The organism is Halalkaliarchaeum desulfuricum (genome assembly GCF_002952775.1).
GTDB lineage: Archaea > Halobacteriota > Halobacteria > Halobacteriales > Haloferacaceae > Halalkaliarchaeum > Halalkaliarchaeum desulfuricum.
In genome coordinates, this window is sequence record NZ_CP025066.1 from 2,584,390 (window position 1) to 2,640,272 (window position 55,883).

The window sequence follows — 55,883 nt, forward strand, 5'->3', positions numbered from 1 at the left end:
GATGAACGCCAATGTGGACGCCCTGAACACCGTCAGCGACGAGGCCGATGAACGTCCGGCCGCATTGTATCCCCTCGGTGACGGCTTCGTTGCCGGCGGAAACACGTTTATCGACGAAATCATCACGATTTCCGGTGCCGACAATGTCGCCAAGGAATACGAAGGGTTCCCACAACTGAATGACGAAGTACTCACCGAACTTGATCCCGAAGTGCTCGTGGTGACGATGCCCGGCGTCTTCCTCGAACAGGAACCGTACGACACGACGACCGCCGGCGAAACCGAGTCCGAGGTCGTCGTCGAAGTACAGTGGCTAAACCAGCCTGCACCACGCAGCATCGTGGAGGCGACACACACGCTTGCCTCCCAGTTACACCCTGAGCTCTACGACGAGAGCGTTTACGTCGAGCGATCCGAAATAAGCGTCCAGTCGGTCGATGCGGAGACTGAAGCGGAAACCGATGAAGAGGAAAGCGATGTAGAAGACGTTGACGAGGAGACGCCCGAAGACACGCCAGACGATGCAGCTGACGTGTCAACCCCCGGATTCGGCGTCGTCGTCGCTTTGGTCGGCACGCTTTTGGCCGCGCTACTGGCGCTTCGACGGGTCGAATAGAACCATCCGGAGTGGACTGACCTCTCGATCCGTTTGAAAACAGCTGTGAGCGGTTCGAACTCTCTTTTAAATCGGAGGGGTTCCTCCACGACACACCGGTCAGGCGCCTGCATCCACACCGTCGCGCCACCGGAGATACATGTACGGGATCACCGCGAGGATGGCAAACACGAGCGTCGCGACTCCCCACAGGGCGGCGTATCGGCTCCCGCGCTCACGGGCGTCAGTGTACACCCAATATGCGACAGCCACCAGAATCCCGTACACCGCACCGTAATAAAGCAGGGAGCGGATCGTCGGCAGACTCTCGATCAGCAGCGGTTCCATCGATCATGTTTCGGGGCGAACGTGTAAAAACCCAGCCATCGGGGGTGCGATACGCCCCAGAGACGCCTACAGGCGGCCGTCTTCCGGCACGAGTGCCGGATCGGTCAGATCGGCAGCCATCACGAAGTCGGGCTCGGCAGCGACAGGCACGCGTGCGGCGGCGACGTCGCTGATCCACTCGACTCCCTCCGGGATCATCACGCGAACGTTGTCGACGCCGACGGTTGCCGCATCCCGGGCCACGGCCGCAAACAGGGACGCTGCCGCCTTCGAGGTGTCCCACGCACCGACGGCGTATAGCGCCCACTCCTCCGTCTCACCGTCTTCGTTCTCTCGCTCGAACGTCCGATCCCGATAGGTGAACCCGCGGACGCCCCGATCGTGAACCGTAAACAGACGGTCCTCCGCAGCTGCGGTCTGCAGTTTTTCGGGCGTAAGCTCCGAGAGCGCCCACGATTCGCTGTCGTCCATGGCGAGCCCACAGAGGTGGGTCCTGATCTCCGACTGGCCCCAGAACGTCCAGGCGCCGGCCGCGTCGGCGCCGACCGAAAGCGCCGGCTCGGCGTCGGCGTCGGGATCCGGCCTCGCGTAGCGGAACTCCGTGCAGGGATCGAATCCGGCCGCCCGGGACTGGCCGAGTCCGGCCACGTTCCAGGAGAACACCATGTTCCGAATCACCGTCGCTCCCCGATCGCGAGCCCACTCGAAAATTGCGTCGGTGAGCAGCCGCGAGATTCCCATGCCGCGGTAATCGGGATTCACGCGCATTCCCTGCGCCCAGGCCTCGTGATCCGAGAGCAACACGCCTTGACAGATCCCGGCGACGTCCTGGTCGCCGCCAGCATCGTCCTCGACGTCGAGGACGAACGTGCGCTGGGTCGGTCCGTCGGTCTCGACCCACTCCGAGAACACCCGGGGAATGTAATCGGAGGCGTCCCTGTCGCTCCAGGTGTCTGCCGTGAATGCGACGACTGCGTCCTCGTCGTCCGGTTTGGCTTGCCTGACGGTGACGTCGAGATCGGCGGTCGGAGTTTCGTCGCGATCAGTCATTGCTCGATTCTCCCAGTCACCGCCACGGCTGTGATTCCGCGGTCAGTTCGCCGGCGAGATCCGTCCGCATCGCCTCGGCGACCGACTCGGGCGCGACGGCGTCGCCGCCGACGTTTGCGAGTACCCACATCAGCTTCACCTTCGCGGTTCCCGGAAGCGTGTCGCCGCCCTCGATCACGCCCGCATCGAGGATGTCCCGTCCCGTGTCGTAAACGCGGTCGCAGACGCGACCCTCGAGACACTGGCTGGTCATCACGACGGCGGTGCCGTCGTCAGCTAACTCTTCGAGCCGCGGAATGAGATCCGTGTGGACGTGACCGAGTCCGGTGCCCTCGACGACGACGCCGTCTTTGTCGTCGAGATACTCCCAGGCGGCCGGATCCATTCCCGGGGTGAACTTCACCAGTTCGACGCCGGGTTCCAGCTCCGGCGACAGCGAGAGTTCGACCGACCCGCGTTCCCGGTAGTCGCGCCGAAAGGTGATCGCCTCATCGGCGACATCCCCGTCTGCTCCCTCCTCGATAGCCGCCTCGTAGTCGACTTCCCCGAGGGGGGTGGCGCCGACGGTGTCGAAGGCGTCCCGGCGGGAGGTGTGGTTCTTCCGGACCCGGGTGCCACGGTGGAGCGCACAGACGTCGTCGGAGGCGCTCGCGTGCATGCAGACGAGGACCTCGGCGTGATCGGCCTTTGCGGCCTCCACCGAGCAGACCGCGTTCATCACGTTGTCCGAGGAGGGCCGGTCGGCCGACCGCTGGCTGCCCGTGAACACGATCGGTACCGGCGTCTCGAGCATGAACGACAGCGCCGACGCGGTGAACTGCATCGTGTCGGTACCGTGCATGACCACGATGCCGTCCGCCCCGGCTTCGATTTCCTCGTGGACAGCCCGCGCGAGTTCCTGCCAGATCGGCACCTCCATGTTCTCCGAGAGGATGTTCGCGACCACTCGCCCGCGGTAGTTGGCCCGCCCGGCGAGTTCCGGAACCGCCCGGAGGACGTCCTCTGCGTCGAACTGCGCGGTGACTGCACCAGTCCGATAGTCGACCGTCGAGGCGATCGTCCCGCCCGTCGAGATCAGCGAGATCGTCGGAAGCTCGCCTTCGAACTCGATTTCGGACACCTCGTCGTCACCGGCGCCGTTCCCGTCGATGTCGTGAACTCCAGATTCGAGGACCTCGACGGACGCCTCCTCGCGGTCGATTCCGACGTTGTAGCCCCCGTCGAGCTTTACCACCAGATACGTCTCGGTCGTCGAGGGCAACAGTACCCCTTCGTTTGTGACGCCCCCGCGTTCGACGCGGACACGATCTCCCGGTTGCATGCACGCGGGTTTTCCGTCCCGAGACTTGAAACCATCCGTTCGGCCGCACGCGAGATCGGGGACGCCCGGCGGATCCGTCTCCGTACCGTTTTAAGTTCCCGGGACACGCCAGTACGGACAGTCGCATGTGGGTTCGATCGGAGTACGCGGGGGAACTCGCGGTGGTCTCGGCGTGGCTCGCGGTATTCATCCCGTGGAACGTGGCGCTCAGCGAGCGCGTGTTCGACGGGCGGTTCCTCGCCGTCCGGTTTCCGCTATTCGAGGTACAGTACGGCTGGGGGTTTGCGATCCCCGAACTGAACGGCCTCGGGATCCAGTCGGTGCCCGCCGCGATCCGGCTCCAGGCCGGCGAAAGCGTTGCTGTCGCCTACCAGCTGTGGGGAGTGGCGGCAATCGTCGTCCTCGCGGCGGCGGCCGTCGCGGGAGTGTACTATCTCCGCGAAGCGGCCGTCGAATCGGGTCCCGTCGACCCGGTCCGGCTCATCGGCGCGCTGCTGGTGCTCGCCGGCGTGCTGTTCGTCGGGGCTGCGTACCTCCGATACAGTCTGGGCATTCCGGAGTACCCGATTCCGCTCGGCACCGTGATCCTGTTGGTCCTGGGTGTCGTGCTGCTTCGCGTGGACCGACGAAATTGAACCACGTCTCCTTATAAGAGGAGTCCGTCGACGATCACTTCCTCGAGGAGGAACAGCACAGCGAGCCCAGCGACGAATCCGAGCGACGTCCTGCGGGTGACAAGCGACTCCACCTCCGACGTGATGAGCTCGGCCATTTCCCAGAGGACCTGCACGATCGCGCCGAACGCGATGGCGAAAAAGAGGGTCGCGACCAGCGCCGAATCCACGAAGCTGCCGATCCAGCCGCCGAGGATGACGCCGCCGCCGGCGAGCAGGCCCAGCGCGGCGAAGTGACGCAGCGGGGGTGTTTCCTGTTCGCGAGCCAGTGCGGCGATGACGGCCGGTCCCTCGGTGACGTTGTGGATGATGAACCCGAGCGTCAAAAGCGCCACGAGTCCGACATCTCCGAGGACGTACGCGCTCCCGATCGCGAGCCCCTCGCCGATACTGTGGAGTCCCAGGCCGATAGCGACCAGATACGCGACCCTGAGGCCGTCACCCGAAACCGACGCAGTCTTTCGGCTCCGCCATCGGCTTGCGAGCTCCATCGTCGCCACGGTGACGAGCACGGCCCCGATCGCGACCGATTCGCCGACGAACGGCGTCGGAACTTCCGCGGCGAACCCGACCGCTTCAAGGGCCATCTCGACGGCGATGTACGCGAGGATCCCCGCCGAGAACGCCAACACCGCGTGGATCCACCCCAGATCCAGCCGCCGGAAATACGGAAACCAGAGCATCCCCACTATGACCGGGAGAATGCCGGCGACGAATCCGATCCCCGTCAACACCACGAGAACGTCGAGCGTCTCTGTCGCTGCGAGCCAGTCGACGCCCACGAGCGAAACCACTCCGTAGATAGCCGTAACGAGAATCGCGAGGACGAAGAACGGGCCGAACGCGAGTATCCAGTCGGGATACTCGTCGTGTTGGACCCGACGAGAGAGCGCCATACCGGTAATACCAATTCCCTAAATAAATAATTTGGCATGTCTAAACCGGCGTGTTTGGACAAGCTGTTCCCGTGCGGATGGAGTCCGTATAACCACTCGTGAGCAGTTTCTACGTGGACGGGGAAATATAATCAGAAGTCAAATAAATATATCTTACTACCACTTATCTGATGTTTTTTGAGTCGCGGTCTCTGTGGCGTTCGAGATGCGGATAGTAATCGTGGTGAGATCAGGCATCTTTCAACGATTGCGAGCCGTCGATGAGAACTCCAGCGTGGATACGTCATTACTTTCGTGGAGCGTCGTGAGTCCCTTTACGAGTCCGCTATTAAGGAACCTCATAACCGATCAGCACCAATTCAGTAATATCAAAATCGACAGCGGCGTACAGCCGGTACTGTTCGTCACGAGTCGAATCACGGTCTCATCAGCGGCAACGTTAGTCGGGTGGTGTCGATCGTTAGGCGTAAATAACTGTCGGGAAGCCAGTTGGAACTGGTGAACTATGGACTTCAACACCAATAACTTCGGAGATATTCTCAGTCATATATAATAGTAATGTATATAATAATTTTGCTACTTACTTCTCATCGGGTTGTGGATTTGTTTCAGTCTCCACATCGCGTACGAACCCCCGCCTGAACGCCCGGATATCGGACGAATTTACGTGCGATCGCTCACCGACGCCTCCGACCGCAACCTCACGGCCGTCGGACTGGCCGATTTCGAACACGCCGACCTGGAGATGGCGACCGACCGGAAGAAAACGTTCATCAACGCGGTGACCGCGAGCGCCCCGCAGGGAACGCGGATGCCGCCGGTCGTGGAAACGGATCCTGAGGGACTCGTCGCCGCCCTAGCAATTGTACTGTCTAGTGGTAAATATTTACACATATATTACGTGTCCACCCCCGTTTGCTAAACGATCAATAGCCAATCACACACATAGAGTTGTAACGTTCCGTTATTCTAAACCAGTCGTGAGGGCCCTGTCGATCGGGAATGCACTCGCTCACGAGAGTAGAAGAGATAGCCGTGCCCTCGCCGAATTAGTGCCGGAGAATGGTCTCGAGAGTATGACCGATGCAATCGAGTACGCAGTTAATCAGAACCGTGAGCCAGAAACGCTCTCAGATGTCGAATTAGCCCGAAATTTGTATTACAATTCGCTGACAGGAGTTAGTTACCATAATAGTACGGTGATTCGTTGGCTTAAAATTGATATCCTCAGCAGTAGCGTCATTCCAGGGGAGCCGGTACGTTTTTGACGTCGTGAGGAGACTGCATTGACATGGGAACGCTCGACCATGTGATGATCCGCGTTGAGGATCTAGACGAATCTCTGGACTGGTACAAGACACACCTCGATTACGAGGAGAAGGGGCGCTGGGAGGCGGACACCTTTACGAACGTCTTCCTCGGCCCGGAAGACATGCACGAGGACGCAGCGAAACTCGAATTGACGTACAATCACGACGGTCGAAGCTACACGATGGGGGACGCGTGGGGACACATCGCCGTCCGCGTCGACGACCTCGAGGACGCCTACGAGCGACTGATGGATCAGGGAGTCGAAGACTACCGGGATCCCGAATCCTGCGGGTACAATTACGCGTTCGTGAAAGACCCCGACGGGCACGAAATCGAGATCGTCGAGCGCGACCACGGCGCCCAGTGGAGCCTGGATCACACCATGATCCGCATCGAGGACCCCGACGAGGCCCTCGGGTGGTGGACCAGGAAGCTCGAATACGCGTACAACGGGAAGCGGTGGGAGGCGGACACGTTCGCGAACTACTTCATGGAGCCACTCGACGCCGCCCCCGAGGAGATGGCAGTCGAACTCACGTACAACTACGACGACCGTACGTACACGATGGGCGACGCGTGGGGTCATCTCGCCGTCCGCGTCGACGATCTCGAGGATGCGTGGGAGGACCTAATGTTGCGGGAGGCTGAGGACTATCGGGACCCCGAATCCTGTGACTACAACTACGCGTTCACGAAGGACCAGGACGGCCACGAAATCGAGATCGTGACTGCCGACTGAGAAAGGAGGATGTAGTTAGTTCCCGGTGGATCGGCCTTCCGATGTTCCGATCGCCCGGTAACGACCGACAACCGTCAGGATAGATGACCCACTTCTAAGGGGAGCGACGGAACCTACCCGTAGATGGCGTTGACTTGCTGTTCGGGGACGGTCCCGTCGTCGTTCCAGCCACGCGCATCGTAGTACTCGTTGAGCGCGTTCTCGAACCCCTCGAGCTGGTCGACGTACGGGAGCGTGTCGTCCTCGCGGTCGAACCCCCGCCGGTTGTTGAAGTCGCGCTCGAGTGTGACCACCCGATCGCCGACAGACTGCAGGTCCGAAAGCTCCGCGTCGAACAGCGCCTCGAGCCGCTCGGGATGCTCGGCGATCATCCCTCGGGAGAACCGACAGATGACGCCACAGTCCTCGAGGGCGCGCATGTTCTCCTGGGTGGCGACCGCCGGCGCTTTCCCGTCGAGTCCCTCCGGGGGGAACGCATCCGCCTCGTCGACCAGCGGGTACTCCCACGCGTAGAAGGTGGAGTACATGTGGTCGCCGCCCCGGTTGGCGACCGCGTACGCGAGCCCCTGGCCGTGCAGTGTCCGACCCTCGTGGGCCGCAAAGTCCAGCCCTTTCACCGTCCAGTTGCCGACACCCAGTTCCTCGTGACACCGGGCGATCCCCTCCGCGAGCGTGTCGCCGATCCCTTCGCGATGGGCAATCTTCTCGACGAGTTCGTGGACCAACTCGACGTCGCCGAAGGCGTCCTCGCTTTCGAGATACGCCGCGATCGTGTTGCCACACGAGATGGTGTCCATCCCCAGCTGATCACACAGTTCGTTCGACTGCATCACGTCGACGACGTCGTCAACGCCCTGGTTCGAGCCGAACGCCATGATCGTCTCGAACTCCGGACCCTCGGTCTCGAGACCAGTTTCCTCGTCGCGGGTGGGAAGCTTGCAGGCGAAGGCACACCGCGAACAGGTGCCGCGTTTGTGTTTTTTCGCCTCAACGGCGTCGCCGTTGATCCCTTCGATCCCCTCGAACTGTTTCTCCGACCAGTAGCGAGTGGGCATCCCCTCGACTTCGTTTGCGAGGTCCGTCACCGACGTCGTCCCCTGGCGTTTCATGATGCTGTCGCTTTCGGCGGCCTCCCGGTGGATCTCCGCTTGCACGTCCGGGACCTCGACGTCCGGTGCGGAGTCGCCCTCGAACGTGACCGCCTTCAGATTCTTCGCCCCCATCACCGCCCCGAGGCCTCCCCGCCCGAACGCGCGGCTCTCGGAGGTCATGATCGAGGCGAACCTGACCTGGTTCTCGCCGGCCGGCCCGATGGCGACGATGTGTTCGGCGTCGAGATCTCGCGTCGACCGCACGTACTCGGTGACCTCCGGGACGCGCGCGCCTTCGAGTTCCGGGGCTGGATCGAACTCGACGCCGTCGTCGGTGACGTGGATGACGAGCAGTTCGTCGCTTTCGCCGGCGAACTCGACGGCGCCGTACCCCGTCTCCACAAACGGACGGGAGACGAACCCGCCGGCGTTCGAAGACGCGAGCCCATCAGTTAGCGGCGATACGGCGGTCGCATTCGTTCGACCGGTGAAGCTCATTTCGGATTGCTGGAGGGGACCGGTTGTGAAGTAGAGCCTGTTGTCCGGGCCCAGTGGATCGGCGTCGAAGGGAATCCGTTCGTGGGCCAGCCGCGTCGCGACCCCGCGACCGCCGATGAACTCGTCCAGTACGTCGTCAATCCGTTCGGTCGTGTGATCCCTCACGGACAGATCTACAGTGAGGAGTGGACCCTTGGTTCGGAGCATCGTTCGAATGATCGATCCATTGGGGTTTGAATCTACTGCTCGGTTCGTCTTTTCCCCCTCCCCTTCGTTTCAGGTGGCCTTCGGAGTCACACTATGTTTTCAAAAGCCGTATTAGTATAGGTATAATTATATAATATAAAATTAAATACTTTTATAATATCACTATATATTATATGTTTGAAAGATATAATATCCGTGACGTTCGACTTGTGGGCTAAGGTAGTGCCGAGAACAAGAGTAATTAAACGGACACAATTTGTCGAAGAGAAACACGGTGTCGTCAACGTCGTGATCCTCGTGAGAGCGGCAAGAAAAATGATTGCACGTACACTGTCTGTCTGTTTGTCGTCTGTCTTCGCCTCGTGCTGTGTATGCACCAATTCGTTACTGTCGGTTCGACAACGGCTTACAGCCAGTACTGTCCATCGTTGGGTCGACCTACGGTTTCGTCAACAGCAACGCGTGTATGATATGTCCATCAAGGGGTCTATAGCTCAACCTCGTGAAGCCAGTTATGAACAGTACCTGCTGCACGTATAATACTACATATAAAAATGACTACAATATTGAAATTTATTATTATATAAATAATTTAGATATTGATATTTATAAACTATTATAATATTTATGATAATAAAAAGATTTGAAAACATCACGACCCGCTCTTCAATCCATATCCGAACACCGCCCTCGTTCGCGGGCGAACCTTCATACATCATCACATAGTAGTATCGAACACTATGGACTGTCGAGTCGTCGTCGAAGCTGCAGTGCCGGTGTACGACGTGGAAACGCCCGACGAGGCGATCCGGATCGCCATCTCCAAGACGGGGGAGATGTTGAACCCGGATCTCAACTACGTGGAGATCAACATGGGCGAGCGGACCTCCCCCGAGGGAGAGTCGTTGCCACCGGCGTTCATCGCCGCCGACGAGGCGCTGGTCGCACTGGAACTGGAGATGACCGTGTTCAACGTCGAACGGGAGGAACACGCGAGCCGCATCGCGCGCAAGGAGATCGGACAGCGGCTCCGAAACATCCCCCTCACGGTGCTCGAGGTGGAGGAGATCCCGTCCGAAGAGGACTCGGAAAACGAAGAGACGGAAAGCGAGAACGACGGATCCGACGGAGACGACGGAGACGACGGAGACGACGAATCAGACGGAGAGGGCCCCGAAAACGGCAGTTCGGACGACGGGACCGACGGGACCGACGACGGAGATGACCACGGAGACGACGACGGAGATGACGATCTCCTGCCAGAGTTCGAGGAAATGGTAGACGAGTGATCTGCTGGGCTACACCGCGGAGCCGTACGCCTCGAGAACCTCGGCGAGTGTTCCCTGGCGCTCGGTCGTGTGCGGTGCGGAGAGCGGCGAAACCGACACCCGGCCGTTCATGACGGCGTGTCGGTCCGTCCCCTCGGGTTCGGGGAGCGTTCCGTCGGCCATTCGCTCCCAGATGCGGTCTCGGAGTCGAATCGAATCCCCGTTTCGTTCGGCAGTCATGTCGTACAGCCGCGAGGGGCGGGTGATTTCGACGGGAAGGCGATCATCCGTACCGCCCTCGGAGTCCACGTCGGACTGTTCGGCCGTGTTGTACGGGGCGTTGACGTTGAGATAATCGGCGTGTTCGAACACGCCGGCGTCGATCGCGTGTTCCGCCAGAAACGTGGCGATCTCGACGGGTTCCCTGAAGTCTTCGGGCTCGGTCGCCAGTTCCTCCCAGTCGTCGGAGACAGGGATGTAAAGCGAGACGGCCATCGCCGGCACCTCGAAGAACGCCGCCTCGACCGCGGCAGAGACCGTCCCCGACCGACCAAGCGTGTACGCACCGATGTTCGCCCCCTTGTTACAGCCCGCGACGACCAGATCCACGTCGGGACAGAGCACCTCCAGTCCCGCGACCGTACAGTCGGCTGGCGTCCCCTCGATCGCGTAGCCGAGTTCGTGTTCCTCGACCGGCACCTCGTGTGACATCGTCCGGCCGACCGAACTCCGGTCGTTCCGGGGAGCGACCGCCACCACGTCCGCTACTCGAGAGAGACCGTCGTACAGCGCCCGGAATCCGACGCTGTCGATGCCGTCGTCGTTCGTCAGCAAAATACGCGTCCGGCCTTCGTTCATACCTGATGCAGACTGCGTACCCTAAAAAGGGCTCCGTCGGTCGGCGTGGTTTCGTCCCCTACGCCAAAGGGGCGCTTCCGTCGACAGGGAGACAACAAGCGGAACGCACTCAAGGGCGGGGAATAAATACGACGGCTATGGGACTCGGTGGAACCGCAAAGAAGATCCAGACGCTCGCGGACACGGCCGAAAAGATGTATCAGCGGCTCAACGAGCTCCGCGAGCAGGTACAGGCAACCCAAGAAAGCGTCACCGACACGACGGACCGCGTAAAGCGGCTCGAAAACGAGATGGCCGAACAGCGCGCGCTGTTGAACGCCGTCGCCGCCGAACTCGACATCGACGTCGAAACGGTGAGTGCCGAGGCGCACATCTCTGACGCCGAAGTAGCCGAGGAAACTCACGAGGAAACACCCGAAGGTGCTGCCGAGGAAACTCACGAGGAAACACCCGAAGGTGCTGCCGAGGAAACTCCCGGAGGGGCTTCCGGTGACGCACCCGACGGGGACGGCGACCGCGAGGACCCCGAAACAGCGAGTGATTAGTAGGGCGGGCGAGAACGGCCAGTATGGAGACGACGAAGGCGTTTTCCGGACTCGAGTGTACCGACTGCGGTGCCGACCACGACGCCGACGTTGCGGGACGCTGCCCGGACTGTAACGGGGTGCTCGACCCGGCGTATGACCTTTCGGCGGTCGATTCCCGGACCGACCTGGTGGAACACTACCCGGACGCGGACGGCATGTGGGCGTTCGGAGCCGTGTTACCCTTTTCCGGACGGAACCGGGTGAGCGCAGTCGAAGGGGGAACGCCGCTCGTCGCGGCCGATCGACTCGCCGACGAACTCGATGTCGCGAGCGTGGAGATCAAAGACGAGTCCCGCAATCCCACCGGGACGGTTCTCGATCGCGGAATGAGCCTCGCCGTAACCGCCGCCGCAGGTCACGCCACCCAACGGGATATCGAACCGCTGGCGCTTGCCGCAGCCGGCAACGCCGCACAGTCGGCGGCGGCGTACGCGGGTCGAGCCGACCTCCGCCTGCACGCGTTCGTCCCGTCTCGGTGTGCGTTTGCGAACAAGGCGATGGTGAACGTCCACGGCGGGGAGATGCAGGTCGTCGGGGGACGCTACGACGATGCCCGGGAGGCGATCGACGAACGGCTCGCGACCGACTACTACTCGCTGCAGGAGTTCGCGACGCCGTACCGTCACGAGGCAGCCAAGACAGTCGCCCTCGAGTTGCTCGCGGACCGCGGCTGGTCGGCGCCGGACGCCGTGTTCGTCCCGACCGGAACGGGCGAACTCCTCGTTGGCGTGGTCCGTGGATTCGAACTCGCCGCCGACCTGGACGTGATCGACCGGATCCCCGAGGTGATAGCGGTACAACCCTCCGGCTGTGCGCCGATCGCTGCGGCCCACGAGCGGGGGCTCGCGGTGCCGGAGCCGTGGGAGGTTCCAGACACGATCGTCGGAGAACTCGAGATACCCGCCCCCGAGGGCGGGCCGCCCGCACTCGAGGCGCTCGACCGGATCGGCGGCCGTGCGGTCACCGTCGACGACGAGGAGATCCTCGAGAGCGCAGTGACGATCAATCAGACCACCGTCGTCGAGATGGGTCCAGGCGGGGGAGCGGCGGCCGCCGGCGCCTGGAAGCTCGCGTCACAGTTCGACGACGACGCGGACATCGCGTTGCTCAACACAGAATCGGGCGGAAAAACACCCGATGTGCTCCGGAGCCACCTGATGAGCAAAGGGATCTAATGCCGGGACGGAAAGACCTATATCGTGCCAACAATTACCAAACACCGAACCATGACCACGCATTCCGACGACGGGTCGAAGCTGGATCGGTCGCCGTCGCCGCTCGCCGAACTGTCGGCGTGGGCTGACGACACCGTGGAGGCGTACGAGGACGACGGGAACGTGGTGTTTTACGACGCGGAGAACCCTCTCGCGTGGGTCGAGACGACGCGAGCGCTCGACCTCGGTAACTGCGCGTAGGCGCGAACGGGGCCTCGGTATCGACAGGCTCACAGCGAATCCCTTTTTCCCGACGACCACCTACCCGCGAGCAGTGACCGAACCCGGCGGCACGGAGGAAGCGGCCGACGAACCCGACGAGTCCCCAGAGCGGTTCGACCTCGAGGAGACGGTTTCCATCGAACCCAGTTCCGTCGAGATTCCCGAAGCGCCGACGGTTCGGACCTTCGGGAAGAACGCCACGGACGAACAGCTCCAAGGGGCGATCGAGGGGGTCCATCCGGACCTGCTCCGACTGTTCGTCGCCAGCGTCGTCGCGCTCAACCTGGCGCTGCTCGCGTTCAGCCTCGGCGTCATGGTGTGGTACTTCGAGGGAATGAGTCGGATCGGCGGGGCGCTGGTGTTCGTCGGCGCAGTCGCCGGGTTCCGGACGTACCAGTACTACCGGGAGTACGACACACGCGACTGGAACGAGGAAGATCCCACAGACAACGAGGTGACGAACTCGTGAGAACAGTTCGCGACGAGGAGGGAACGGTGTACGTGCTCCTGCGTGAGTCCTCCGACTCCAGCCTCGTTCGGGATCCGACGACCGGCGAAACCACCCACTTGCCGAACGCGTCCCTGGAACCCGTCTCCGGGGAGTCACCGCTCTCGATCGCTGCGATGGCGGTCCCGGAGCCAGTGCGGGCGGTGCTCACGGCCGTTCACGACGAGCAAGCGCTCGGGTTGCTCGTCGAACTCGTCGACAGAGAGCGCGTCTCGGTCCGCGAGCTGCTCGGGGCGGTCGACCTCTGTGAGTCCGATCTCCACGGAACGTTCTCGGAGTTTCGCGCTGCCGGACTAATCGAGGAGACGACCGTCGACGGGCGACGAGGCTATGCCGTTACGGACCGGGCGCGGCGGGGGATCCGGTCGATCCGGGGAGACGACGACGGATAAAGAGCGTGACAACGGAAACTGCCTCGTTGGGACCGCCCGACGTCTCGTGGCTCTGTGACTGATACCCGTCCGGAACGCGGAGTAGTGAGACTCGAATCGTTACCCTTCGTCCCGATCTCCCGGCTCGGGGTCGGACGGCATGGCCATCAAGCCCGACCGACAGTCGCTACAGTAGTCGAAGATTTCCTCCTCGCCCGGACCGAGATCGCCCACGAGATCACCCACCTGTTCTCGCATTACGTCAGCCGACGCGGCCGAGGCGAACGGCTTCCCACAGCCGGCACACTCCATTACCTCACCTTCGTACACCGTCATCCACGGATCACCGCCCCTGTCTTCGGGCAACAGCGAGCGGTCGAGACCGTCGTGCATCGTGAGGACGTTCTCGATGCAGCCCTCCGCACAGATGCCACAGTTCACGCACAGTTCGTGGTTGAATTCGAGACGCCCCGCTTCGATGTTCCGGCGGATCGCGTCGGTGGGACAAAGCGTCGCACACGTCGGCGTGAGCGTACAGCCCTCGGCGACCTCCATGTATCCGAAGTCCTTCAATCCCCGAACGAGATCGCGCTTCGGGTCGGCGTGGTCGGTGATCGCCCGAACCGACTCGAGCGCCCAGGCGTGGCTGGCAAACGACGGCGTCGATCCATCGTATCGGTCTTCCGTCTTGCCGGGCAGCGGATCTCCCCCCGACTGTCCCCCGACTGTGTCGAGCCGCCCGGTAGCAACGTGCTCTCCCGCCGGGATCGGCGAGGGATCCAGAGCGGAGACGAACTCCCTGACGGAGTCGGCGAACTCTGCCGTGGCACCGGACGACGGCGAGAGGAACGCGAACCGCTCTCCGAGACCCAGGTCCGCAGTAGCCTGGTTACATCGCTCGACCAATTCGGCGGTCGGGTCGGGTCCCGAGTGAAGACAGTCGTCCCCACAGCCCAGGACGGCGACGCCGTCCGCTCCCGCCGCGAGCGTGTGCAGGAGATGGGCTTCCCCGACCGTGTCGGTACAGCCGACCGACACTGGAAGCAATGGGGGATAGTCGACGTCGGTTTCACCGGCCGCCTGCAGCTGTCCGTATTCGCGGACCGTACCCGCAGCACGTTCCGAACAGACGAACGCGACGACAGGCGTGTGGATCCCCTCCTCGTCGCTTCCGAACAGCCAGTCGCCCGGGCCCCCGGAGCCGCCGTCGGTGGGTGAAACGAGCGCTTCCACCCGGCGTGCGATCCCTTCGTTCGAGGGGTCATCGAGCTGTACTGCCCCCGTCGGACAGGCGCTCGTACACGCACCGCAGTTCAGACACGCCGCCTCGAAGAACTCGACGGCGTCGACGGCGGCCCGTTCGATCGCACCGTGTGGACACGCGTCGACGCAGTCGTTGCAGCCGGGCTGTCCCGAGTCGCCGGCGACGCAGGCGTCCATCTCCAGGTCGAGATGTTTCGGCTTCTCGATGCCGTCCAACAGCGACTCGACAGCCAGAACGGTGCCGGCGTCGACAGGCCCGGTGTGGTAGCCGACTTCCCGCCCACGCGTTCGGGATTCGCCCGCCGGATACACCACCTGGTCGAATTCGACGGACCGACGAACGCCGTCCATCTCGATGGCGTCGGTCGGACAGCAGTCGGTCCACTCGCCGTCCGGCGCGTCGGGAGCGATGTCGACTGGATACCGGGTGATTGCCCCATCGGGCCCGTCCCGAACACACTCCATACAGGAGACGCAGTCGTCGGTAACGCGGGACTCGACGGTCACCGTGAAGTCGCCGAACCGGCCGTCGACGCCGACGACACGGCCGCGTTCGACGAGGACGTCTCCGAGGTCGTCGACCCGCGAGGCGAGTTCGCGGCCGTCGGAAAACAGGGTGACGTCGGCCGCCGCCGGGAGCGCGGCGGCCGCGTCCGGGTCGCCGATCACGGCGACGCGGGAGCCGGTCTCGCGTTCGACTGTCCGCTTGCTCCCACGGGCCGCGGCGACCTCGCGGCCGGCCACGACGGCGTTTATCAACCGCGCCGTCTTGTCGGTCGCCTCCGCTTCCGCGTGGATCCAGCCGGCCCCTTCGCGCTGATCGACGAACGAAACTGCGTTCCTCTCGATCTCCATCCCCTCGGCGAACTCGCGAAAGCCGGCCCGGACCGACGACTCGGGGCAGGTGATCACCAAGTCGTCGAGTTCGTGCTCCGCGATCACCTCCCGCATCGCCGGCAGTCCCTCCTCGCCGCAGAGATGCGAGGAACTCGCGATCACGTCGACCCCGTCGATCCCGTTTCGCACTGCCTCGAGATCCAGCTCGCAGGTGTCGACACACGAACAGACGAAGGCACCAGTGCTCATTGGGTAGAGCTTTCCGGCACAGATAAAAATGTGTTCGGCGAATACCCAGGTTTTGAGACCGGTCGAGGAAACGCGGCTCCGAACGATCCGCTGTCGGACCTCAAAGGAGGTCCCGCGAGGAGTTGATCACGACGAGCAGACTGCTCGTCGCCATGGCAAGCGCGGCGAAAAGTGGGTTGAGCAGGCCGGATATCGCAAGCGGGATCGCGATCGCGTTGTAACAGAACGCCCACCCGACGTTTCCTTTCACCCGCCGGTCTGTCGCCTGCGCCAGATCGAAGACGGTTTCGACGCTCTCGAGGTCGTCCTCGAGCACCGCGACGTCGGCGGCGTCGGCTGCCATCGCGGTTCCACCGCCCATGGCGATTCCGAGATCCGCGCTTGCAAGCGCCGGCGCGTCGTTGGTGCCGTCGCCGACCATGACCGTCCGGCCTCGCTGACGCAGGCGCGATACCGTCTCGGCTTTGCCCTCCGGGGGGACGCCGGCGAAGACCCGATCGATCCCCGGATGTTCCGAGAGGGCCCCGGAGGCCGCGGAGTCGTCGCCGGAAAGCACTACGACCTCGACCCCCCGCTCTGCAAACCGGTCGATCGCGGCTTCCCACCCCGGTCTGTACTCGTCACCGACGGTCGCGACGCCCTCCGCAGCGCCGTCCCGTCCGACGAGCACCGGGACGCGACCGGCCTCGCGGGCCCGTTGTGCGGTCGACGTGAGCTCTTCGGGGACTGTCCACCCGCGGCGGTCGAACAGGTCGGGGTGACCGACCGCCACCTCGGCGCCGTCGACGACACCGGTGACGCCGTCGTCGTGCGATCGGTAGTCGTCGACGCCGGCCGACGCCGTTCCCATGGCCGTATCCGTATCCGTTTCCGATGCCGTGGCTCCGCCGTCGAAGGCGAGGTCGTCCGGGGAGCCAGCGTCGCTCCCGAAGGCGTCGACGATCGCCGCAGCGACCGGATGGCCGGACCGACGTTCCAGGGCGGCCGCCGCCACGAACGCCTCCGTCGGCCCCGTCGACTCGAGGACGCCCATCTCCCCGGTCGTGAGCGTCCCGGTCTTGTCGAAGACGACGGTTTCGGCGCCGTGGATCCGCTCGAAGACGGTTTCGTCGAACACGACGAGGCGGCGTTCGAGCGCCTCCCTGACCCCGGCCGCGGTCGCAAGCGGGGTCGCGAGTCCGAGCGCACACGGACACGACACGATGAGCACAGTCAGTCCGACCAGCAGTGCCGCGGTGACGCCTGCGCCCGTCACGAGGTAACCCATGAATACGACTGCCGCAAGGACCAAAACGACCGGAACGAACACCGTCGCGAGTTTGTCCGCCAGCTTCTGGATGCCCCGGTTGGAGCTCTGGAGGTCCCACACCATCGCCGAGAGGCGGTCGATGCCGCTTTCGCCGCCCGGCGCGACCTCGATCACCAGCGCGCCGTCGCGGACGACCGAGCCACCAACGACCGCGTCCCCGGGCTTGCGCGTCGCGGGGAGCGATTCGCCGGTGATCACCGCCTCGTCGACCGCGGCCGTTCCCTCCAGGGCGGTGCCGTCGACGGGAACGCGCTCGCCCGTCCGGACGAGGACGCGTTCGCCGCCGGCGAGTTCCTCGACTGGGACGGTTTCGCCGGGGTCCCTCGTCCCGTCCCCGGAGTCGGGAAGCAGACGGGCCTCGCGAACCCGCACCGTCGACAGTTCCGAGAGCAGTTCCGTCGCGCGGGCTTTCGCCGTCGACTCGTAGTGGCGTCCCACCGTTACAACGACGACGATCGCCACCGTGACGTCGTAGTAGACGTGGGTGCCGCCGGTCGCGACGATCAGATGGCTGTAGAGATACGCGCTCACCGCCGCGATCGAAACCAGCAGATCCATGTTCGGCGATCGGGTCCTGATCGCGACGTACGCCCCACGCAACAGGGGTTTGCCGGCGACGACGAGCACGATCGTCGTCAGTACCGCGATCACGACGAACAGGTACCGTCCCCCGGTTGCGGCCATCGATTCCGCGAGGAACTCGGCGGTCCGCTCGTCGTAAAACAGGCCGTCGAAGTACGTGGGGTAGATGAGAACGACGTACTGGAACATCACCATCATCCCGAACAGCACCCCCACAGCGAGCCGGATGAAGGCGGTGTTTTCCGCCTGTCGTCGCGCGAACTCGTCGTCGCGTGGGGTCGCCCGGTAGCCGAGCCCTGTCAGTCTGTCTGTGAGTTCTTCGTCACTGACGGCGTCGGGATCGTGATCGACCCGGACGGTGTCTGTGACGTAGCTCGCCCGGGCGTTTTCGACTCCGTCGGCCCCGCAGGCGACCGACTCGACGAACGACTCGCAGGTGACACAGTGCATCCCGTCGACCCGGAAGAAGCTCCGGTCGTAGCCGTCGGTGATCGATCCGTCGTCCGACCCGTCGGCTCCACGTTCGGAGTCGGGGACCCTCCCCTCCCGACGCTCGCGAACGTCTTCGGCGTCGACGCCGTCGACGTCGCCGAGCGCGTCGTACACGTCACGACAGCCGCGACAGCAGAACGGCTCCCCCCCGTCGTTGCTGACCGGCGGCGTCGCTGTCGGGAGCCCGCAGAGCGTACAGCCGTCGTCGGGGGTGGATGCTCGAGTTGCGGGATCAGTGGCCATGTCCTGGCGTCTCCAGCGGCTGATAGAACGGAATCTCCGGATGCGGGAGGTGGATTCCGTACAGCATCAGCCCGTGCTGGAGAGGAATGTACCCGAGCAGGATAAACGCCGCGCCCAGAACGCGGTGGAGTTGTCGCCGTCGCGCCGGGTCGACCGCCTCGATGAGCGTCCCGTAGAGGAACACCGCCGGGATCGTGCCGAGGCCGAGCGCAGCCAGCGCGAATCCGCCCGAGGTCGCCGACCCCGCAGCGAACGCGTACAGATACGCCGGGTAGAGGATCGGACACGGGAGCAGCCCGTGGAGCGCACCCAGCCCGACGATCCCCGGTCCGGACGCGAGACGGTCGAGACGGGTCGTGAGCGCGCTCACGAGGCGGTTGCCGCCGAATCCGAGGTGGAGGCCGGGTGCCGATCGCCCGGCGAGATAGTAGACGCCGATGGCGATGACGAACAGTCCGACGACGATCCCGACTGAACCACGGATCGCGTCGGTGATCCCGGTGAGTGTCCCGGTCGTGAGATAAAACAGCCCGCCGATCGCGCCGAAGACGGCTCCGATCGCGGTGTAGCTGGCTGCCCGTCCGAGATTGAAAAGGCCGTGCTGTCGAACCTCGAAGACCGTCAGCCGTTCGCCGGGTGCGGAGGTTCGCTCGTCCATCCGCCCGGCGTAGATGGTCACCAGCGGTCCGCACATCCCGATACAGTGTGCGCCGCCGAGCAAACCGATCAGGAAAAACAACACCAGCTCCCCGCCGAACGCGCCGGCCAATCCGTCGAATCCGTCGAACTGCAGAATCGTCGACGCCAAAGCGTTCATAAGCTACCCCCGTATGCGACGTACAGCTGTCCGAGTCCGGCCAGGACAAGCACCACGCCGGCGATGCGCTGGAGGAGCGCCGGCCGATCGCCGAGACGTTCGAATCCGACCCCGGATCCGACCGCGATCGCGATCGTCGCGCTCGTGAGCAACAGCCCGAGGCTACCGGCGTACGCCAGAAACACGGCGAGCGTCCCCGTCGTGGTGAACGAAAGCGACTGGACGACGACCCCGAAGAAGACGGGAGCGACACAGCCGGCGGCCGCCGCGGCGTAGAGGCCGCCGAACAGCGCGAACCCCGAAACGGACGCCCGACGACCGGGAAGCTGGATGTGCCACCCCGGAGTCACCCGGAGGAGCGTGGCGAGTCCGAATCCGATCAGCGCGATCCCGACGCCGACCTCGAGGAACGGCAGGGAGGTTCGGACCGCCTCGCCGGCGGCCGCCGCGAGCACGCCGAGCGCGAGGACGATCCCCACCGCGCCGGCTGCGGCCGCGAGACCGCGGACGGCAGCCCCCGACAGCGTCGGCCCGCGATCGCCGGTCGCCGAGACGTAAAACCCGACGTAGCCCGGGAGCAGCGCGTACGCACACGGCGAAAAGAACGTCGCAACACCCGCGACACCCGCCACGCCGAGTGCGCTGACGAGCCCTGTCATGGATCGATCCCGAACGCCTCCTCGACAAGCGACCGCAGTTCCGATTCCGACTTGTATCCCCGGTCCGTCTCCAGCACTCTTCCGTCCGCGTCGAGGAGGATCGTCGTCGGGGTGTCGGAGAGGTCGAGTTCGCGCGTCAGATCCAGGTCGGGATCGTATCCGACGGTCCAGTCGCCGCCGTGTTCTCGCCACCACGCACGAACGTCTTCCCGGGTGACCGTGTGGCCGATCGGCTCGTTCGTCACAGACACGAACCACACGTCGTCACCGAAATCCGCCTCCACCGCGGCGATGTCGGGCATCATCCGGGCACAGACGGTACACCACGTCGCGAAGAACTCGACGACAGTTGGCCGGTCGGCATCGGGAACGATCGCGGTCCCGGCATCGCTTCCGGGCGCGTCGATCGTCTCGATCTCGACGGGATCGATGCGGTCGTTCCTCTCGAACAGCCGCGACCGGAACGCGACCGCACCGCCGGCGCCGACGACCCCGAGGCTCGCGACGCCGGCGATCGCCTCCCGTCGCTTCACCGGTATCCCTCCCTCACGGTGTCGAGGTCGTCGATCACCTGTGCGGGCGACGGCGCTCCGGGGTTGTAGCCCCGCTCGACGAACCCGTCGCGGTTCGCGAGGATCGTGACCGAGGTGTGGACGAACTCCATCTCGTCGCTCACTTCGTCGGGTGTGTACGCGTCGGTTTTCTCGAATCCGACCCCGAACGTCTCCGCGACGACCTCCCGGGCGCGCTCTTCGGACTCCGGCCGGAGGAACTGCCAGTTCTCCGCCGTCGGATCCGCGCCGACGTACTCGGAGTACTCCCGAAGTACCTCGGGGGTGTCGTAGACCGGGTCGAACGTGATCGGCAACAGCGCGATCTCTCCCTCGAAACCCTCCTCTGTCGCATGGGCCTGTACTTGCGCCAGGTTGCCGGTGAGTGCGGGACAGACCATCGAACACCGGGTAAACACGAACGTCACGAGCGTCTCCCGCTCGCCCTCGAACGCCGTGGTGGTCACCTCGCGGTCGTGCAGGGGAGACGGCAGCGTCACCTCCGGGAGTCGCTGGCCGTGTGCGGGAAACGAAAGCGCCTCGCTTTCGGCGTCCCGATCCTCGGGCGAGCCCAGGACGGTGTCGTCGTCGCCGAGACAGCCGGCCAGCGCTCCCCCGAAGCCGATGGCTCCCACCGTCGCGAGATAGGTACGACGGCTCGTCGGTAGATCCATTATCGTCCCTCAGGAGTGGAGCGTAAAAACGGGAGTGGTGCGACCGTCGAATCAATGGACTCTCGTCGACGCGGATAACGGCGGTTCGGATCCGCCACAGGAACTACGATGATGGCCCTCCAACGTCTCGTATGGAGTTTCACTTGCTCGACAGGGGACGCATCCACGCCGACCTGAACTTCGCGCTCGACGCCGAGGTGGCCGCCGTTTACAGCGACCAGTCGCCGGCGCTTCAGTACGGGGAGTTCGCCGTCTGGAACCTCCTGATCGACCACCCGGACGCGACGGTGCTTTGGGACACCGGGTCACATCCCGAGGCAGCCGACGGACACTGGCCGGCGCCACTGTACGAGGCGTTCGCCCACGTCGACGCCGCCGAACGCGACCTCGAGACCGCGCTCGGGGAGGTCGGATACGACATCGGAGACGTCGACGTCGTCGTCCAGTCGCACCTTCACCTCGATCACGCCGGGGGGCTGTATCACTTCGAGGGAACTGACGTGCCGGTGTACGTCCACCGGCGGGAACTCGAACACGCCTACCTCAGCGCGAAAACGGCCGGGGGTGGCGACGCGTACCTCGCGGCCGACTTCGACCGGGACCTGAACTGGCAGCTCGTCTCCGACGAGCGCCAACTGCTTCCGGGGATCGACCTCCTGCACCTTCCGGGACACACCCCCGGACTGCTGGGAGCGGAGATCGACCGAGAAGAGAAACGGTTGCTGATCGCCGGAGACGAGGCGTTCCTCGCGGAGAACTACGAGGAGGGTCGCTCGATGGGATCGAGTCTGGTGTACGACTCCCGCGCGTGGGAACGGAGCCGTCGGAAGCTCAAAGAGCGCGAGCGACGGACCGACGCGACGGTGCTGTACGGACACGACCCCGAGCAGTTCGAGCGCCTGCACGGACAACTGTAGCGGATCTCCGCGTACGTCGCTCAGGGACGTCCCGGCCGCAGTTCCAGCACTTGTTCGGCTGCGTCGGCAACCGATTCTCGGTGGGGTGCGGGACAGTAGACGCCGAGCCGCCAGTTCGCCCGCTGTGCGCCTCGCAGCCCGGAAACGAGTTCGCTGGCGTCCTCGAGACGTTGTGGCGTTCCGTCGACGACGACGGTGGCGTTGGACTCCTTCAGCGTCGGTCGGGGCGGAATGTCGACGATCACCTCCTCGGGGTCGACACCTGCCTCGTCGGCGATTTCCCGTGCTGCGGCGCGTTCCCCCGCCCGATCCACTTCGGACGTTCCGGCGGGAACCCGGGAGCGCTCGGCCCAGACGGCACGCTTGAAGAGGTCGCGTCGTTCGAGCCTGCGGGCGAGGTCGGGGGCGGCCTCGCGGAGTCGGACCAGGAGATCGTGATCCGCCATCCGGCGGAACGTTTCGACGTCGACGTCGGCCGCGGGCTCGTCATCGGCGTGCAGCAGACGTTCGCTCGCCCGTTCCAGCATCGCGCCGGCGATCCGGGAGACGTGGTGTCGGTAGACGATCGCGTTCATCAACCCCCGGGCAAGCAGGAGGCTCTCCGCGGTCGGAACGTTGCCTTCAGCGAGGACGAGTCGGCCGTCCCGGAGCGTGAGTTCCCGGACGAGTCTCCCGTGGTCGATCGTCCCGTACGGCACCCCGGTGTGGTGGGCGTCCCGGACCAGGTAGTCCATCCGGTCGGCGTCGAGTTCGCCGGAGATCAGATCGCCGAGCGGGCCGTCTCCACGGACGAGAGCGGCGATCCGTTCGGGTTCGAGATCGTGTCCTTCCAGCACCTGGCTCACCTCCCTGTCTGCGTCGGTGACGAGCCATTCGATGTCGTCGTGGTCCGTCCCGGTGTGGCGTCTGATCAGGTCCTCCGTCTGGTGGCCATATGGTCCGTGGCCGACGTCGTGCAACAGCGCCGCAGCGCGGGCGTGTCGGGACCGATCCTCGTCGACTTCGAGGGTGTCGAGCGCCCGGGAGGTGAGGCGATACACGCCCAGGGAGTGTTCGAACCGCGTGTGGTTGGCGGACGGATACACCAGTCTGACCGTGGAAAGCTGCTTGATGTGACGGAGTCGCTGAAAGACGGGCGTGTCGATCAACTCCGCCGCAACCGGATCCAGGGGGATGTAGTCGTGGACGCTGTCCTTGACCGGGTTCATCGTCCGTCAATGCGCGGGCGATCGGTTTGGCCTTTCTGATCGCCGGCGACGCGGCGAACAGCTGCCGTGTGGTTCGGTGTGGCGATCCCGTACAGGTTTATCACCGCTCGGCACACAACGAGCAGCGTGGACGAAGAGACAGCCGACGACGGGGTGGCGGCGTTCGCAGCGACACTCCAGGGATCGACCGATGCGCCGTACGCCATCGAGGCCCACGAGTCGGTCCCGTCGACGAACGAGCGTGCCCGGGAGCTTGCAGCACTGGGGCGTACCGACGTCGCCGTGATCGCCGACGAACAGACCCGCGGCCGCGGCAGACGCGACAGGGGATGGACGGGGCCACCCGGCGGGATCTACGCGTCGATACTGCTCTCGCCGGATCGGCCTCCTGCGGACGCGCCGCTTTTCACGCTTGCGGGGGCCGTGGCTGCGGTTCGCGCCTGTGAAGACGTCGGCGTCGACGCCGGTATCAAGTGGCCGAACGACGTGATCGTCGAGGCGGACGACGACCACAACGAAAACGGTACCGGCGACAGGGAAACGTCTGGTCGTGGTGGCCGGAAACTCGCCGGCGTCCTCACAGAAACTGAAACCGAAGGCGACCGGCTCTCGTGGCTCGTCGTCGGTGTGGGGATAAACGCAAACGTCGATCCCGGGGTGCTTCCGCCGGGAGCGACCAGCCTGCGAGGGACGTTGGGTGAAGACGTCGACCGTCAGGTGGCGATCAGGGAGTTGCTGGATCGGTTCCACGAACTCGCGAGCGATCCCGACGCCGTGCTCCCGGCGTGGCGCGAGCGGGCGATCACGCTGGGGCGACGCGTCCGCGTCGAAACGGAAGACGGCACGATCGAGGGCACAGCCGTCGATGTCACTCGACCGGGAGCGCTCGTTATCGAGACGCCGACGGGCCGCAGAACGGTACACACTGGGGAGTGTTCGCACCTTCGTCGTGTCGCCTCCGGAACGGACGCAAGCGAAACAGACCCGACAGAAACGGACAGTTACTGAGAAGCAAGGCGAAAGCCTCGCGGTTCACCGCGGGGATGAAGCCGACATGACATTCCATAATATACCTGACTCCGCCGGCCTGTAATCCGAATATTTATTTTCTTTCTATATATTATTATGTTGTATGAGTAATCGGCTACAGCGAATAAATACCTACACTGTCGAACCCATAACCGAGCGGTATCGGCAGTGTCTGTTCGACTGGCTGGCCGCCCACGCGCCACTGTGGAACCAGTTCATCTACCGACGCCGGCAACAGTACTTCGCTGAGAACGGCGACGTGTGGGATGCCGAATACACCGACCTCTACGACGAGTACGCGCCGGTCCTCGGGAAAGCGACGTGCCAGCAACTCGCGCGCAAAAACAGCGAGGCCTGGCGGAGTCACTTCTCGTTGCTCGAGACGTACCACGACGCGTCCGACACCAGAGTCACAGAAAAGCCAGCGCCACCGGGATACTGGGGCACCCGGGAGGACGGCTACCAGTTGCACGGGCTCGTCCGCAACGACCTGTACACCTTCGACTGGGAGGAGACCACGAGCACACTCGCATTTGGCGTCGGGACGGTGCTCGAAGATCGATACGACTTCGAGCACAACGAACGGCTCACCCTGGAAGTCCGGGGGAACCCTAACTATACTGTGCATTCGGTCAAGGGTTTAAATGTACCCCCACGGAGTCGGTCGTATCCAAACCGTGATGCAGAATCATGGGCGTTGCAGGCTCCAGTTCGACTATCGAACGAATCGACCTTTCAGGCGTGAGGCGGCCGAAATCGAGAATCTGAAAACGGACGATCACGACCTCGTTCATCCGTCTGGTCCACAGCAAAACCTACACTCTTCCGGCATCGACGTAGGACTGAATGGCTGACTCGCTGTGGTATCCATCCGTTGAGGATGTTATTGTCATCCACGACGACATCGTTTCGGAGTACTCTAGTACACCATCAGGTGTCCAGAACCGAGGTGACATTGAATTCGCGCTGACCTACATCGAAGAGGGAAGTTTCGGTTCAGCACCGGAGACGATTCACGAGAAGTCGTATCACCTCCTCCGGCTTCTCGTCGCCAATCACCCCTTCGTCGATGCGAACAAGCGTACCGCACTCAACACGACGGTCGTCTTCTATTTCCTCAACGGCTATCGGTTCGAGTACGATGGCGAAATCAGGATGATATTGAAACAGTTCGGGACCGACGAGGCGGCTGTCGATGAAGATGAAGTCATCGAGTATCTTCGATCTAACACCGAAGAGATAGATCTGGCCGGTGAAATCGAAGAGTGGCGAGACGATCTGATCCAGTACGGCATAGAGCAGTTGACCGAGAATTCATCGGACCCGAACGATTAACCTGGTCCAAAGCATCTATTCAGGTATGGCTACCGAGGAAGGAACCGAAACGAACTCTCCACTTGACGAGGTGATGGAAGACATCCGTCGGGAGCTGGTTAGACGGGTCGCGGCTGAAGACCGGAATGTGAATCGGGAGATCTACGACGCCCTCGAAGACGAGTAGCTCGCTAGCGTTGCAATCGGCCATTGATTTTCTCTGTTGCCACCAGTTTGGCTGCACGCGAACTCCCGTGGACACCACTCGCCCGGTTGCCCACCGAACGAAAGCAAACGCATTGCAACAGAAGAAAATTAAACGTCGTATTCAGGTGCTGTATTCCGTGATATCAAAGGGGTATCCGACTATGGGCGCTGCAGGCTCTCGTTCGACTATCGAACGAATCGTCCTTTCAGGCGTGAGACTGCCGTATTCAGCAGCGTGAGACCAACAATTTTGCGACCGTGTTTGAGTCTTCAGCCTCGTTGATTGGCGAGGCGGTGCGGGCGAACGCTTTTGAGACACCACGCGGTACTAAAACGTATGGCTGAACGGGAAACTCGCCGTATCGCCCACGATCTCATGGGCGAACCCCACATCGCTGGACATCGTGTCAGCGTCCGCCAAGTGTACGCGCTTGTCGAAGAGCGTGATATCGATCCCGAAGCCGTTGCGGATCGATACGACTTGGACGTAGCAGATGTCTACCACGCACTCGCATACTACCACGACCACCCACGCGAGATGAGCGACATCGAAGCTGAACGAGAGGATGCGATGGAAACGTTCCGGGAGTCAATTGAGCGTCCCGAGGGCGTCGGACCGGATACCGTCTGACATGGCGGCGTGGCAGTTCCTTCTCGACGAAAATATCGACCCGAAAGTAGCGACGTACCTCGAAAAAGAGGAATTGGTAGCTGAGCACGTTCGAGACACGCTCGGACAAGGGGCGGATGACAAAGACGATGTCCTCCCTTATGCTCGTGAGAATGGCCGTATCATCGTCACGAGTGATGTGAAAGATTTCGGCACTCTCCCGAGTGACACTCACACTGGCATTATTCTGCTCTACGACGATACGATGCCCGCCTACCGTGTCGCCTCCGCTCTGATACGGCTAGTCGATACCTATCCAAGCCGAGACGAATTTCCGGGCCGTGAAGAACTTGACGCGTGGGCCTGACTCGGATTACGCGGACGCCACAGCAATCGGCCATTGATTTTCTCTCTTGTCACTAGATTAGCTGTACGCGAACTCCCGCGGACACCACTCGCCTCATACCTCATCGAACGAAAGCAAACACATTCCAACAGAAGAAAGCTAAATGACAGAAACAGGGTCTGTAACCGATGATTTCGGCAGGAAAACCAACTATGGGCGCTGCAGGCTCCGGTTCGACTATCGAACGAATCGTCCTTTCGGGCGTGACGCGGCCGAATTCGGGGGATCTGAGAGACACCGAAAGACACAGTAATCTGTGTATCCATAGGATTCTATATGCTCAGTATTACAGTCAACGTGGACGACGACCTCAAAGAGCGCATGGAAAAGCACCCGGAAATCAACTGGAGCGAGGTCACGCGACAGGCCATCCAAGAGAAGGTCGAGACACTCGAAGTGATGGACGAACTCACCAGCGAGAGCGAACTCACCGAGAGCGACGTGCAAGAAATCGCTGACAAAATCAACGAGAGCGGGCGCAAGCGCGTTGACGAGGAATCAGCGTAGAGACGACGAATGAAGCTGGTCATCGACGCCAACGTCGTCATCTCCGCACTCATCGTCGATTCGAAAACGCGGAAGTTCGTTCGGAAGTAGCAAGTGAATATCGTGGATTAATTATTCTATTCTCAAGTAGTTTTATTGAGCCTCAGTACATACCGTGAGGCATGTCGGACTCAAGCCCTGGAGTCGCGGCGTGGAAAGAAGAAACGAGTGCATTTGATCGAGTTCAATCCGTTGCCAGTACGGTCGCAAGGCCACGTCCAGCGTCGTACATTGCGGAGCAAGCACACGTTGCCGAGAACACAGCACGGGACCATCTTGAGCGTCTCGTCGATCTGAACATCCTCTTGAAGAGTGACGAAAAGGGAACCACACACTACTCTCCCGATCCGTTGCACACGCGGATACAGACACTCCGTGACTTGCTAGATCAACACGACCGAAACGGTCTCATACAGTTGAAAGCTGATCTGCAAGAGCAGATCGAGGAGTGGCGCGACGAGTATGGTGTTGACTCGCCGGCTGCCCTTCGTGACCGTGCCGCTGAGACGGACACAGCTGCAGACACGCGCGACATCAAACAGACCGCACGTGACTGGGAACTCGTCGAGTATCGGCTCTCCATCGTCGAGGATGCTATCGAGAACTACACGACATACACGCAGGACTTCCGGGCGTCCGCATAACGATGGGTGATCACGACGGGGGATATGATCCAACGGAAGCCTCTCATCAAGCGCTCCGCGGTATCCAGCGTGAACTAAGCCGTCACCCAATCGTCACGCAGGTACGAGGGTTTCCAAGCGGTGAGTTCACGCAGGTTGTCGCAGAACTGGACCCAAAGCGATGGGACGTAGATCGGAGTGATGCTACGCTTACTGTTCGCTGGTTTGCGGGTGAAACTCCTGATTCCCGTCCCGAGTTTTCGTTCCATTACAGTGACGAGGCCCGTGATTTCGGCTGGCATCACGAGCCCAACCCCCATGTCGATGGCTGGGGGCATTTTCAGGAGTGGAACGTTGCTGAGAACGACTATTCCTACGAGCCATATACGTTTCCAACGGATAACCCGTCCCGACTTGTCTGGGAGATTATGTCTCTCCTGTCTTCCAAACTCAGTGCCGCACAAAGATAGTGGGCCTTCAGTCGTGATCTGCTAGATATCCGCTACAGTCCGTTTATCGGTTGTATCTAATTCATCTATTCAGGTGGATTTTCGGTGTTGATCTCGGGACAATTCGTCGTCATCTCTGCACTCATCGCTGATTCGAAAACGCGGGAGCTCATCGTCACGCTTGAACCCGACCTGCTGACACCTGCCTTCGTTTACGACGAAATTGAGAACTATGAAGAACTAATCGTACAGAAGTCGGGGATGAAACCGGATCGAGTCGCACAGTTCATCGACCTTCTGTTCCAGTACATCGATGTCGTCTCTGCCAGCGAGTTCTATCCGGCTATCGAGAGAGCAGATGAAGCAATCGGGGAGACCGACTCCGACGATGTACTCTATCTTGCGTGTGCGATAGCCTGTGATGCGGCCATCTGGAGCGACGATTCCGACTTCGAGGAGCAGAATTTGGTAGAGACGTACTCGACGGCTGATGTCATCAGCTCGTTCGAAAGGCGCTAACACGATATACGGTGGATATCCTCTCTCGATACCAGTTCGGCGGTTTGCAAATCCCTATGACACTCACTCGTCTGGTCATCCATCGAGTGAAAACAAAATTATATGCGTTGTGCCTGTTCGAGATATCGATCTACCGCCTTGTTTGCCCACGTCAACATCGCGGGATTTGCACTTTCTACTATACCCTGTGACTCGCCTCCCCCGTCACACAGCCAGAGGTGGACTGTCTCGTCGAGAACGAGGAGGACGAACGAAATTGGTTCCTCGTAGCGTCGGACCGTAGACGAACTATCGGCAATTTCGCGCCACCGCTCTTTCAATTCGTGGTCGTCCCCGATATTGTCGAGATACGTGCCACCCAGAACACAGTCCGCAGTGAAACGACGTGTTACAACACCATTATGAATGGCTTCGACATACCGTGGCGGGGCAGTCCGTGCGACACACCGGAATCGGGAGCTCTTCTGGAGCTGTTCGATGCCGTAATCAAAGGGCGCAGTCGGTACCATCTCCGTCGGAGTGGCGAACTTTGCGTCCGCGAGATGTTCTCTACACGAACCGCCGATTAGTCGAGACGCTCCTTCATGTCAAAGCCGAGTTCCGGCAGGACGACGAACGGGCGCTTTTGATCGCGCCACAGCCTCACGCTGCCGGCGGTATCGGCGGCGGAACGACTCCCGTGTTCTTCGGCGGGACGGTAATTACCCTTCCTGACTTCCACCCCGTTCGCACGCTGGAGCGGATCGAGCAGGAATCGATCACTTATCTGCTGGCCGTGCCGGCGATGTTGCAGGCGATGATGAGCGCCGATCCATCCCGGTTCGATACCGACTCACTGGAGGTGCTCGTCTCGTTTGGATCGCCACTGTCCGCAGATCTCGCTCACCGCGTCGCAGAGGCGTTTGATCCGGACTATTTCGGGAACCATATGGGTGCGACAGAGATTGCCTGGTACCTGACCCGGGACGTCACCGCCGATCTCGATGCCGCTACCTCGCCGGGGACCGCTGCAATCAACGTCGAAACCCGCGTTGTCAAACTAGACGAGAACGGGGAAGCAGGCGGTCCAGACGACCGCTGTGAGTCGGGTGAGACAGGGGAACTCATCGCAAACACGCCGTACGGCATGGATCGGTACTTCAATCGGGCGGAGGCAACCAACGAGGCATTTCGGGACGGCTGGTATTACACGGGGGACCTCGGCCATCTCGACGAGGACGGACGCTTCCGGCCCGAGGGGCGGAAGACCAACATGATCATCTCCGGCGGCATCAACGTCTCCGACGTCAACGTCGAACGTATCCTCGGGGAGCATCCCGCGGTCGTAGACGTTGCGGTAGTTGGTGTTCCCGACGAGAAGTGGGGAGAACGGGTTGTTGCATCCGTCACGAGGGAATCGGACTCGTCGCTGACTGAAGCGGAGCTATTGGAGTGGTGTCGTGAGCGGGACGACCTCGCCGACTTCCAGCGTCCCAAAGCAGTCGAGTTCGTGGACGAACTCCCGCGGTCGGCGACGGGAAAGGTTCAGAAATTCAAGATCGAGAAGAGGATCACGTCATAATCCATGACCGAGATCACCGAGGAGCGGGTTGCTGCCGAACTGGAGGGAGATTTCGTCGTCTTCCGCATCGGAATGCGAGTGCACAGGCTCTGGAAAGTCCACAAGTGGTTCCCCATCTTTCGCGGAATGGCGAAGATGCTCGACGAACTGGAATCCGACCCGGATAGCGGGTTGTTGGCATATGATACGAACCTTGGGATTCGTAATCACGAGTTCGTCCAGTACTGGGAATCGTTCGAGAAACTCCGTGAGTACGCGCTCGATCCGGAGGCCCGTCACGCTCCGGCAATGAAGTGGACGAACCGGATTATAGAAGAGAGCGACGCGGTCGGGATCTGGCACGAGACCTATCTAGTGCGCGGGGATGAGTACGAGACTATCTACCACAACATGCCAGCCACGGGACTGGGAAAGGCTGGAACACTCCATCCTGCGACGGGACTCCGTAAGACTGCTACCGGACGACTCGGAGAGACTGGCGATACAGACGGTGTAGCGAGCGAACACCAATGACGTTCGACACGATGCTTGAGCTATGTGGGGATGAACACCGTCCCATCATCCTCGCGGCACTTGCAGCAGAAGAGCGTCCGTTGACGGTGAATGACCTCAGAGGAATGATTCTCACCTACAATCATCACACGCCGGCTACCGAGGCTTCTGAAGAGATGCTAACGGAAATTCGGGTCTCGCTACACCACAACCACATTCCAAAGTTAGAATCGGCAGGCGTCATCGAATACGATTCGGAACGGCAACTCGTGGAACCGACGGAACAGTTCGACCAGTTACAGCCTCATCTCTCTGCGATCCTCGGCATCGCTCCGGACCTCGACGAATCAATTGAGCTGTGAGTTTGCACAGGGGCTCGTTATCGATACGCCTTACCGTCCACTGGAGTGTGAACCAATCAGTAACGGGTAGCGAACGCGTCAGTCTCCGGGTCTGACCAGAATCTTTCGCCGATTTCGAGCGCGCAAGTACACAAAATCGATCACCGCGAGGAGCAGGTGAACTTCCTCGGGGTCAAGCCCCGTGGTATTCTCCTTCTGGCTGATAAACATCGGTGTCGCAGCAACTGCCTATCTTCGAGAACTCAATCAAGAGCGGAAGTCGGCCAGCGAGTCATGAATTCAGTATCGGCGTCCGAAATCACTCAGTCATTATCGAGATAATAATTATTCAGAGTAGGACCTTTTACGATCGAGACGACGAACTCGATGTACAAACGACAAATCTATCCACGTAATAGCGTTGCTGAGGCGTTCGGGATCGAGCATGGACACTCGGATTTCGAACGCCTCATTCTCTAACTTAACGCGACCTTGATTTCTGGCCAAACGCTTATATCAGAAGGCGATACCAGAACCGTCAGTAGGGCTCCATTGAATCGCCAGACATCGCCGTAGTAAGTCGTAAAATCGAAGAAGTTGAGGCGAGTGAGTAGCAGTTTGGATGAACCTTACCACCCGCCTCACCGAGGAATTAGTCTCGCTCGCCAAAAGTTATTCCGACGATGCTGAGGAAGCTGCCGCCCCGGAAGGTGGCGGCAGCTTCGCTGAATGGGCGATGATTTCGCTTCACGGCTTGCGAATTTTCCTTGAGAAGTCCTACGTGATGACAATCGACCTGTTAGAGACAATGACGCAAATTCTGGAGATTATTGGCCTTGAACCGGACGATCTCCCGGCTCCATCCACGTTGAATAAGTGGCTCGATAGGATTGAGATGGCAGTCTGGCGAGTGCTGCTGCGCCACTCGGCGCAGCTGCACAATCCCTCTCCCGACGCTGCCGTTGACGCTACCTACTACGAACGCTCTCCGGCCAGCAAACACTACTGCGACCGCACGAACTACCGCGTTCAGACCATCGAGGCGACGAAACTCGTCGATACAGAGACGCAAGCGATCCTTGACGTACACTGCACCACGACCAGAGAAGGGAGTGACGCCGATGTCTGTGCGCAACTCGCCCGGCGCTACCCGGGCGAGTTACGCACGCTTGCCGCCGATAAGGGCTATGACAGCCAAGAGTTACGCGAGCAACTCCGTGAACTCGGCATCAGACCACTCGTCAAACATCGTGTGTTCGCGCCCTACGATCACGCACACAACGCCCGAATTAACGACGATCTCTACAATCAGCGCTCGATGACCGAAACCGCCAACTCCTCGGTCAAGCGCTCGTACGGCTCGGCCGTCCGAGCGCGTGAATGGTACCGCGAGTTCCGCGAGATTGCCCTGATGTGTCTCGTCTACAACATCAAACGCTACGTCAAACCATGAATTCTAACGCCTTATAGCGATTCAATGGAGCCGTCAGTAGGGTTTATCATGCTCGCTACCACCAAAATACGACGGTATCAATGTGCTCTCTGTGACGGTAAGTACCCGTCGAAGAGCGCCCTCCGCGACCATCTGAAAGAGTTACATACGGGATCAGAATCCTCGCTCTGGAACTCCATACTCACCTTCCAAGACCGGTTTGTCTGTGGAAACTGTGGCAAGGAGTCGTCCCGAAAAGGAGTGAAACGCCACATGGCTGATAAGCGAGATCGAGATCATCCTCTCAGGGATGTGGAAGAAGCCAGTCAGCTTGATGAAAATCCACTGCGAAACTACATTGCAAACGAAACAACCGAAGTGAGATGCGAGATCTGCGGCAGGATCGAAGAATCGGAGGAAGGCCTTGTCGGTGTTCCATGCAGTCATGGCGAAAAACACGTAGATGAAGCCCTCGACATTGGTGATGGAGGATGCGTCTCCGTGACGGAGGTACTCTCATCCGAAACGCCTCGGCTCGACGATGTACCTGACAACATAGCAGAGACCCTCATCGAAACTGACCACTCGTACGTCCGAATCGATATCCTCGGGGGGGCCCTATCGGTTCCAGCGGAAGCATACACGTCAACCACGCACGATGTTCAGCTCAACTCGTTTTATGCATACTTGCGTGATGCTACGGAGGAAGACGGAGGGGGCTCATTCATGGGACTTCTCAAAATCTCAGAGCAAATGGCAAGACATCTCCAGATCGACAACGTTGGAGAGGACAAAGAGCCGCTCACTTCCATAGATATCTGGACTTCCAGACCGGAATTGGCGCTCGGAGATGAGTTGAAAGGATACAGAGACGCACCAAAGACCCAGGTCTTGTCTGCCCTTGGATTATCCGATGACGGCCCCTACATCCACCACCTCGAGGAGGCAATAAAAGAAGGTCACCCAGTGTCTCCGCTGAACCCGCCAAAGTTGCAAATCCACTACCCTACTTCAGAGCCTTCCCCGCGTTCGTATCGGTCTCACACCTACACGCACTCGAGATATGTCACGGAATCAATCGGACAAATTGCAGGCGTAGAACCCCTCTCTCGCTCTGAAGTTCCCGACTATAGCATTGTTGACGAAGAACCAGAAAAGAAAGGGCCAGAACCGCCGTACATCTCCCCCTTCGCATCGCACCCTACGATCGGTTGGGACACTCTCGAGTCGCTTGAGCCAACGGAAACCATCATCGACGCCCTGTATACAATAAACAAATACGCAAAAGAAGAAGCGGAGAACGGCACAAAATGTTACAAAAGTGGCGAGAAAGCTCGGGCGAAGGTTCACTCGGTGAGGAAAACTGCCCTGTATGCAGTGAAATCAATCGCCATCCACCGGCTTGTCAAAGCAGATCCCGACAACGTCACCGTTAAGAAGCATGAAATCGACGGTAACGAGTTTTGGTGTTTCTGCTTCGAGGCGTTTGGTCAGTCCTTCCATCAGCCAGTCGAAGCGGTCGTCTCGGACGCTATTGACACAATCGCAAACTCGGATGGAACAGTCGAATCCGACGACGCAGCTGAGATCGAGCTGAAATCTGACATTCCTGGAAATCTTGCAGATCTGGAATCGGCGCTGGAAACGCTCGCTACGGACCACGGAATTGATGCGAACGACTATCTGACCCAACACCGGGTAACTGAATCCACGGGCCACCTTCCATCCGAATTTGTTGAGCATTCAACTAAATTCGACATCGACATCAGTTCGCAATGGCTGTAATTTCGAGGAGTGGCGAGAAGGCTGATCCAGCACGGAATTGATCAGTTGGACGCCGATTCGTCGGGCCCAAACGAGTAATCCCGTTCGGAGGATCAATTCAGATATGGCTACCGAAGAGGGGACAGAAACATCTTCTCCGGTTGACGAGATGATGGAAGACATCCGTCGGGAACTGGTTAGGAGGGTCGCGGCTGAAGTTCGGAATATTAATCCGGACATCTACGACGGCCTTGAAAATGAGTAACTCGCTAGCGTTGCAATCGGCCATTGATTTTCTCTCTTGCCACCTGTCTGGACGTACGCGAACTCCCGTGGATATCACCCGCCGATATGCCTATCGAACGAAAGCAAATGCATTGTGATAGCAGAGAATAAAACACTGAATCTCGGCCTTCTACCCCATGATCTCGGGCGGTAACCCCACTATGGGCGCTGCAGGATTTGAACCCGCGACATCTTGGTCCGAAGCCAAGCACTCTATCCAGGCTGAGTTAAGCGCCCTTCGAAAGCCGATTGTAGACTCACCCGCTTAAGTTCCGCGGTTCACCGGCTACCGATCGGCAGTCCCCGGATTCGACTGCCGACGCTCTGCGGGATGTACCCGGCGCACGCCGCGACCGAGGGCCGTCCCAATTCCACCGACGACGATCCCGATCACTAGTGCGATCGAAAGCTCCCACGCAAGTTGACCCTCGGCGGGGGCCGCCGTCGGAACCAGCGGTGCAACCGCCCCCACAATAGAAACGGACCCGACTGCGCCGATTAGTGGAGCCACCGCGAGCAATACTGATCCTGCAACGCCGCCGTGGGCGTAGCCGTATCCCGCCGCTGCGATGGCTCCGAGAACTGCGAGCGCGAAAACCACCGTGTATCCTTCGGGGGTAAACCGAGCGATCGCTTCCGGAAGAGTAACCCAAACGGTGAGCCCAATTGCGATCGCCCAGACGAAGGCCCGTTCGCTTCCTGTCGTTCCGAACGTCATGTTCTGCTCCGGTTGGTATGAACTTCGTTCATTTCGCTGTCTCGTCCCGAGTCGCAGTCCGACCGTCGCGGTCGGGCGTGAGATTCCCGTGGCGGTCGATCTCGCCACGAACGATCCGCGTCGAGGAGATTCGTTCGCCGTCGTCGGCGGGGACGTGGTCGACCACCTCGATCTGCAGCGGCGGCAGCCCGCGCTCGACCCTGAGGTCGTTGATTCGCTTGCCGCCGTCGACAGTTTCCGGTGACACGATCAGCACGTCGAATCCCGGCTCCGTCGCGATCCCGGTCGGCCGTTCGAGCTTCCTGATCTCGAACTTCCGCCCGTGCTCCTCGGCGAGCGGTTCGAGTTCCGCTTTCAGGTCGCGTTTGCGTTCCTCGTACGGGCGAACGTAGCGATCGACGTGACGGGTCTGAGGTGCGAGCTCGTCCGACGTCAACCCGACGGTGACGTCCCCGAGTTCGAACGCCCGCCTGAATAACGCGAGATGGCCGTCGTGAACGGGATCGAAGGTCCCGCCCAGCGCGACGTTCATACAGGTGGGTTGACGCCGTATCCCTTAAATTGACGCATCCAGCTCAACGCGAGAAAATCGGAACGATCGCAGGGCGGCCTCTTCGACGTCGGTCTATTCCTCGTCGGGTTTCTCGCCGTTCTCGTCTTCAGGCTGCGTCTCGTCTCCAGCCTCTTCACCGTCCGTCTCCTCATCGCCGTTGTCGTCGTCTCCTTCGACCGTAATCCGCACCGGCTCGGAGTCTTCCCCCTCTTTTTCGCCGAGACGACGATCGAGGTTGAACACCGCGTTGAGCTCGGACTGGACCTGATCGACGACGCTGTGGACCAGTTCGCTCGGCGGGATCGCCTGGTACTCGTAGGGATTGTTGCCCGCGCCGGCGCTTTCGCGTTTCCGGCGCTCGACTGTTCCATCGTCGTGGAGCTCTGCCAGTGCCTCGCGCACCGTACTTGGATACAGTCCGGTCCCGTCGGCTACTTCCTCGCTCGTACTGTCGGGGTTCTCCCGAAGGTACACGTAGATCCGTGCTTTCGTTTCCGTTTCGAGGAGCCACGAGAGCAGGTCGACGATTCCGCGGTCGAACTCCTCGACCGCGCGATCGGCCTCCTCTTCGATCCGTTCGCGGGTCTTTTTCAACTCCTCTTTCGCGGTTTCGCTGGGCGACTTCTCGCCGTCATCAAACTCCTCGTCGAACTCGCCTTCCTCGCCTTCGCTTTCGAACTCCTCGTACTCGAACTCGTTGTCTCTGTCGTCGGGGGCATCTTCGGGTGTCATGTGTTCTGTGTCGTAGGTCAGAACCCTGCGGGCAAAAGAGTTTCTCGTCGCTTTCCCTCCGACGGGACGCTTCAGCGCCGACGAATTCGGGTTACCACTCCGAGAGCAAAAGCTTTCGACACAGTGCATCGACGCCCTCTTCCGCGTGGATGCGTCGCTGACGTGTCGCACCGCTTTCCCGATCGAGGACGTCGACGAGTCCGTCGACGCCGAGTCGATCGCACTCTCGGTCGACGAATTCCTCGAGGGTCATCGTTCCGGAGTCGGCGGTCAGGAACGTGGCGTCGTGGCCGTGCCGAAGCGCGCGCCACTTGTTCTCGTCGAGGAGTTCCCGCCGGATCTCCGTCCCCGCTTCGCCGTCCTCGTAGCGCTCTGCGAGGTCCATCACCAGAGCGTGGACGTATTCGGCAAACGCGAGGACGATTTCCGGGTCGCGCTGTCCGTCGGGTGCCCGCATCTCGACGGAACCGTGGCCGCTGTGGGGACGCACGTCGAACCAGAGCCCGCCCCGGTCCTCGATCGACCCCTCCGTTACCATGCGGCGTTCGAACCGCTCGAATGCGTCGTAGTCCTCGAAGGCGGTGGGCATTCCGGTGTTGGGCAACCCCTCGAATATCTTCGCCCGGGCCGACGCCAGCCCGGTGTCGTAGCCGTTCCAGAACGGGGAGTTCGCCGACAGCGCGAGCAGCACTGGGGCGTACCACCGGAGTTCGTTTGCGACCCAGACGGCCTTGTCCGGATCGTCGACGCCGACGTGGAGATGTAATCCGGCAGTGGTGTTGCGGTGCTGGGGGTACTGGATTCGATCCAGCTGCGCTTTGTACCGTGGCTTTTGCGTGTGGTCGAGTTCCCGCCACCGGGCCTCGGGATGCAGCCCGGCGCCAGCGATCTGGAACCCCTGCGATTCGGCGTGTTCGAGGAGCGCCGTCCGGACACGTTCGAGTTCCTGACTCGCGTTTGCGGGATCTTCGATCAGGCGCGTCTGCGTCTCGATCGTGCACTTGAACAGCTCGTGATCGATCCGACCGTCCAGCGCCTCCGGCGGATCCGTTTCGTAGACGAGTTCGTCCGTCCCGGATGTCGGACGTCCCGTCCCGTCGACGATAAAAAACTCCTCTTCGATTCCGAGAACGCCCATCCGATCGAAGGCGTCACGAGACCCGAGATCCATTACCCTCGGTTCGGGATGAAAGCCTAAATATGTCGTGAAGGCGGTCGTCCAGTCCGCTATACGGACCCGATTTTGCAGAAACTGCTCGGCGGCGCAGTCTCACCGTGGCCGGGCGACCACGCCCAGGTGATCCTCGTGATACGGCGCCAACTGTCGCGTCTCGAGCGTCTCGTACTCGCGTTCGAGATCGTCGAGAACGGACTCGAAGACAGCATCGGGCGTTGCCGTGACGTCCTCGCTTCTGGCTTTCACCGAAAGCAGGAGCCGCCCCTCGTCATGCAGGAACTGCCTGTTTCGGTTCGCGACGGCCGCCTGGCCCCGGGTCGCGACGTCCTGGACGACGACGTCGATGTCGGATTCGACGACGTGGGCGTACGTCTCCGGCTTCCGTGCGTCCTTCAACAGTGGAAAGAGGTTGTCACGACTCTCGACAACGTCCAGGAGGTCCCGCATCGGCCTCGCAGCGAACTCCACGGCGTACGTGGGACCCGCGAAATCCGCGACGTGGCTGACCGTCGTTCCGTTCGCCGCCCCGAGATACAGCACCGTATCGCTCTCCTCGAGTCCGGTCCCCATTCCGAGTTCGAGCATCGCCCCGAGTTTGGAGCGCCCGGCGTCCCAGACCCGCCAACCGTCTGCTGTCGGTTCCCCGTAGACGGGCTCCCCTCGCGTTGCGAGCCGTTCTGCGCCGTCGATCGATCGGCGCGTCACGCCCTCTGGCAGCGAATCGGATAACGAGTCAGTCATGCGCTCCCCCCGGAGGAACCGTCCGAACGACGTGCCCGGATCGTTTCGATCCGGTCGCGAATTTCCTCGTGGATCTCGGGACGGTACTCGCCGCTGTAGTGATCGATTCGGGCGGCGATGGCGAGTTTGCCGGCGAACGCGCGTGCCGCGGAGCCGCGGTCGTCCGGATGTGTCCCCTTGACGTATTCGTGCGTGTAGATCACGCCGTGTTTCGGCGAGGGCGCCCGCCCCGCGAGGTGGGCAAAGAGCGCGTCTTCGGCGCCGAGAAGCTGGACGGTGCCCGCTGGCTTTTTCGCCAGCGTCTCGAGCCCGCCTGCGAGTGAAATCAGCCGCGCAGCGAGCACCGGACCGGCCATCTCAGCGAGGTTCGGCGCGACCGCCGGCGCCTGGCGCTCGATGAACGCCCTGTGTTCGTCGGCCTCCGTTGCGAGATCGGCCGCGATCCCGGCCAGGGAGAGCAACCGCTCGTCTGCAGGGCCGTCCGGCTCCCGGTCCGCGAGCCACTCCACGCCGGCGGAGCCGTCCGGGACGTCGTCGAATCGGCTCCCCGCCCATTCGAGAACCCGTTCCGCGAGTTCGTTGGAGACGCGCTCGGCGTCGTCCATCGCGCGAACTGCCTGAACCAGCTGTGCGTCGTCGGCACGTTCCCGTTCGCGGACTGCCGCACGCGCGGCTGCAATCGTCGCGTCGTGGAGTCGGCGATAGTAGTCGTCCTCCGAGTCGGCGTAACCGGCCTCGATGGCGAGCCGCGGCCAGTCGGCCGGCTCTTCGGCGGTACCCTCGTCGATCGCGGTCCGGGCAGCCTCAAGGTCCGCCGGATCCAGGCCCGAAAACCAGCCTGTGTCCGGGGCGTCGGTCACGTCCGTCGAGTCGGTCGTGTCGGTCATTACGGTGCGTTACATCCCCTGGTCGTATATCAGTTGTTGGCAATGTGATCTACTTTACTCGGGTTGGAACGTGCAAACTACCGTTCCAGGCTCAGCTGATCCGGATTTATATGACGGACATCCCGCACCCGGACGCGTCGAGTGGGAAGGTGGTGTCACAGGGGGCAGACGAGAAGGTTCGGCTCGTCTCTTCGCCGGGCTGGAGCGGCTCGTCGTCGAGGGGGGAAACCGTCGAATTCTCGATCGTGACCGAACCGTCCGAGAGGTCAGTCCCGGGCGCAAACTGGTTTTTGACCGTTATGCGTGGTCTGTTCGAACCCGGGGAACGCGTTTCGGTCGTCGGCGATTTGGACGTTGACGCTCGACGCTCTCCCATCCACGCCCTCTTAAAAGGTGGGAAAGCATACGTACCCGGAACACGAACCAATCACCATGTTCGGGTTCAGGGACGACTCGAACGCCGTCGACGACGGCGACTTCGAGGCCGCCCGCGACCGGATGGTCGACCGGCTCGATGAGCGGGGTTCCATCCAGCGCTCGTCGACTGAGCGGGCGCTCCGGAACGTCCCTCGCCACGAATTCGTCCCCGAATCCCGGCGACGGAACGCCTACGCCGATCGACCGCTCCCGATCGGGCACGACCAGACCATCAGCGCGCCCCACATGGTCGCGGTGATGACCGATCTGCTCGAACTCCAGGAAGGCGACCGCGTCCTGGAGATCGGAACCGGCTGCGGCTATCACGCGGCCGTCGTCGCGGAGATCGTCGGCCCGGGTAACGTCTACACCGTCGAGTACGTCGAGGAACACGCAAGGGAGGCCAGGGAACGCCTCGACGCGCTGGGATATGACGTCCACGTCAGACAGGGGGACGGTCACCACGGCTGGCCGGAACACGCTCCCTATGACGCCGCCTACCTCACCTGTGCGACGCCGGAGATTCCGGACGCGATAATCGAACAGGTTCGGGAGGGGGGCGTGATCGTCGGACCAGTGGGTCGCGGCTATCAGGAACTGGTCCGGCTCCATGTCGGCGCCGATGGAGTCGACCGGGAGAGTCACGGCGGAGTTCGGTTCGTTCCGATGCAGGGTGGGAAGTAACGCGCTCGTGCGTTCCACCCCCGCCGGTGGAGCGCACAGTTCAAGAGGAACGGGAACAGAGTGCCGGGTATGGATCCCGCGGTGCTCCGGGACGACATGGTCGAGGGGCTCGAATACAGCCTCGACGAGCCGCTGGACCCGGAGGTCACCCGGGCGATGCGGACGGTTCCCCGACACGTGTTTCTGGACGCCGCCGCCTACGAGAACCGAGCCACAGAGGCGTACGGGACGCGGGTGCTCGCACCGAAGACGGCCGCACAGTTGCTCGACGCGCTCGCCGTCGACGAGGGCGACGACGTGCTCGTCGTCGGGGCTGGAATCGGATACACCGTGGCGGTGGTCGCGGAGCTGGCTGGCGACCGACACGTTCACGCCGTCGATATCGACCGCCAGGTCGTCTCAGCCGCCCGGTCGAACCTCGAATCTGCCGGATACGGCGATGTCCTGGTCGACCGCCGGGACGGCGCCGACGGCCTCCCGGAGTACGCCCCATACGACCGGATCCTCCTGGAGGCGGCAGTCGTTCGGCCGCCGAACGCGCTCCTCGAACAGCTCACCCCCGAGGGTACCATCGTGTTCCCCCGTGGAATGGGTAGCCAGCAGATCGTCGTTGGGGAACGTGATCGTTCGGCACCCGACGGCTACCACGTCCTCGACGAGTACGGCTTCGTCCAGCTCGGACCGCTGCTCGCGAAGGGTGAACGGCGAAACGGTCCGGCCCGGAACCGGACGGTTCGCGAGGACGCCGAGATCCGGGAGCAGGGCTACTTCGCGCCCAGCGGCTGGGAGTACGAGTGGGTCGACTGGGAGGAGCAGCTATAGCCCGTTTTATTGTCAAGCGATCCTGCACCCGACCGAATCATTCCGCAATTACGAGGATCTCCGTGTTCGACCGTTCGTCGGCGTAGTTCGATCCGGCGGGGGGTTTGATGTCGATCGTCAACGTTCCGTCGGGTTGGTTCGCCCGGAGTTCGGGATCGATCTCTACGGTCGCGACGCCGGTTTCGTCGGTGGTGGCGTACGCGACGCCGTCGTGACGCGCAGTTCCGCCGCGGATCACCACTGTCGCGTCCGCGACTGGCGTCCCGTCGGGATCGATCACGGTCACCTCGATCGACTGTTCGCCGGGCGTGACGATCTCCGGTTCGGGTTGTGCGTCGAGTTCGGTGACTGCCAGTCCGTCTATTCCCGAGAGCATCCCCATCATGACGCTGAGGGAGGCGACGCCGACCACGAGCGCAATGACGAGCCGGACGGGCAGACCCTCGATCGCGCGGCGATCCGACAGAAACTTCCGGTCGGTCGGTTCCTCGACGGAGTGTCTGTCGCTGTCGCTGAATGCGGTTGGGGATCGCCTCGAGGGTGAGGCCTGTTCGGTCATGACCTGGGTTGTCCCCGCTTTCCCATTTGAATCCCCGGACGCGGCCTTATATATCAGAGCGCGGCACGTCTCCCCGTGCACGTTCTCGGACGGGACGGTGAGGGAACCGATCGCCCGACGGCGACGCTCGGCCGGTTTCTGGCCAGGGACGGAAGCACCGGTGCGCCTGTCGAACTCGACATCGACACCCCGCATGCCGGTCTCGTCGTCGGAAAGCGAGGGAGTGGAAAGTCGTACACGCTCGGCGTCCTGGCGGAGGCGCTCGCGGAGACGCCGGGCGTGACGCCGATCGTGGCCGATCCGATGGGTGCTTTCGAGGGGCTGATCGACGACCAGTCGGACGGTTCCATCGGAGACAGGAAGGGGAACGGTTCGTCCTCGACGGCCGAGGGAGGGGTCAGGGTTGTGTCCGACCCCCGAGTCCCGGCAGACGCGCTCCCCCCGCGGATCTGGCCGGAGCTGTTCGGGATCGAGCCGACCTCGGCAGCCGGAAGTCTCCTGTGGCGCGTCGCCGAACGGCGCTCCACACTCGCTGAAATGCTCGCGGCCGTCGATGACGGGGTCGACCAGACCGTCGCGGACGGGGGCGACCAACCCGTCGCCGACGGGACTGCCCCAACCGTCGCCGACGCGCGCCCCGAAACCCGGCGTGCGGTACGGAACTACCTCCGGCTCGCGCAATCGTGGGGCGTGTTCGATCCCGATGGGCTCTCGTCTGAAACCCTGTTGTCGGCCGATGCGACGGTTATCGACCTCTCGGGAATACCCGACGCCCCGATGGGGGTGCTCCTCCGATCGATCGCGACGGGACTGTACGAAACGTGTCTTGCCGGCCGTCCCGACCGGCTGCCGTGGCTCCTCGCCGACGAGGCTCACGTCGCGTTCGACAGTGTCGCCGCCCCGGCACTGAAGATACTTTCGACCCGCGGCCGCACACCGGGGGTGAGCTTCGTCGCCGCCACGCAGCGTCCGGGCGCGATACCGCCGGTCGTCGTTTCACAGGCGGACATGATCGTCGCCCACCAGCTCACCGCCGAAGACGACCTCGCGGCGCTGTCGGCTGCTTCCCCGACGTATCTCGCCGGTGACGTGCGCGAAAAACTTCCCCGAACGACCGGCACCGCGCTCGTGATCGACGACGCCACCGAGAGCGCCCACACCGTCGCGATCCGGAACAGACGGACCTCCCACGGTGGTGGCTCCCCGCGGGTGAGCGGTTCCGACGGCGATAGCTGAGAGGCGACAGCTAAAGGAGGCTCGCACACGTACGGGAATCGATGAGCGAGCGGACGCACGACCGCCCGGACGAACCGTCGGAGTCCACGGCCGATGGAACGACGACCGCTGTCGAGGAGTCGCGACCGGCCGAGGAGTCGCCGTCGCTGGAGGATCTCACACTTCCCGAACGCGTACTCCTCGCGGCGATCCAGGATCCGGTTCGCGGAGTCGTCGTCGTCGTCCTGCTTTTGTTTGCAATTTCGTTTCTGATCGCGCTTGCGTTCATCTATCCACTCGTTGCAGCCGCGTTCTTCCTGTTTTCCGCGATCGTCCTCCTCGCGTTCGTCGGCTACGGAATTCGGCAGTTTCGGGCCCGGGAACGGCCAGAGCAATAGCCGGATCGGCACTGACCATCCCTCGATTTCTCCGGCCAGCGACCCCAGGTAGCAAAGACCTTATCACCTCAATGATCGATCATCCAATATGGCTGTGGACGACACACAGACGGGGACGGGCGACCGGGCATCGTCAGTCACGAAGTGGGACGATCTGGATACGTCGGCAGCTGCGCTCGGACACGATCGGCCGGACGTGCCGGCGTACCGGGCGCTGGCGTCGGATCTCAGGAACCGGGTGGCCGGTGACGTCGCGTTCGACGAGTACGCCCAGGTCCTGTACGCGAGCGACGGGAGCATCTACGAGGCGCTCCCCGCCGGGGTCGTCGTTCCGAAATCCGTCGACGACGTACAGGCGACCCTCGAGGTCGCCGCCGAACACGAGGTGCCGGTTCTTCCCCGCGGGGCGGGATCGTCGCTCGCCGGACAGACGGTCGGACCGGGCTGTGTCGTTCTGGACTTCACCCAGTACATGGACGAAATCCTCGAGGTCGATCCCGAGAACCGACGGGCGGTGGTCGAGGCGGGCGTCGTCCAGGATCGGCTCGACGAAAGGCTGGTGGAACACGGACTGAAGTTCGCTCCCGATCCGGCGTCCTCGGGCCGGGCGACCGTCGTCGGCGGGATCGGCAACAACTCCACCGGGGCACACTCGGTCCGGTACGGCATCACCGACGCGTACACGGAGGAACTGGACGTCGTGCTTGCGGACGGCTCCCTGATCCACACCAGGGAGATCGTGCTCGACTCACCCGAGTGGGAGGAGGTCACGGACGGCGACAGTCTCGAAGCGGAACTGTACAGAACTGTCCGCCGGGCGGTCGAAGACAACCGCGAGGAGATCGACTCCCGGTATCCGGAACTGAAACGGTGTGTCTCCGGGTACAATCTCCACAAGGTGATCTACGAGAACGACGACGGGGAGGAGGTCATTAACCTCTCGAAGCTGTTCGTCGGTTCCGAGGGGACGCTCGGGGTGATCGTCCGCGCGGAGGTGTCGCTGGTCACTCGCCCGGAGGAGACGGCGCTCGCACTCTACTGCTTCGACGACCTGGTCGACTCGATGAAGGCGGTCCCGGAGGCGCTGGACTACCCCGTGAGCGCGGTGGAACTGATGGACGAGGAGGTGTTCCGGCTCGCAAGCGAGTCCGAGGAGTTCGCACAGTACGCAGAGCCGCTCCCGGAGGGAGCAACCGCCGCACTCATGCTGGAGTGGGATTCGGAGCTCGTCGACGACTTCGAGGCGGCAGTCGCCGACACGAACGCGCACTTCGTCGAGGAGGGTGACGCCTTCGATGTCCTCGAGGCGTACTCCGACGAGGAGCAGGGCAAACTGTGGAAGCTTCGCAAGGCGGCGATTCCGCTGTTGATGAGCCTCGAGGGTGACCCGAAACCCTACCCGTTCATCGAGGACGCAACGGTCCCGCCGGCGGAGCTCGCGGAGTACGTCCAGGGCTTTCAGGAAATTCTCACGGCCCACGACACGTCGGCTGCGCACTTCGCTCACGCCGGTTCCGGGACGCTTCACATCCGACCGATCCTCAATCTCAAGAAGGAGGAAGGCGTCGAAAAGATGCACTCGATCGCCGACGACGTCACCGATCTCGTGCTGGAGCACCACGGGGCGTTCTCGGGCGAACACGGGGACGGCCTCGCCCGAACGGAGTTCAACCCCAAGATGTACGGGGAGGATCTGTGGGCTGCGTTCCAGGAGGTCAAAAGCGCCGCCGACCCCGAGTGGCGGATGAACCCCGGCAAAGTCGTGTACGTCGACGACGAAACCGCCGAAGAACGTGGCTACCCCGACTCGGCGGCGTCGACGGACATGCGGGAGAACCTCCGATACGGCCCGGAATATCGGAGCCTGGAGCCGCAGACGACGCTGGATTTCGAGGACGACGGCGGCTTTTCCCACCTCGTGGAGCTTTGCAACGGCTGTGGCACCTGCCGGGAGACGCACTCGGACGTGATGTGTCCGACCTACCGCGCCTCTCGGGAGGAGATCCAGTCTACCCGCGGACGGGCGAACCTGCTCCGGGCGGCGATCTCGGGGGAACTCTCCGAAGAGGAGATCCACTCGGATCGGTTCCAGGAGGAGGTGCTCAAGCTCTGTATCGGCTGCAAGGGCTGTAAAAGCGACTGCCCGACCGGCGTCGACATGGCGAAGCTGAAAACGGAACTGAAACACCAGCACCACGAACGGGATGGCGCCGATCTGCGCGAACGGCTGTTCCGCGACATCGACCGATGGTCGCAGCTAGGGAGTCGGTTCGCCCTGCTTTCGAATCTGGGACAGAAGCTGCCGGGATCCCGCACTGTGCTGTCGAAAGCGCTCGGGATCGCGTCCGACCGAGAGCTCCCTCCGTTCAAAAGCGAGAGCCTGGAGGACTGGTTCGAATCCCGCGGCGGCTGTCGGGTTCCGGAGTCGGAGGCGACCGACCGGGTCGTCCTCTTCCCAGACACCTATACTAACTACAGCTATCCGTCGGCCGGAAAGGCCGCAGTCGAAGTGCTCGAGACGGCCGGCGTCCACATCGAAATACCGGATGGACTCGCTGCCTCCGGTCGCGCGGCGTTCTCGCAGGGATTCCTCGATGAAGTGTGCGAACGGGCAGAGACCAACGTGAGTTTGCTCGCGCCATACGTCGAGGACGGCCGGTCGATCGTGTTCACCGAACCGTCCGACGCCGTGATGTTCCAGGACGAGTACCTCGATCTGCTCTCCGGGCCCGAGGTCGAAGCGGTCTCGGCCGCCTCGTACGGCGTCCTGGAATATCTGGACGTCGCCCGAGTTGACGAACGGCTCTCCTTCGACGCCCCCGACGAACATCTCACCTATCACGGGCACTGCAACCAGAAGGCGACGAACAAGGACCACCACGCGGTGGGCGTCCTGCGGCGGGCCGGCTACGAGGTGGATCCGCTCGATTCCGGATGTTGTGGGATGGCAGGCTCATTCGGCTACGAGTCGGAGCATTACGAGCTTTCAAAGGCGATCGGGCGAATACTCTTCGGGCAGGTCGACGAGAGCCCCGGCGAGGAGGTCACCGCTCCGGGTGCATCGTGTCGCTCACAGCTCGGCGATCGGCCGGGCGCCGATCACCCGCCCCATCCGATCGAAAAGGTGGCCAGGGCGGCAACGGGGCCGGCTGAACCTGCAGACTGATCGACGGTTCGGTCGATCCATTCGGACGATCCAGGATCCGGCGACTGTTTCGTCAGCGAATTCCAGCTTTCTGGCATGGACGGCGTCGAATTCCTTCGGGAACTGAACCGCAGATATCCGGAGCTATCTCCCCCGTTCGTCCTGTTTCTGGAGGAGGGTTCCGAAGAAGTCGCGGCTCAAGAGTTCGAGCGGCGGGGCACGCTTCGAGTTCCGGGGCGTCACCTGGGAGGGAAAAAGGGACGGTCCAGGGGAACCGAAGTGAGGGTATGGCTCCGCACGATCTCTCGATCGCGATCGACGGGCGCGAACTCGCTGCCGACTGGACCGACGACGCTCCGGAGACGCGGGCGGCGATCGCCGACGCGCTTCCGGTTTCCGGCGACGCTGCCAGGTGGGGTGACGAACTGTACTTCGAGGTCCCGGTGGACGTTCCCGCCGAAAACGCCCGAGCGGAGGTTCCGGTCGGCGCGGTCGCCTACTGGCCGCAGGGGAACGCACTGTGTCTGTTCTGGGGGAAAACACCCGCAAGCCACGGGTCCGAGCCTCGGGCTGCCTCGCCGGTGAACGTCGTCGCTCAAATCGAGGACGTGTCGCAGTTGTCCGATCTCGATGGCGGGGCGACGGTACGGGTCGAAACTGCCGACTGATCTCGGGCGCTCACGCCCGCTTCCAGGTGACGTCGACGTCGGTCGGGCTCCCGAATCCGAATCTTGAACCCGGTCGGCGTCGGACACCAAACGTGGACGGGACCACCCGAAACCGGGTTCGATCGATCGTCGACGCCGAAATCGACATCGTGCGGGAACTCGAAGGGGGGATGATCGGCGTCGTCGAGCGCGTCGACCTCGCGGACGGTCGGACGCTGGTCGCCAAGACGGGCGAGACACCGCTGTCGGTGGAGGGCCGGATGCTCTCGTATTTGTGTGATCGAGGACTTCCGGTGCCGGACGTTCACCACGCGAGCGACGAGCTCATGCTTCTGGACTACCTCGAGGGTGACTCCCGGGTGTCGCCGTCGGTCGAACGCGACGCTGCCGAGCGGTTGGCCGCGCTACACGATCACACCGCCCGAGGGTTCGGGTTCCCGTTCGATACGCTCACCGGCCCGGTCGAGCAGCCGAACCCTTGGACCGACGACTGGGCGGACTTTTATATCGAACACCGGTTGCGGAGGGTACTCGAGGTGGGCGGGGAAGCCGGAACGATCGACGACTGCCTGGCAGCTCGGGTGGAGGAAGCCTTCGACGCGGTCGCGGCCGCGATCGAGCGGGCCGTCGAACCGGGCTTGATCCACGGCGACGTCTGGCGGACGAACCTGCTCGCAAGCGACGGGCGGGTCGTCGCGTTCCTGGATCCAGCCTGCTACTACGCCGATCCGGAAATCGAACTCGCCTACGCCGACTGGACCGGGACGTTCGGGGAGGCGTTCTTCGATCGGTACGACGAGTTGCGTGGTATCGCACCCGGGTTCTTCGAGCACCGCCGATTCGTCTACCGTCTGTATCCCCTCCTCGTTCACGTTCACCTGTTCGGGGGATCGTATCAGTCGGAGCTCGGGGAGACGCTCCAGCGGATACGCGAGTTGGACGGTCAGACGTGACTTTTTAAGCCGTTCGGCGGTTACGTTTCCCCGGCCGATGACGAGACACCGTTCTGAGCCGGCTGGCACCCGGCGGTGAAGAGCCCTATGAGTGCAGAGGCCACCGTATTCCACACAGTACGTGGATTCGCTACCGGATGCCCACACTCCAGGGACGTCACAGATCTCCACTGAATCGTCACTGGTTCATCCGATCGCTGTAATCCCAACTGTACACATCTTGCATGTCGATTCGGATGCTCACTTCCGAGCGGTCCTCGCTGAGCAACCACTTCGCGAGTGAGGAGTCAGTGTCTCCGAGATATCGGTCGACGAGATCCCGGAGTACGCGCTTGTCGCTGTCTGTCGATACTGTTGTCACCCCGGTTCCTCTGATCCCACGGTAGGGTATCTGATTCGTCGAAACCTCGAACGCCACCTCCGGATCATTACGCAAGAATCGCACGACAGCCGAGTTTTCCTGCGTTGCGCATTCGAGAGAGCCGTCGCGATACCTGAACCACAATGTGACAATCCACATCGACCCGTCAGGTCTGGTTGTCGCGAGTCTGACTGGGATTTTTGCCTCTTCGAGGAAGTCCTCGACTTCTTCGGCCGTCCAACTGCCGCGGTATTCGGTCATGTATCTCCTATTTATGTTGGGTTCCTCAAAACTTACTTGATGGAATGAGGCGAGTCCGTATTGTGGTAGGGTACGAAACAGAGAGGAGAAAACCAGGAGGAACGCGCGAGCCACGAAACAACGGTGAGTCGAGATGATCCACGCGAGCGTTTCCCCATGGTGGCTCGATACCGGTGTTGTTCGCCGGCTGTGGCGCGGCATACGACTGGATACCACGCAGTTCACAGTCGGTGGTTCGGCAAATCCGGACTTGCTCGAACTCGTCGCCGAACCGTTCGAATCCGTCGAGGACGTTGCCGACCGACTGGGGGAACTCGAGGCCAGGCTCGTCGAACGGGCAGATCGCCGTTGTGTTTTCCTCACGGTTTACACAGAGATGACGGCACAGACGGCACAGGAGATCGCCGAGGGAGCATTCGACGACTCCGAATGGATGCGCAGCTATCTGGTTCGCTTTGCGGAGTACTACCGCCGGGCGTTCCGCGACTTCGAGATCGGTAGATACTCGGACGTGCCTGATCCGTGGATCGTCGCGTTCGGGACCGCGATTCGGGGCGACGCACTCGTGGTCCAGGACGCGTTCCTGGGCATCAACGCCCACATCGTCTACGACCTCGCGTTGACCCTCTCGGACGTCGGCCTCGATCCGAACCGGGAATCGAAGTACGCGGATCACCGACGTGTGGACGACACCCTCGCGCGGCTGGTTGCCATCCAGCGGGAACTCCTCGCAGAGCGATACGCACCCGGGCTTTCGCGGGTCGGAGAAAACCTGGCCGGGCTCGACGACCGGTGGTCGGCCTCCGCGCTGCGAGGGGCCCGCGAGACCGCCTGGCGGGCGGCCGTGGTTCGTACTGGCGCGCGGTGGAGGCCGGTCGAGGCGTCCACCGACTGGCTGCTGTCCCGGACCGCGACCGGCGGCGCGTCCCTCTTGTTGTCGCCGACCGTCAGCCCGTTAACGATGCGGGCGCTCCACGACGTCGAAGCCAACCGGTTCGATCTCGCCTCGTACGCGAGAGCGTTCCACGATCGGTCGACGGTCGAACTCCCGTAACCGGCCAAATTCGCGTTTGCGCCCCGCAGGCCCGGAATCGCCCATCTCCATTCTCGTCCCTCAAGTGGTGGGACTCGTTCGGTTGCTGATGTCCACCGTCGCCTACCGCCGACAGTGTCGAGTGAGAATGCCGTTTTTCGAACGGAACTGGCCGCCGCAGTCGACGCAGGTGACGTGACTCTCGCCGGGCTCGGTCCGGATCCGGTGGTCGCCGAGCTCGAAAGGGCGGTCGACGGCCCGGGGCCGGATTCGATCTGGAACCTGTTTCTCTGGCGATTCGCTGAGGTCCGCCCGGAGCTGGATCGTGTTGACGTCCGTCGGCGTCCACCGACCGGAGCCGACCGCGGTCTCCCAGTCGTCGATCTCGGTCCACCCAGTCACCACGACTGGGGAGGACGTGTCGGTGTCGCCGACCACGACGACGAACCTGACCCCGTCACGAACGAGGGCGAAGCGCCAGCCGTCGCTCGTGTTCCACCGGATCTGGCCACGCTCGATCGCTTCGCTCGCGACCGACGGAGAGACGTATCTCCCTTGCTGGTGGATTCTGCCGCGGAAATGGTCCGTCTGCGCGTAGATTGCGGGATCGCGAACTGGTGGATCCTCCGGACCTCGCCGAACCGGGGTCGGGGAATCGCCCGTACGGGGAGGCGAACGCGGCGGTGTTCCAACAGTACCCTGCGTACCGATACCGGGCGCCTTTTCAGCACCCGAACGACGCTGTCGGGATGCCACTACCGGGCCATACGGGGTCTCCCGTTAAGTGTATTGTGGCGGAGTGGGGCCTTTTTGCACTGTTTCGACGTCCGGAGTTCACTCGAATCGCTTTCGAACGCTTTCGGCGTGAGCGTCCAGCCCTTCGGCCTCCGCGAGCGTCGTGATCGTCTCGGAGAGCGCCGAAAGCGACTCCTCGTCGAGGCGCTGGACGGTCGTCGAGCGGAGGAAGCTGTCGACTGACAACCCGCCGTACAGCTTTGCGCTCCCGTTTGTTGGCAGGACGTGGTTCGTCCCCGAGGCGTAATCACCGGCGGCGACGGGGGTGAACGGACCCATGAACGCGCTCCCGGCGCTGGGGATCCGGTCGAGTATCGCCTCGTCGTCGTCCGCGAGGATGACGAGGTGTTCTGCGGCGTACTCTTCGGCAAACAGCGTCGCCTCCGACATCGACCGGGCGACCACCACGCCGCTCGCGTCGTGGCCGAACGCCTCCCGAATGATCTCTTCCCGCGTTCGTTCCCCTGCCTGTCTGTCGGCTTCCGTCGCGATCTCGGCGCCGAGGTCGGGATCGTCGGTGACGGCCACAACTGACGCGTTCGGGTCGTGTTCGGCCTGGGTTACGAGTTCGGCGGCGACGAGTGCCGGATCCGCGGTTTCGTCGGCCACAACGAGGACCTCGCTGGGTCCCGCGAGGAAGTCGATCTCGACGTCGCCCCGCACTTCGGCCTTGGCGGCGGTGACCCACTTGTTGCCCGGCCCCACGACCTTCTGGACCGCGGAGACGGTTTCGGTCCCGTACGCGAGCGCGCCGACCGCCTGTGCACCTCCGACCGCGTAGACGGCGTCGGCGCCCGCCTCGTGAATCGCCGCAAGCGTCGCGGGGTTCATCTCCTCGGCGGGCGGGGTCGCCACCGCCACGTGATCGACGCCGGCGACGCGGGCCGGTACAATCCCCATGATCGCTGAAGAGGGGTAGGCCGCGGTCCCGCCGGGGACGTAGACGCCGGCCCGCTCGATCGGACGGAACCGTCGCCCCAGTTCCCGCCCGTCGATCTCCTCCCGCCAGTCGTCGGGCACCTGACGCGCGTGGAACGTCTCGACGTTGTCGATCGCGGTCCGGATCGCCGCGAGCACGTCGCCGTCGACCTCCTCGATTGCGCGTTCTGCCTCGGCAGCGACGTCGATGTTTCCGACGTCGACGCCGTCGAACCGGCTCGAGAACTCCCGGAGTGCGACGTCGCCCTCGTCTCGAACCCGGTCGAGTATCTCCCGGACGTCACCGCGAATCGACTCCACGCCGGCGTCGCGCTCGAAGAACGCCCGCCTTCGCTCTGGCGACAGCGACTCCACCGTTTGTACGTCCATACGTCAGGTGGGGACCGGGACCGGGAAATCGATTCCGGAAGTCGTTGCAGCGGTTCCCAAAGACCGACGTTCGCTCACTCCGATGAAAGCTCGATTCCCTCGATGACGACGCCTTCGCCCTCCTCGACGCGCCCGATTACCCGGCCGTCGACCGCTGCCGCGAGTTCGTCACCCCGGTCGGCGTCGACGGCAGCCACGAACCCCGTCCCCATGTTGAAGGTGGCATACATCTCCTCGTCGGTGACGTTCCCTTCACGCTGGACGAACCCGAACACCGGATGGGGATCGAACGCGTCCTCGATCGCGTACCGGTACTCCCCGAGCCGCGTCAGGTTGCGCCATCCACCGCCTGTCACGTGGGCGGCACCTCGAACGCCGTGGTCCCGCATCGGCTCCAGCAGGCCGGTGTAGATCCGCGTCGGCTCCAGTAGCGCCTCGCCGATCGTCTCGTAACCCGTAAACGGACACGGATCCGTGTACTTGTGGTTTGCCGTCGTCGCCGCGCGCGCAAGCGTCAGTCCGTTGGAGTGGATCCCCGAAGACCGGAACCCGACAAGCGCGTCCCCCGGTTCGGCTTCCCCCTCGAAGAGCGCGTCCTTGTGGGCGAGCCCTGCGGCAGTTCCAGCGAGGTCCAGACCCTTGATGACCTCCGGCATCACCGCGGTCTCTCCCCCGACGAGTTCGATGTCCGCGCGTTCGGCACCATCTGCGAGCCCTCGACCGACCTGGGCGGAGACGTCGTCGTCTGGCTCGTCGACTGCGAGATAATCGACGAACGCGACCGGCCTGATCCCGGCGGCGACCAGGTCGTTTACGTTCATCGCGATGCAGTCGATCCCGATCGTCGTGTAGTCTCCGAGCGCCTCCGCGACGAGCAGTTTGGTACCCACGCCGTCGGTCGCGAGACCCAGATATCGGTCGCCGATGTCGAGCAGGCCGGCGTAGTCGCCGGCGGTCTCCCCGACTGCGTCGACGAGCGCTGCCGTCGCCGCCTCGCTTTCGGCGATGTCGACGCCGGCGTCGGCGTAGGTCAGCCCGTCGTCTTCGTCCGTGCTGTTTTTCCCCTGCTCGCTGGAGCCTTCGTCGGCGTCGTCGCTCATGCTTCGAGGAGCGACCGGCACCGAGAAAAGAACACCGTTCCGGCGGGAACCGACCGCCCGCCCGACGATCGGGTCTTAAAAGCTCCCGCCGAAGCCGAGCCCGTAGCCGAACACGGAGACGACGGCGATGACGACCGTCGGGACGAAGAAGACGACCCAGATGAGCTTGCTCCACTGGATGACGGTCTTGCCGTCGAGCGGGCCATAGGGGATCAGGTTGAAGGCCGCGAGGAAGATGTTGATCGCGAATCCGCGGGAGCCGAGCAGCCAGACCAGATCCGAGCCCATCAGGACCCCAAGCACCATGACCGGAATGAACAGCGCCGTCAGGACAACGTTCGTCACCGGCCCTGCCAGGGCAATCAGGCCATGCTGGCGGACCGTGAGTCGTCCACGATGGACGACGGCGCCGGGGGCGGCGAAGATGAAGCCCAACATGGCGCTCATGATCGCGAGAAACAGCATTCCGTAGTCGGCCTCGAAGGCGGCGATCTGGTCGTAGTGAACCGCGACCACCTTGTGCGCCAGTTCGTGCAACAGGAAGCCGATCCCGGCCGTAAAGAGGCTCACCAGCACCGGAATCACGATTCCGCCGGCGAGCAGTCGGTCGAGGTTGGCGGCCCCACCGACGAAAAACAGCGCGAACGCGATCCCGAGCGCCAGCCACGCGACGAGCAGGTCCTGGAGTTCCGACTGGCTGAACTGGAGTCGGCCGATTTGTACACCGTAGACATCGCGTCCGCGACCGTGTCGGCTCATGTGATCGTCCTCCAGATCAGGTCCGCACTGTTTTGAGCCCCACGGATCATCTCCCGGCCGACCGCCTCGACGCCGCCCAGTTCGGCAAAGAACATCGGCAGCACGTACGTCGCAAACAGGAACGTGGCGATCATGCTCCCGACGTTCGTCATCGCGACGATCATGATGAGCCGGAACAGCGGGACGTCGAACATGTCGGAGACGATATCGGAGGCCGGCCTGGTTTCGTCCGAAAGGATGTCGTTGAGCCGCGAGATGTCGCCGACGTTCACCCTGAGGTGACGGAGTTCGGCGTAGCCCGCAAACCAACCGGGCGCAAGCATCGGGTTGATCGACGTGAGCCACGCGACCGCGCCGCCGACGCCGGCCGAGGACCACCGCGCCCCCGCGAGCTTCGCGAGCGAGAACGCGAAGACGGCGTTTATCAGGAACCACGCCGCGAACAGCCGCAGCAGGAACCCGTCCCGAACTCCCGCCATCGCGAGCAACACGAAGAAGGCGATGAATCCGATCGAGAAGACGACACCGATTACCTTGAACCACGGAATACCGCGCCCCCGTTCGGTACCGGTGATATCCTCCATCGGCGGCAGCGTCTCCGGCTCCCGAAGATACCGTTCGATTCCGTCCCGGTGACCGGCACCCACCACGGCGACGACGTGGTAACCGGCATCCCGAAGCGCGACCAGCTTGTGGGCGATGAACGCGTCGCGTTCGTCGATGAGTGCTTCCGCCCCGCCGGGACTGAACTGTCTGAACTCCTCCATCATCATCGTCACCACGTCGGTGTCGGTGAGCTCCTCCATCGAGAGGTCATCCAGTCCACCCTCGGCGGGTCGGTCGTCCTCGAACAGGCCGAGAAACAGCGCGACGACACTGCCGACCAGGATGCCGGCGGTGATCCCGAGCGCCAGCGAGCCGACCGCGTTGACCACAAACCCGCCGAGATACGCCTCGACGTACGTGTCCACGATTCCGGTCAGGAGGAGCCCGATCCCGAGCAGTCCACCGCCACCGATCGCCGCGAACAACCGGCCATCCGGCGTGAGTCGCCCGCGACCGAGGCGGTCGAGGAGATAGCCGGCGGCGATCCCGAGGACGGCGGCGCCGGTCACCCGGACGAGCAGCGCGTCGGTGACACCGAAGGAACCGCCGAACAGCGCGATGATCGGCCCCGCGATGATCCCGATCGCGATCCCGAGGACGAGCCCGGCCGCCCGGCTGTCGCCGACGCCGAAGGCCAGCCCGCCGATCATGCGGAGTTTCTCCGAGAGGGTCATCCGGGCCCAGAACCGCTGGATCGTCGTCTGGATGTCGCGATCGACCAGTGCGACGTCCAGGTCGAACCCCTCTGCGGTCTCGATCGCGGCCATCATGTCCGCACCCGGCGTGACGTCGAACCGTTCGCCCATCTTCGTCTGCACGTACGAGAGCATCCAGTACGCGAGAAACTGGAAGAC

61 protein-coding genes and 1 tRNA gene (2 of these 62 only partly in view) are annotated in these 55,883 nt (G+C 62.5%); 34 read left to right on the plus strand and 28 right to left on the minus strand.

Translation table 11 applies throughout. The annotated features are described in order from the left end of the window. On the plus strand, positions 1-616 hold the 3' portion of the coding sequence (locus tag AArcSl_RS12850) for a PGF-CTERM-anchored ABC transporter substrate-binding protein (protein ID WP_119819973.1). It extends 536 nt beyond the left edge of the window; 616 of the gene's 1,152 nt are visible here — the last part of the coding sequence; its start codon lies off the left edge, out of view; it ends in the stop codon at positions 614-616. A gap of 99 nt (positions 617-715) precedes the next feature. Here the strand turns inward: AArcSl_RS12850 and AArcSl_RS12855 are convergent, their stop codons facing one another. The 3 genes from AArcSl_RS12855 to gatD form a co-directional block, all read right to left on the minus strand. Next, positions 716-943 (minus strand): hypothetical protein, encoded by a 228-nt coding sequence (locus tag AArcSl_RS12855; RefSeq protein ID WP_119819976.1) that lies wholly within the window; start codon positions 941-943, stop codon positions 716-718. A 66-nt stretch (positions 944-1,009) separates the two neighbouring features. Further along, the gene (locus tag AArcSl_RS12860; RefSeq protein WP_119819979.1) at positions 1,010-1,993 is read right to left on the minus strand and encodes a GNAT family N-acetyltransferase; all 984 of its coding nucleotides are present in this window, start codon (positions 1,991-1,993) and stop codon (positions 1,010-1,012) included. A gap of 16 nt (positions 1,994-2,009) precedes the next feature. Continuing rightward, positions 2,010-3,314 carry a Glu-tRNA(Gln) amidotransferase subunit GatD gene (gene gatD, locus AArcSl_RS12865; protein WP_119819982.1) on the minus strand — a complete coding sequence of 435 codons (1,305 nt, stop codon included), beginning with the start codon at positions 3,312-3,314 and terminating at the stop codon, positions 2,010-2,012. Positions 3,315-3,439: 125 nt separating this feature from the next. On the opposite strand from gatD, the gene AArcSl_RS12870 reads away from it, so the two are divergent. Next, positions 3,440-3,949: a DUF7549 family protein gene (locus tag AArcSl_RS12870; protein ID WP_119819985.1), complete on the plus strand. Its 510-nt coding sequence runs from the start codon at positions 3,440-3,442 to the stop codon at positions 3,947-3,949. A gap of 11 nt (positions 3,950-3,960) precedes the next feature. Here the strand turns inward: AArcSl_RS12870 and AArcSl_RS12875 are convergent, their stop codons facing one another. Beyond that, positions 3,961-4,884, minus strand: coding sequence for a ZIP family metal transporter (locus AArcSl_RS12875; RefSeq protein ID WP_119819988.1), 924 nt, complete (start codon positions 4,882-4,884; stop codon positions 3,961-3,963). 667 nt (positions 4,885-5,551) lie between these two features. Between AArcSl_RS12875 and AArcSl_RS12880 the strand changes: the two genes are divergently transcribed. Then, a complete protein-coding gene (locus AArcSl_RS12880) occupies positions 5,552-5,806 on the plus strand; it encodes a hypothetical protein (protein WP_119819991.1) in 255 nt (84 codons plus the stop codon). A 369-nt stretch (positions 5,807-6,175) separates the two neighbouring features. Further along, positions 6,176-6,934 carry a VOC family protein gene (locus tag AArcSl_RS12885; RefSeq protein WP_119819994.1) on the plus strand — a complete coding sequence of 253 codons (759 nt, stop codon included), beginning with the start codon at positions 6,176-6,178 and terminating at the stop codon, positions 6,932-6,934. A 113-nt stretch (positions 6,935-7,047) separates the two neighbouring features. Here AArcSl_RS12885 and AArcSl_RS12890 read toward each other — a convergent pair whose 3' ends face one another. Next, a complete protein-coding gene (locus tag AArcSl_RS12890; RefSeq protein WP_119819997.1) occupies positions 7,048-8,730 on the minus strand; it encodes an aldehyde ferredoxin oxidoreductase family protein in 1,683 nt (560 codons plus the stop codon). Positions 8,731-9,470: 740 nt separating this feature from the next. Here AArcSl_RS12890 and AArcSl_RS12895 point away from each other — a divergent pair. Continuing rightward, positions 9,471-10,019: a DUF555 domain-containing protein gene (locus AArcSl_RS12895; protein WP_119820000.1), complete on the plus strand. Its 549-nt coding sequence runs from the start codon at positions 9,471-9,473 to the stop codon at positions 10,017-10,019. A 9-nt stretch (positions 10,020-10,028) separates the two neighbouring features. On the opposite strand, the gene surE is transcribed toward AArcSl_RS12895, so the two are convergent. Next, positions 10,029-10,856 carry a 5'/3'-nucleotidase SurE gene (gene surE, locus AArcSl_RS12900; RefSeq protein ID WP_119820003.1) on the minus strand — a complete coding sequence of 276 codons (828 nt, stop codon included), beginning with the start codon at positions 10,854-10,856 and terminating at the stop codon, positions 10,029-10,031. A gap of 137 nt (positions 10,857-10,993) precedes the next feature. Here surE and AArcSl_RS12905 point away from each other — a divergent pair, with 137 nt between their 5' ends. From AArcSl_RS12905 to AArcSl_RS12925, 5 genes are all read left to right on the plus strand, one after another. Further along, positions 10,994-11,401: a DUF5798 family protein gene (locus tag AArcSl_RS12905; RefSeq protein WP_119820006.1), complete on the plus strand. Its 408-nt coding sequence runs from the start codon at positions 10,994-10,996 to the stop codon at positions 11,399-11,401. A gap of 23 nt (positions 11,402-11,424) precedes the next feature. After that, complete coding sequence (locus AArcSl_RS12910; protein WP_119820009.1) at positions 11,425-12,618, plus strand: threonine synthase; 1,194 nt, start codon at positions 11,425-11,427, stop codon at positions 12,616-12,618. A 51-nt stretch (positions 12,619-12,669) separates the two neighbouring features. Continuing rightward, positions 12,670-12,858 carry a DUF7331 family protein gene (locus AArcSl_RS12915; RefSeq protein ID WP_119820012.1) on the plus strand — a complete coding sequence of 63 codons (189 nt, stop codon included), beginning with the start codon at positions 12,670-12,672 and terminating at the stop codon, positions 12,856-12,858. Between the two features lie 73 nt (positions 12,859-12,931). Continuing rightward, positions 12,932-13,348, plus strand: a complete 417-nt coding sequence (locus AArcSl_RS12920) for a DUF7322 domain-containing protein (RefSeq protein ID WP_119820015.1) — start codon at positions 12,932-12,934, stop codon at positions 13,346-13,348. Then, positions 13,345-13,779: a DUF7346 family protein gene (locus tag AArcSl_RS12925; protein ID WP_119820018.1), complete on the plus strand. Its 435-nt coding sequence runs from the start codon at positions 13,345-13,347 to the stop codon at positions 13,777-13,779. Before AArcSl_RS12920 ends, AArcSl_RS12925 begins: the two co-directional genes overlap by 4 nt. Before the next feature lie 99 nt (positions 13,780-13,878). On the opposite strand, the gene AArcSl_RS12930 is transcribed toward AArcSl_RS12925, so the two are convergent. From AArcSl_RS12930 to AArcSl_RS12955, 6 genes are all read right to left on the minus strand, one after another. Beyond that, positions 13,879-16,107 carry a hydrogenase iron-sulfur subunit gene (locus AArcSl_RS12930; RefSeq protein ID WP_119820022.1) on the minus strand — a complete coding sequence of 743 codons (2,229 nt, stop codon included), beginning with the start codon at positions 16,105-16,107 and terminating at the stop codon, positions 13,879-13,881. Positions 16,108-16,207: 100 nt separating this feature from the next. Further along, on the minus strand, positions 16,208-18,733 hold the full coding sequence (locus AArcSl_RS12935; RefSeq protein WP_119820025.1) for a heavy metal translocating P-type ATPase: 2,526 nt from the start codon (positions 18,731-18,733) through the stop codon (positions 16,208-16,210). Then, entirely contained in the window at positions 18,723-19,550 is an 828-nt protein-coding gene (locus tag AArcSl_RS12940; protein ID WP_119820028.1) for a sulfite exporter TauE/SafE family protein, read from the minus strand. Before AArcSl_RS12940 ends, AArcSl_RS12935 begins: the two co-directional genes overlap by 11 nt. Then, the gene (locus AArcSl_RS12945) at positions 19,547-20,209 is read right to left on the minus strand and encodes a cytochrome c biogenesis protein CcdA (protein ID WP_119820030.1); all 663 of its coding nucleotides are present in this window, start codon (positions 20,207-20,209) and stop codon (positions 19,547-19,549) included. The genes AArcSl_RS12940 and AArcSl_RS12945 overlap by 4 nt, the downstream gene beginning before the upstream one ends. Next, positions 20,206-20,742: a TlpA family protein disulfide reductase gene (locus tag AArcSl_RS12950; RefSeq protein WP_119820033.1), complete on the minus strand. Its 537-nt coding sequence runs from the start codon at positions 20,740-20,742 to the stop codon at positions 20,206-20,208. The genes AArcSl_RS12945 and AArcSl_RS12950 overlap by 4 nt, the downstream gene beginning before the upstream one ends. Further along, positions 20,739-21,434, minus strand: a complete 696-nt coding sequence (locus AArcSl_RS12955) for an SCO family protein (RefSeq protein WP_119820036.1) — start codon at positions 21,432-21,434, stop codon at positions 20,739-20,741. The genes AArcSl_RS12950 and AArcSl_RS12955 overlap by 4 nt, the downstream gene beginning before the upstream one ends. A gap of 131 nt (positions 21,435-21,565) precedes the next feature. Here AArcSl_RS12955 and AArcSl_RS12960 point away from each other — a divergent pair, with 131 nt between their 5' ends. Continuing rightward, positions 21,566-22,351, plus strand: coding sequence for an N-acyl homoserine lactonase family protein (locus AArcSl_RS12960; protein WP_119820039.1), 786 nt, complete (start codon positions 21,566-21,568; stop codon positions 22,349-22,351). Between the two features lie 20 nt (positions 22,352-22,371). Here AArcSl_RS12960 and AArcSl_RS12965 read toward each other — a convergent pair whose 3' ends face one another. Then, complete coding sequence (locus AArcSl_RS12965; protein ID WP_119820042.1) at positions 22,372-23,559, minus strand: HD domain-containing protein; 1,188 nt, start codon at positions 23,557-23,559, stop codon at positions 22,372-22,374. Positions 23,560-23,685: 126 nt separating this feature from the next. Between AArcSl_RS12965 and AArcSl_RS12970 the strand changes: the two genes are divergently transcribed. From AArcSl_RS12970 to AArcSl_RS13015, 9 genes are all read left to right on the plus strand, one after another. Then, positions 23,686-24,567, plus strand: a complete 882-nt coding sequence (locus tag AArcSl_RS12970; protein ID WP_245883252.1) for a biotin--[acetyl-CoA-carboxylase] ligase — start codon at positions 23,686-23,688, stop codon at positions 24,565-24,567. Between the two features lie 124 nt (positions 24,568-24,691). After that, positions 24,692-25,333 carry a hypothetical protein gene (locus AArcSl_RS12975; protein WP_217563455.1) on the plus strand — a complete coding sequence of 214 codons (642 nt, stop codon included), beginning with the start codon at positions 24,692-24,694 and terminating at the stop codon, positions 25,331-25,333. A gap of 101 nt (positions 25,334-25,434) precedes the next feature. Then, on the plus strand, positions 25,435-25,923 hold the full coding sequence (locus AArcSl_RS12980) for a type II toxin-antitoxin system death-on-curing family toxin (protein WP_119820045.1): 489 nt from the start codon (positions 25,435-25,437) through the stop codon (positions 25,921-25,923). 25 nt (positions 25,924-25,948) lie between these two features. After that, positions 25,949-26,089: a hypothetical protein gene (locus AArcSl_RS17130; RefSeq protein WP_193588468.1), complete on the plus strand. Its 141-nt coding sequence runs from the start codon at positions 25,949-25,951 to the stop codon at positions 26,087-26,089. A 357-nt stretch (positions 26,090-26,446) separates the two neighbouring features. Continuing rightward, positions 26,447-26,740 carry a DUF433 domain-containing protein gene (locus tag AArcSl_RS12985; RefSeq protein ID WP_119820048.1) on the plus strand — a complete coding sequence of 98 codons (294 nt, stop codon included), beginning with the start codon at positions 26,447-26,449 and terminating at the stop codon, positions 26,738-26,740. A gap of 1 nt (position 26,741) precedes the next feature. Continuing rightward, complete coding sequence (locus AArcSl_RS12990) at positions 26,742-27,086, plus strand: DUF5615 family PIN-like protein (protein ID WP_119820051.1); 345 nt, start codon at positions 26,742-26,744, stop codon at positions 27,084-27,086. Between the two features lie 315 nt (positions 27,087-27,401). Next, positions 27,402-27,632: a hypothetical protein gene (locus AArcSl_RS12995; protein WP_119820054.1), complete on the plus strand. Its 231-nt coding sequence runs from the start codon at positions 27,402-27,404 to the stop codon at positions 27,630-27,632. A gap of 161 nt (positions 27,633-27,793) precedes the next feature. Further along, positions 27,794-28,315 carry a DUF7342 family protein gene (locus AArcSl_RS13005; RefSeq protein ID WP_119820057.1) on the plus strand — a complete coding sequence of 174 codons (522 nt, stop codon included), beginning with the start codon at positions 27,794-27,796 and terminating at the stop codon, positions 28,313-28,315. Between the two features lie 536 nt (positions 28,316-28,851). Then, positions 28,852-29,262 carry a PIN domain-containing protein gene (locus tag AArcSl_RS13015; RefSeq protein ID WP_245883255.1) on the plus strand — a complete coding sequence of 137 codons (411 nt, stop codon included), beginning with the start codon at positions 28,852-28,854 and terminating at the stop codon, positions 29,260-29,262. A 98-nt stretch (positions 29,263-29,360) separates the two neighbouring features. Here the strand turns inward: AArcSl_RS13015 and AArcSl_RS17865 are convergent, their stop codons facing one another. Further along, positions 29,361-29,771: a transcriptional regulator FilR1 domain-containing protein gene (locus AArcSl_RS17865; protein WP_449267267.1), complete on the minus strand. Its 411-nt coding sequence runs from the start codon at positions 29,769-29,771 to the stop codon at positions 29,361-29,363. Positions 29,772-29,791: 20 nt separating this feature from the next. Here AArcSl_RS17865 and AArcSl_RS13020 point away from each other — a divergent pair, with 20 nt between their 5' ends. From AArcSl_RS13020 to AArcSl_RS17135, 6 genes are all read left to right on the plus strand, one after another. Continuing rightward, positions 29,792-30,823 carry a class I adenylate-forming enzyme family protein gene (locus AArcSl_RS13020; protein WP_161945962.1) on the plus strand — a complete coding sequence of 344 codons (1,032 nt, stop codon included), beginning with the start codon at positions 29,792-29,794 and terminating at the stop codon, positions 30,821-30,823. A 3-nt stretch (positions 30,824-30,826) separates the two neighbouring features. Next, positions 30,827-31,336: a DUF4188 domain-containing protein gene (locus AArcSl_RS13025; RefSeq protein ID WP_119820067.1), complete on the plus strand. Its 510-nt coding sequence runs from the start codon at positions 30,827-30,829 to the stop codon at positions 31,334-31,336. Continuing rightward, the gene (locus tag AArcSl_RS13030; RefSeq protein ID WP_119820070.1) at positions 31,333-31,677 is read left to right on the plus strand and encodes a DUF7344 domain-containing protein; all 345 of its coding nucleotides are present in this window, start codon (positions 31,333-31,335) and stop codon (positions 31,675-31,677) included. The genes AArcSl_RS13025 and AArcSl_RS13030 overlap by 4 nt, the downstream gene beginning before the upstream one ends. Before the next feature lie 601 nt (positions 31,678-32,278). After that, complete coding sequence (locus AArcSl_RS13035) at positions 32,279-33,109, plus strand: IS5 family transposase (protein WP_119813768.1); 831 nt, start codon at positions 32,279-32,281, stop codon at positions 33,107-33,109. A gap of 252 nt (positions 33,110-33,361) precedes the next feature. Then, on the plus strand, positions 33,362-34,873 hold the full coding sequence (locus AArcSl_RS13045) for a hypothetical protein (RefSeq protein WP_133412167.1): 1,512 nt from the start codon (positions 33,362-33,364) through the stop codon (positions 34,871-34,873). Between the two features lie 103 nt (positions 34,874-34,976). Beyond that, the gene (locus AArcSl_RS17135) at positions 34,977-35,117 is read left to right on the plus strand and encodes a hypothetical protein (RefSeq protein ID WP_193588469.1); all 141 of its coding nucleotides are present in this window, start codon (positions 34,977-34,979) and stop codon (positions 35,115-35,117) included. Between the two features lie 182 nt (positions 35,118-35,299). Here the strand turns inward: AArcSl_RS17135 and AArcSl_RS13050 are convergent. The 7 genes from AArcSl_RS13050 to AArcSl_RS13080 form a co-directional block, all read right to left on the minus strand. Continuing rightward, a tRNA-Arg gene (locus tag AArcSl_RS13050) sits at positions 35,300-35,374 on the minus strand. Positions 35,375-35,423: 49 nt separating this feature from the next. Further along, entirely contained in the window at positions 35,424-35,855 is a 432-nt protein-coding gene (locus AArcSl_RS13055; protein WP_119820079.1) for a hypothetical protein, read from the minus strand. 28 nt (positions 35,856-35,883) lie between these two features. Beyond that, on the minus strand, positions 35,884-36,387 hold the full coding sequence (locus AArcSl_RS13060) for a phosphopantetheine adenylyltransferase (protein WP_119820082.1): 504 nt from the start codon (positions 36,385-36,387) through the stop codon (positions 35,884-35,886). A gap of 93 nt (positions 36,388-36,480) precedes the next feature. After that, positions 36,481-37,140, minus strand: coding sequence for a helix-turn-helix domain-containing protein (locus tag AArcSl_RS13065; RefSeq protein WP_119820086.1), 660 nt, complete (start codon positions 37,138-37,140; stop codon positions 36,481-36,483). A 91-nt stretch (positions 37,141-37,231) separates the two neighbouring features. Beyond that, complete coding sequence (locus tag AArcSl_RS13070; RefSeq protein ID WP_119820089.1) at positions 37,232-38,311, minus strand: glutamate--cysteine ligase; 1,080 nt, start codon at positions 38,309-38,311, stop codon at positions 37,232-37,234. A gap of 99 nt (positions 38,312-38,410) precedes the next feature. Next, complete coding sequence (locus tag AArcSl_RS13075) at positions 38,411-39,058, minus strand: fibrillarin-like rRNA/tRNA 2'-O-methyltransferase (protein ID WP_119820092.1); 648 nt, start codon at positions 39,056-39,058, stop codon at positions 38,411-38,413. Next, positions 39,055-39,945 carry an NOP5/NOP56 family protein gene (locus tag AArcSl_RS13080; RefSeq protein WP_119820095.1) on the minus strand — a complete coding sequence of 297 codons (891 nt, stop codon included), beginning with the start codon at positions 39,943-39,945 and terminating at the stop codon, positions 39,055-39,057. Before AArcSl_RS13080 ends, AArcSl_RS13075 begins: the two co-directional genes overlap by 4 nt. A 432-nt stretch (positions 39,946-40,377) precedes the next feature. Between AArcSl_RS13080 and AArcSl_RS13090 the strand changes: the two genes are divergently transcribed. Both AArcSl_RS13090 and AArcSl_RS13095 read left to right on the plus strand, forming a co-directional pair. Next, complete coding sequence (locus AArcSl_RS13090; RefSeq protein WP_119820101.1) at positions 40,378-41,046, plus strand: protein-L-isoaspartate(D-aspartate) O-methyltransferase; 669 nt, start codon at positions 40,378-40,380, stop codon at positions 41,044-41,046. Positions 41,047-41,115: 69 nt separating this feature from the next. Next, a complete protein-coding gene (locus AArcSl_RS13095; RefSeq protein WP_119820104.1) occupies positions 41,116-41,868 on the plus strand; it encodes a protein-L-isoaspartate O-methyltransferase family protein in 753 nt (250 codons plus the stop codon). 37 nt (positions 41,869-41,905) lie between these two features. Here the strand turns inward: AArcSl_RS13095 and AArcSl_RS13100 are convergent, their stop codons facing one another. Then, positions 41,906-42,427 carry a DUF7382 domain-containing protein gene (locus AArcSl_RS13100; RefSeq protein WP_245883257.1) on the minus strand — a complete coding sequence of 174 codons (522 nt, stop codon included), beginning with the start codon at positions 42,425-42,427 and terminating at the stop codon, positions 41,906-41,908. Between the two features lie 75 nt (positions 42,428-42,502). On the opposite strand from AArcSl_RS13100, the gene AArcSl_RS13105 reads away from it, so the two are divergent. The 5 genes from AArcSl_RS13105 (at position 42,503) to AArcSl_RS13125 (ending at position 48,806) form a co-directional block, all read left to right on the plus strand. After that, on the plus strand, positions 42,503-43,663 hold the full coding sequence (locus AArcSl_RS13105) for an ATP-binding protein (protein ID WP_119820106.1): 1,161 nt from the start codon (positions 42,503-42,505) through the stop codon (positions 43,661-43,663). 41 nt (positions 43,664-43,704) lie between these two features. Beyond that, complete coding sequence (locus tag AArcSl_RS13110; protein WP_119820109.1) at positions 43,705-44,040, plus strand: hypothetical protein; 336 nt, start codon at positions 43,705-43,707, stop codon at positions 44,038-44,040. An 88-nt stretch (positions 44,041-44,128) separates the two neighbouring features. Next, complete coding sequence (locus tag AArcSl_RS13115) at positions 44,129-47,206, plus strand: FAD-binding and (Fe-S)-binding domain-containing protein (protein ID WP_119820112.1); 3,078 nt, start codon at positions 44,129-44,131, stop codon at positions 47,204-47,206. Positions 47,207-47,472: 266 nt separating this feature from the next. Beyond that, the gene (locus tag AArcSl_RS13120; protein ID WP_119820115.1) at positions 47,473-47,853 is read left to right on the plus strand and encodes a cyclophilin-like fold protein; all 381 of its coding nucleotides are present in this window, start codon (positions 47,473-47,475) and stop codon (positions 47,851-47,853) included. Between the two features lie 92 nt (positions 47,854-47,945). After that, a complete protein-coding gene (locus AArcSl_RS13125) occupies positions 47,946-48,806 on the plus strand; it encodes a fructosamine kinase family protein (RefSeq protein WP_245883259.1) in 861 nt (286 codons plus the stop codon). 178 nt (positions 48,807-48,984) lie between these two features. Here AArcSl_RS13125 and AArcSl_RS13130 read toward each other — a convergent pair whose 3' ends face one another. Further along, on the minus strand, positions 48,985-49,428 hold the full coding sequence (locus AArcSl_RS13130; RefSeq protein WP_119820118.1) for a pyridoxamine 5'-phosphate oxidase family protein: 444 nt from the start codon (positions 49,426-49,428) through the stop codon (positions 48,985-48,987). A gap of 133 nt (positions 49,429-49,561) precedes the next feature. Here AArcSl_RS13130 and AArcSl_RS13135 point away from each other — a divergent pair, with 133 nt between their 5' ends. Next, positions 49,562-50,482, plus strand: coding sequence for a DUF5995 family protein (locus AArcSl_RS13135; RefSeq protein ID WP_133412168.1), 921 nt, complete (start codon positions 49,562-49,564; stop codon positions 50,480-50,482). 102 nt (positions 50,483-50,584) lie between these two features. Here AArcSl_RS13135 and AArcSl_RS13140 read toward each other — a convergent pair whose 3' ends face one another. From AArcSl_RS13140 to AArcSl_RS13160, 5 genes are all read right to left on the minus strand, one after another. Continuing rightward, entirely contained in the window at positions 50,585-51,217 is a 633-nt protein-coding gene (locus AArcSl_RS13140; protein ID WP_245883261.1) for a hypothetical protein, read from the minus strand. Positions 51,218-51,295: 78 nt separating this feature from the next. Beyond that, positions 51,296-52,564, minus strand: coding sequence for a histidinol dehydrogenase (gene hisD, locus AArcSl_RS13145; RefSeq protein WP_119820124.1), 1,269 nt, complete (start codon positions 52,562-52,564; stop codon positions 51,296-51,298). Between the two features lie 74 nt (positions 52,565-52,638). Next, on the minus strand, positions 52,639-53,664 hold the full coding sequence (gene purM, locus AArcSl_RS13150) for a phosphoribosylformylglycinamidine cyclo-ligase (protein ID WP_119820127.1): 1,026 nt from the start codon (positions 53,662-53,664) through the stop codon (positions 52,639-52,641). A 75-nt stretch (positions 53,665-53,739) separates the two neighbouring features. Continuing rightward, the gene (locus AArcSl_RS13155) at positions 53,740-54,423 is read right to left on the minus strand and encodes a zinc metalloprotease (RefSeq protein ID WP_119820130.1); all 684 of its coding nucleotides are present in this window, start codon (positions 54,421-54,423) and stop codon (positions 53,740-53,742) included. Further along, positions 54,420-55,883, minus strand: the 3' portion of a protein-coding gene (locus AArcSl_RS13160) for a TraB/GumN family protein (protein WP_119820133.1). It continues 207 nt past the right edge of the window; the window shows 1,464 of its 1,671 coding nt (coding positions 208-1,671); the start codon falls outside the window, past its right edge; it ends in the stop codon at positions 54,420-54,422. The genes AArcSl_RS13155 and AArcSl_RS13160 overlap by 4 nt, the downstream gene beginning before the upstream one ends.

Coding starts and splice junctions, on each gene's coding strand:
- AArcSl_RS13060 (WP_119820082.1), bottom strand. CDS start 36,387: ATGAACGTCGCGCTGGGCGGGACCTTCGATCCCGTTCACGACGGCCAT.
- AArcSl_RS13130 (WP_119820118.1), bottom strand. CDS start 49,428: ATGACCGAATACCGCGGCAGTTGGACGGCCGAAGAAGTCGAGGACTTC.
- AArcSl_RS13035 (WP_119813768.1), top strand. CDS start 32,279: ATGAACCTTACCACCCGCCTCACCGAGGAATTAGTCTCGCTCGCCAAA.
- AArcSl_RS12895 (WP_119820000.1), top strand. CDS start 9,471: ATGGACTGTCGAGTCGTCGTCGAAGCTGCAGTGCCGGTGTACGACGTG.
- AArcSl_RS13030 (WP_119820070.1), top strand. CDS start 31,333: ATGACGTTCGACACGATGCTTGAGCTATGTGGGGATGAACACCGTCCC.
- AArcSl_RS13155 (WP_119820130.1), bottom strand. CDS start 54,423: ATGAGCCGACACGGTCGCGGACGCGATGTCTACGGTGTACAAATCGGC.
- AArcSl_RS12945 (WP_119820030.1), bottom strand. CDS start 20,209: ATGACAGGGCTCGTCAGCGCACTCGGCGTGGCGGGTGTCGCGGGTGTT.
- AArcSl_RS12990 (WP_119820051.1), top strand. CDS start 26,742: ATGGCGGCGTGGCAGTTCCTTCTCGACGAAAATATCGACCCGAAAGTA.
- AArcSl_RS12870 (WP_119819985.1), top strand. CDS start 3,440: ATGTGGGTTCGATCGGAGTACGCGGGGGAACTCGCGGTGGTCTCGGCG.
- AArcSl_RS12860 (WP_119819979.1), bottom strand. CDS start 1,993: ATGACTGATCGCGACGAAACTCCGACCGCCGATCTCGACGTCACCGTC.
- AArcSl_RS13120 (WP_119820115.1), top strand. CDS start 47,473: ATGGCTCCGCACGATCTCTCGATCGCGATCGACGGGCGCGAACTCGCT.
- AArcSl_RS12965 (WP_119820042.1), bottom strand. CDS start 23,559: ATGAACCCGGTCAAGGACAGCGTCCACGACTACATCCCCCTGGATCCG.
- AArcSl_RS13090 (WP_119820101.1), top strand. CDS start 40,378: ATGTTCGGGTTCAGGGACGACTCGAACGCCGTCGACGACGGCGACTTC.
- AArcSl_RS13135 (WP_133412168.1), top strand. CDS start 49,562: ATGATCCACGCGAGCGTTTCCCCATGGTGGCTCGATACCGGTGTTGTT.
- surE (WP_119820003.1), bottom strand. CDS start 10,856: ATGAACGAAGGCCGGACGCGTATTTTGCTGACGAACGACGACGGCATC.
- AArcSl_RS12930 (WP_119820022.1), bottom strand. CDS start 16,107: ATGAGCACTGGTGCCTTCGTCTGTTCGTGTGTCGACACCTGCGAGCTG.
- AArcSl_RS12955 (WP_119820036.1), bottom strand. CDS start 21,434: ATGGATCTACCGACGAGCCGTCGTACCTATCTCGCGACGGTGGGAGCC.
- AArcSl_RS12875 (WP_119819988.1), bottom strand. CDS start 4,884: ATGGCGCTCTCTCGTCGGGTCCAACACGACGAGTATCCCGACTGGATA.
- AArcSl_RS13025 (WP_119820067.1), top strand. CDS start 30,827: ATGACCGAGATCACCGAGGAGCGGGTTGCTGCCGAACTGGAGGGAGAT.
- AArcSl_RS13080 (WP_119820095.1), bottom strand. CDS start 39,945: ATGACCGACACGACCGACTCGACGGACGTGACCGACGCCCCGGACACA.
- AArcSl_RS13075 (WP_119820092.1), bottom strand. CDS start 39,058: ATGACTGACTCGTTATCCGATTCGCTGCCAGAGGGCGTGACGCGCCGA.
- AArcSl_RS17865 (WP_449267267.1), bottom strand. CDS start 29,771: ATGGTACCGACTGCGCCCTTTGATTACGGCATCGAACAGCTCCAGAAG.
- AArcSl_RS12905 (WP_119820006.1), top strand. CDS start 10,994: ATGGGACTCGGTGGAACCGCAAAGAAGATCCAGACGCTCGCGGACACG.
- AArcSl_RS12980 (WP_119820045.1), top strand. CDS start 25,435: ATGGCTGACTCGCTGTGGTATCCATCCGTTGAGGATGTTATTGTCATC.
- AArcSl_RS13070 (WP_119820089.1), bottom strand. CDS start 38,311: ATGGATCTCGGGTCTCGTGACGCCTTCGATCGGATGGGCGTTCTCGGA.
- AArcSl_RS12915 (WP_119820012.1), top strand. CDS start 12,670: ATGACCACGCATTCCGACGACGGGTCGAAGCTGGATCGGTCGCCGTCG.
- AArcSl_RS12855 (WP_119819976.1), bottom strand. CDS start 943: ATGGAACCGCTGCTGATCGAGAGTCTGCCGACGATCCGCTCCCTGCTT.
- hisD (WP_119820124.1), bottom strand. CDS start 52,564: ATGGACGTACAAACGGTGGAGTCGCTGTCGCCAGAGCGAAGGCGGGCG.
- AArcSl_RS13065 (WP_119820086.1), bottom strand. CDS start 37,140: ATGACACCCGAAGATGCCCCCGACGACAGAGACAACGAGTTCGAGTAC.
- purM (WP_119820127.1), bottom strand. CDS start 53,664: ATGAGCGACGACGCCGACGAAGGCTCCAGCGAGCAGGGGAAAAACAGC.
- AArcSl_RS12985 (WP_119820048.1), top strand. CDS start 26,447: ATGGCTGAACGGGAAACTCGCCGTATCGCCCACGATCTCATGGGCGAA.
- AArcSl_RS13055 (WP_119820079.1), bottom strand. CDS start 35,855: ATGACGTTCGGAACGACAGGAAGCGAACGGGCCTTCGTCTGGGCGATC.
- AArcSl_RS12975 (WP_217563455.1), top strand. CDS start 24,692: ATGAGTAATCGGCTACAGCGAATAAATACCTACACTGTCGAACCCATA.
- AArcSl_RS13100 (WP_245883257.1), bottom strand. CDS start 42,427: ATGACCGAACAGGCCTCACCCTCGAGGCGATCCCCAACCGCATTCAGC.
- AArcSl_RS13115 (WP_119820112.1), top strand. CDS start 44,129: ATGGCTGTGGACGACACACAGACGGGGACGGGCGACCGGGCATCGTCA.
- AArcSl_RS12910 (WP_119820009.1), top strand. CDS start 11,425: ATGGAGACGACGAAGGCGTTTTCCGGACTCGAGTGTACCGACTGCGGT.
- AArcSl_RS17135 (WP_193588469.1), top strand. CDS start 34,977: ATGGCTACCGAAGAGGGGACAGAAACATCTTCTCCGGTTGACGAGATG.
- gatD (WP_119819982.1), bottom strand. CDS start 3,314: ATGCAACCGGGAGATCGTGTCCGCGTCGAACGCGGGGGCGTCACAAAC.
- AArcSl_RS12935 (WP_119820025.1), bottom strand. CDS start 18,733: ATGGCCACTGATCCCGCAACTCGAGCATCCACCCCCGACGACGGCTGT.
- AArcSl_RS13005 (WP_119820057.1), top strand. CDS start 27,794: ATGTCGGACTCAAGCCCTGGAGTCGCGGCGTGGAAAGAAGAAACGAGT.
- AArcSl_RS13045 (WP_133412167.1), top strand. CDS start 33,362: ATGGCTGATAAGCGAGATCGAGATCATCCTCTCAGGGATGTGGAAGAA.
- AArcSl_RS17130 (WP_193588468.1), top strand. CDS start 25,949: ATGGCTACCGAGGAAGGAACCGAAACGAACTCTCCACTTGACGAGGTG.
- AArcSl_RS13110 (WP_119820109.1), top strand. CDS start 43,705: ATGAGCGAGCGGACGCACGACCGCCCGGACGAACCGTCGGAGTCCACG.
- AArcSl_RS12995 (WP_119820054.1), top strand. CDS start 27,402: ATGCTCAGTATTACAGTCAACGTGGACGACGACCTCAAAGAGCGCATG.
- AArcSl_RS12890 (WP_119819997.1), bottom strand. CDS start 8,730: ATGCTCCGAACCAAGGGTCCACTCCTCACTGTAGATCTGTCCGTGAGG.
- AArcSl_RS12960 (WP_119820039.1), top strand. CDS start 21,566: ATGGAGTTTCACTTGCTCGACAGGGGACGCATCCACGCCGACCTGAAC.
- AArcSl_RS13095 (WP_119820104.1), top strand. CDS start 41,116: ATGGATCCCGCGGTGCTCCGGGACGACATGGTCGAGGGGCTCGAATAC.
- AArcSl_RS12885 (WP_119819994.1), top strand. CDS start 6,176: ATGGGAACGCTCGACCATGTGATGATCCGCGTTGAGGATCTAGACGAA.
- AArcSl_RS12940 (WP_119820028.1), bottom strand. CDS start 19,550: ATGAACGCTTTGGCGTCGACGATTCTGCAGTTCGACGGATTCGACGGA.